The sequence below is a fragment of the Croceitalea sp. W27 genome (genome assembly GCF_055693185.1).
The window spans coordinates 922355-980025 of sequence record NZ_CM146327.1 but is presented as its reverse complement, the minus strand read 5'-3'; the positions used below and the strand labels follow the sequence as shown (position 1 = coordinate 980025).

56 protein-coding genes and 1 other RNA gene (2 of these 57 running past the window's edge) are annotated in these 57671 nt (G+C 36.8%); 16 read left to right on the top strand and 41 right to left on the bottom strand.

What is annotated here, in order from left to right; translation table 11 throughout:
- On the top strand, nt 1–1478 hold the 3' portion of the coding sequence (gene recQ / locus ACZ1GR_RS04420) for a DNA helicase RecQ (protein ID WP_472611017.1). 724 nt of this gene lie to the left of the window's left edge; 1478 of the gene's 2202 nt are visible here — the last part of the coding sequence; the start codon falls outside the window, past its left edge; it ends in the stop codon at nt 1476–1478.
- 50 nt (nt 1479–1528) lie between these two features.
- On the opposite strand, the gene ACZ1GR_RS04415 is transcribed toward recQ, so the two are convergent.
- Genes ACZ1GR_RS04415 through ACZ1GR_RS04405 form a run of 3 tightly spaced genes read right to left on the bottom strand, consistent with a single transcriptional unit; the run spans nt 1529 to nt 2454 of the window.
- On the bottom strand, nt 1529–1837 hold the full coding sequence (locus ACZ1GR_RS04415) for a CCC motif membrane protein (RefSeq protein ID WP_472611016.1): 309 nt from the start codon (nt 1835–1837) through the stop codon (nt 1529–1531).
- A gap of 3 nt (nt 1838–1840) precedes the next feature.
- Nucleotides 1841–2179 (bottom strand): CCC motif membrane protein, encoded by a 339-nt coding sequence (locus tag ACZ1GR_RS04410; RefSeq protein ID WP_472611015.1) that lies wholly within the window; start codon nt 2177–2179, stop codon nt 1841–1843.
- Between the two features lie 11 nt (nt 2180–2190).
- Nucleotides 2191–2454 carry a DUF2752 domain-containing protein gene (locus ACZ1GR_RS04405; RefSeq protein WP_472611792.1) on the bottom strand — a complete coding sequence of 88 codons (264 nt, stop codon included), beginning with the start codon at nt 2452–2454 and terminating at the stop codon, nt 2191–2193.
- Between the two features lie 126 nt (nt 2455–2580).
- On the opposite strand from ACZ1GR_RS04405, the gene ACZ1GR_RS04400 reads away from it, so the two are divergent.
- Nucleotides 2581–3126: a Smr/MutS family protein gene (locus ACZ1GR_RS04400; protein ID WP_472611014.1), complete on the top strand. Its 546-nt coding sequence runs from the start codon at nt 2581–2583 to the stop codon at nt 3124–3126.
- On the opposite strand, the gene ACZ1GR_RS04395 is transcribed toward ACZ1GR_RS04400, so the two are convergent.
- A complete protein-coding gene (locus tag ACZ1GR_RS04395; RefSeq protein WP_472611013.1) occupies nt 3123–3620 on the bottom strand; it encodes a hypothetical protein in 498 nt (165 codons plus the stop codon). The two genes, ACZ1GR_RS04400 and ACZ1GR_RS04395, sit on opposite strands and share 4 nt — an antisense overlap.
- A gap of 110 nt (nt 3621–3730) precedes the next feature.
- On the opposite strand from ACZ1GR_RS04395, the gene ACZ1GR_RS04390 reads away from it, so the two are divergent.
- Nucleotides 3731–4876, top strand: a complete 1146-nt coding sequence (locus tag ACZ1GR_RS04390; RefSeq protein ID WP_472611012.1) for a cysteine desulfurase family protein — start codon at nt 3731–3733, stop codon at nt 4874–4876.
- On the opposite strand, the gene ACZ1GR_RS04385 is transcribed toward ACZ1GR_RS04390, so the two are convergent.
- Genes ACZ1GR_RS04385 through ACZ1GR_RS04375 form a run of 3 tightly spaced genes read right to left on the bottom strand, consistent with a single transcriptional unit; the run spans nt 4873 to nt 9695 of the window.
- The gene (locus ACZ1GR_RS04385) at nt 4873–5526 is read right to left on the bottom strand and encodes a hypothetical protein (protein WP_472611011.1); all 654 of its coding nucleotides are present in this window, start codon (nt 5524–5526) and stop codon (nt 4873–4875) included. The two genes, ACZ1GR_RS04390 and ACZ1GR_RS04385, sit on opposite strands and share 4 nt — an antisense overlap.
- A 7-nt stretch (nt 5527–5533) precedes the next feature.
- Nucleotides 5534–7999, bottom strand: a complete 2466-nt coding sequence (locus tag ACZ1GR_RS04380; RefSeq protein ID WP_472611010.1) for a TonB-dependent receptor — start codon at nt 7997–7999, stop codon at nt 5534–5536.
- Nucleotides 8000–8003: 4 nt separating this feature from the next.
- Nucleotides 8004–9695 carry a M23 family metallopeptidase gene (locus ACZ1GR_RS04375; protein ID WP_472611009.1) on the bottom strand — a complete coding sequence of 564 codons (1692 nt, stop codon included), beginning with the start codon at nt 9693–9695 and terminating at the stop codon, nt 8004–8006.
- Between the two features lie 168 nt (nt 9696–9863).
- Here ACZ1GR_RS04375 and ACZ1GR_RS04370 point away from each other — a divergent pair, with 168 nt between their 5' ends.
- The 4 genes from ACZ1GR_RS04370 (at nt 9864) to rny (ending at nt 12250) form a co-directional block, all read left to right on the top strand.
- Nucleotides 9864–10154, top strand: a complete 291-nt coding sequence (locus ACZ1GR_RS04370) for a hypothetical protein (protein ID WP_377765190.1) — start codon at nt 9864–9866, stop codon at nt 10152–10154.
- Between the two features lie 14 nt (nt 10155–10168).
- The gene (locus ACZ1GR_RS04365) at nt 10169–10465 is read left to right on the top strand and encodes a cell division protein ZapA (protein ID WP_377765189.1); all 297 of its coding nucleotides are present in this window, start codon (nt 10169–10171) and stop codon (nt 10463–10465) included.
- A 53-nt stretch (nt 10466–10518) separates the two neighbouring features.
- A non-coding RNA gene (gene ssrS, locus ACZ1GR_RS04360) (6S RNA) lies at nt 10519–10629 on the top strand.
- A gap of 49 nt (nt 10630–10678) precedes the next feature.
- Nucleotides 10679–12250 (top strand): ribonuclease Y, encoded by a 1572-nt coding sequence (gene rny, locus ACZ1GR_RS04355; protein WP_472611008.1) that lies wholly within the window; start codon nt 10679–10681, stop codon nt 12248–12250.
- Between the two features lie 79 nt (nt 12251–12329).
- On the opposite strand, the gene ACZ1GR_RS04350 is transcribed toward rny, so the two are convergent.
- The 12 genes from ACZ1GR_RS04350 to ACZ1GR_RS04295 all read right to left on the bottom strand — a co-directional run bounded on the left by ACZ1GR_RS04350 (nt 12330) and on the right by ACZ1GR_RS04295 (nt 27654).
- Nucleotides 12330–14366, bottom strand: coding sequence for a DUF349 domain-containing protein (locus ACZ1GR_RS04350; protein ID WP_472611007.1), 2037 nt, complete (start codon nt 14364–14366; stop codon nt 12330–12332).
- Nucleotides 14367–14499: 133 nt separating this feature from the next.
- On the bottom strand, nt 14500–15249 hold the full coding sequence (locus tag ACZ1GR_RS04345; protein ID WP_472611006.1) for a shikimate dehydrogenase family protein: 750 nt from the start codon (nt 15247–15249) through the stop codon (nt 14500–14502).
- Nucleotides 15203–16240 (bottom strand): DUF368 domain-containing protein, encoded by a 1038-nt coding sequence (locus tag ACZ1GR_RS04340; RefSeq protein WP_472611005.1) that lies wholly within the window; start codon nt 16238–16240, stop codon nt 15203–15205. The genes ACZ1GR_RS04345 and ACZ1GR_RS04340 overlap by 47 nt, the downstream gene beginning before the upstream one ends.
- A 16-nt stretch (nt 16241–16256) precedes the next feature.
- Entirely contained in the window at nt 16257–17174 is a 918-nt protein-coding gene (locus ACZ1GR_RS04335) for a polyprenyl-phosphate transporter (protein WP_472611004.1), read from the bottom strand.
- A gap of 10 nt (nt 17175–17184) precedes the next feature.
- Nucleotides 17185–18585, bottom strand: a complete 1401-nt coding sequence (locus ACZ1GR_RS04330; protein ID WP_472611003.1) for a tetratricopeptide repeat protein — start codon at nt 18583–18585, stop codon at nt 17185–17187.
- A gap of 102 nt (nt 18586–18687) precedes the next feature.
- A complete protein-coding gene (locus ACZ1GR_RS04325; RefSeq protein WP_472611002.1) occupies nt 18688–19866 on the bottom strand; it encodes an aspartate aminotransferase family protein in 1179 nt (392 codons plus the stop codon).
- A gap of 3 nt (nt 19867–19869) precedes the next feature.
- Nucleotides 19870–21573 (bottom strand): OstA-like protein, encoded by a 1704-nt coding sequence (locus ACZ1GR_RS04320; protein WP_472611001.1) that lies wholly within the window; start codon nt 21571–21573, stop codon nt 19870–19872.
- A gap of 68 nt (nt 21574–21641) precedes the next feature.
- A complete protein-coding gene (locus ACZ1GR_RS04315; protein WP_472611000.1) occupies nt 21642–22910 on the bottom strand; it encodes an adenylosuccinate synthase in 1269 nt (422 codons plus the stop codon).
- Nucleotides 22911–22922: 12 nt separating this feature from the next.
- Nucleotides 22923–23378 carry a Fur family transcriptional regulator gene (locus ACZ1GR_RS04310; protein WP_377765177.1) on the bottom strand — a complete coding sequence of 152 codons (456 nt, stop codon included), beginning with the start codon at nt 23376–23378 and terminating at the stop codon, nt 22923–22925.
- Nucleotides 23379–23419: 41 nt separating this feature from the next.
- Nucleotides 23420–25624: a RelA/SpoT family protein gene (locus tag ACZ1GR_RS04305; RefSeq protein WP_472610999.1), complete on the bottom strand. Its 2205-nt coding sequence runs from the start codon at nt 25622–25624 to the stop codon at nt 23420–23422.
- A gap of 44 nt (nt 25625–25668) precedes the next feature.
- A complete protein-coding gene (locus ACZ1GR_RS04300; RefSeq protein WP_472610998.1) occupies nt 25669–26901 on the bottom strand; it encodes a M48 family metallopeptidase in 1233 nt (410 codons plus the stop codon).
- A gap of 6 nt (nt 26902–26907) precedes the next feature.
- A complete protein-coding gene (locus ACZ1GR_RS04295) occupies nt 26908–27654 on the bottom strand; it encodes a TrmH family RNA methyltransferase (protein ID WP_472610997.1) in 747 nt (248 codons plus the stop codon).
- Between the two features lie 105 nt (nt 27655–27759).
- Between ACZ1GR_RS04295 and ACZ1GR_RS04290 the strand changes: the two genes are divergently transcribed.
- Nucleotides 27760–28566, top strand: coding sequence for a DUF6503 family protein (locus ACZ1GR_RS04290; RefSeq protein WP_472610996.1), 807 nt, complete (start codon nt 27760–27762; stop codon nt 28564–28566).
- Between the two features lie 131 nt (nt 28567–28697).
- On the opposite strand, the gene ACZ1GR_RS04285 is transcribed toward ACZ1GR_RS04290, so the two are convergent.
- The 11 genes from ACZ1GR_RS04285 to ACZ1GR_RS04235 all read right to left on the bottom strand — a co-directional run bounded on the left by ACZ1GR_RS04285 (nt 28698) and on the right by ACZ1GR_RS04235 (nt 42694).
- A complete protein-coding gene (locus ACZ1GR_RS04285) occupies nt 28698–30353 on the bottom strand; it encodes a serine hydrolase domain-containing protein (protein ID WP_472610995.1) in 1656 nt (551 codons plus the stop codon).
- A gap of 68 nt (nt 30354–30421) precedes the next feature.
- A complete protein-coding gene (locus ACZ1GR_RS04280) occupies nt 30422–31237 on the bottom strand; it encodes a helix-turn-helix domain-containing protein (RefSeq protein WP_472610994.1) in 816 nt (271 codons plus the stop codon).
- A 448-nt stretch (nt 31238–31685) separates the two neighbouring features.
- A protein-coding gene (locus tag ACZ1GR_RS04275) for an IS3 family transposase (protein ID WP_472610993.1) occupies nt 31686–32824 on the bottom strand; the annotation gives its coding sequence in 2 pieces (ribosomal slippage) (nt 31686–32563 and nt 32563–32824; 1140 coding nt in all).
- A gap of 62 nt (nt 32825–32886) precedes the next feature.
- Nucleotides 32887–33423, bottom strand: coding sequence for a DUF6090 family protein (locus ACZ1GR_RS04270; RefSeq protein WP_472610992.1), 537 nt, complete (start codon nt 33421–33423; stop codon nt 32887–32889).
- 334 nt (nt 33424–33757) lie between these two features.
- Entirely contained in the window at nt 33758–34435 is a 678-nt protein-coding gene (locus ACZ1GR_RS04265; protein WP_472610991.1) for a hypothetical protein, read from the bottom strand.
- Nucleotides 34436–34565: 130 nt separating this feature from the next.
- Entirely contained in the window at nt 34566–35858 is a 1293-nt protein-coding gene (locus tag ACZ1GR_RS04260; protein WP_472610990.1) for an amidohydrolase family protein, read from the bottom strand.
- A 44-nt stretch (nt 35859–35902) separates the two neighbouring features.
- Nucleotides 35903–38857, bottom strand: a complete 2955-nt coding sequence (locus ACZ1GR_RS04255; RefSeq protein ID WP_472610989.1) for an amidohydrolase family protein — start codon at nt 38855–38857, stop codon at nt 35903–35905.
- 45 nt (nt 38858–38902) lie between these two features.
- Nucleotides 38903–39949: a DUF3810 domain-containing protein gene (locus ACZ1GR_RS04250; RefSeq protein WP_472610988.1), complete on the bottom strand. Its 1047-nt coding sequence runs from the start codon at nt 39947–39949 to the stop codon at nt 38903–38905.
- 62 nt (nt 39950–40011) lie between these two features.
- On the bottom strand, nt 40012–41121 hold the full coding sequence (locus tag ACZ1GR_RS04245; protein WP_472610987.1) for a peptidylprolyl isomerase: 1110 nt from the start codon (nt 41119–41121) through the stop codon (nt 40012–40014).
- A gap of 5 nt (nt 41122–41126) precedes the next feature.
- Nucleotides 41127–41681: a gliding motility-associated peptidyl-prolyl isomerase GldI gene (gene gldI / locus ACZ1GR_RS04240; RefSeq protein WP_472610986.1), complete on the bottom strand. Its 555-nt coding sequence runs from the start codon at nt 41679–41681 to the stop codon at nt 41127–41129.
- Nucleotides 41681–42694 carry a DHH family phosphoesterase gene (locus tag ACZ1GR_RS04235; protein ID WP_472610985.1) on the bottom strand — a complete coding sequence of 338 codons (1014 nt, stop codon included), beginning with the start codon at nt 42692–42694 and terminating at the stop codon, nt 41681–41683. Before ACZ1GR_RS04235 ends, gldI begins: the two co-directional genes overlap by 1 nt.
- 247 nt (nt 42695–42941) lie before the next feature.
- On the opposite strand from ACZ1GR_RS04235, the gene ACZ1GR_RS04230 reads away from it, so the two are divergent.
- Nucleotides 42942–43361, top strand: coding sequence for a nucleoside-diphosphate kinase (locus ACZ1GR_RS04230; RefSeq protein ID WP_472610984.1), 420 nt, complete (start codon nt 42942–42944; stop codon nt 43359–43361).
- A 54-nt stretch (nt 43362–43415) separates the two neighbouring features.
- Here the strand turns inward: ACZ1GR_RS04230 and ACZ1GR_RS04225 are convergent, their stop codons facing one another.
- Genes ACZ1GR_RS04225 through recF form a run of 3 tightly spaced genes read right to left on the bottom strand, consistent with a single transcriptional unit; the run spans nt 43416 to nt 45209 of the window.
- Nucleotides 43416–43712, bottom strand: a complete 297-nt coding sequence (locus ACZ1GR_RS04225) for a DciA family protein (RefSeq protein ID WP_377767824.1) — start codon at nt 43710–43712, stop codon at nt 43416–43418.
- The gene (locus ACZ1GR_RS04220; RefSeq protein WP_472610983.1) at nt 43712–44128 is read right to left on the bottom strand and encodes a hypothetical protein; all 417 of its coding nucleotides are present in this window, start codon (nt 44126–44128) and stop codon (nt 43712–43714) included. The genes ACZ1GR_RS04225 and ACZ1GR_RS04220 overlap by 1 nt, the downstream gene beginning before the upstream one ends.
- Nucleotide 44129: 1 nt before the next feature.
- A complete protein-coding gene (gene recF / locus ACZ1GR_RS04215) occupies nt 44130–45209 on the bottom strand; it encodes a DNA replication/repair protein RecF (protein WP_472610982.1) in 1080 nt (359 codons plus the stop codon).
- Between the two features lie 114 nt (nt 45210–45323).
- On the opposite strand from recF, the gene ACZ1GR_RS04210 reads away from it, so the two are divergent.
- The 7 genes from ACZ1GR_RS04210 to ACZ1GR_RS04180 all read left to right on the top strand — a co-directional run bounded on the left by ACZ1GR_RS04210 (nt 45324) and on the right by ACZ1GR_RS04180 (nt 51444).
- Complete coding sequence (locus ACZ1GR_RS04210; RefSeq protein WP_472610981.1) at nt 45324–46085, top strand: tetratricopeptide repeat protein; 762 nt, start codon at nt 45324–45326, stop codon at nt 46083–46085.
- Between the two features lie 3 nt (nt 46086–46088).
- Entirely contained in the window at nt 46089–46571 is a 483-nt protein-coding gene (gene ribH, locus ACZ1GR_RS04205; RefSeq protein ID WP_377767828.1) for a 6,7-dimethyl-8-ribityllumazine synthase, read from the top strand.
- A 105-nt stretch (nt 46572–46676) separates the two neighbouring features.
- Nucleotides 46677–46961 carry a riboflavin synthase subunit beta gene (locus ACZ1GR_RS04200; RefSeq protein WP_377767829.1) on the top strand — a complete coding sequence of 95 codons (285 nt, stop codon included), beginning with the start codon at nt 46677–46679 and terminating at the stop codon, nt 46959–46961.
- Nucleotides 46961–48793 carry a DNA mismatch repair endonuclease MutL gene (gene mutL, locus ACZ1GR_RS04195; RefSeq protein ID WP_472610980.1) on the top strand — a complete coding sequence of 611 codons (1833 nt, stop codon included), beginning with the start codon at nt 46961–46963 and terminating at the stop codon, nt 48791–48793. The genes ACZ1GR_RS04200 and mutL overlap by 1 nt, the downstream gene beginning before the upstream one ends.
- On the top strand, nt 48794–49528 hold the full coding sequence (locus ACZ1GR_RS04190) for a rhomboid family intramembrane serine protease (protein WP_472610979.1): 735 nt from the start codon (nt 48794–48796) through the stop codon (nt 49526–49528).
- Nucleotide 49529: 1 nt separating this feature from the next.
- Nucleotides 49530–50405: a rhomboid family intramembrane serine protease gene (locus tag ACZ1GR_RS04185; RefSeq protein ID WP_472610978.1), complete on the top strand. Its 876-nt coding sequence runs from the start codon at nt 49530–49532 to the stop codon at nt 50403–50405.
- 4 nt (nt 50406–50409) lie between these two features.
- The gene (locus ACZ1GR_RS04180) at nt 50410–51444 is read left to right on the top strand and encodes an endonuclease/exonuclease/phosphatase family protein (protein ID WP_472610977.1); all 1035 of its coding nucleotides are present in this window, start codon (nt 50410–50412) and stop codon (nt 51442–51444) included.
- 7 nt (nt 51445–51451) lie between these two features.
- Here the strand turns inward: ACZ1GR_RS04180 and ACZ1GR_RS04175 are convergent, their stop codons facing one another.
- The 8 genes from ACZ1GR_RS04175 to udk form a co-directional block, all read right to left on the bottom strand.
- A complete protein-coding gene (locus ACZ1GR_RS04175; protein WP_472610976.1) occupies nt 51452–52075 on the bottom strand; it encodes a WbqC family protein in 624 nt (207 codons plus the stop codon).
- Between the two features lie 2 nt (nt 52076–52077).
- Nucleotides 52078–53781, bottom strand: a complete 1704-nt coding sequence (gene lepB, locus ACZ1GR_RS04170; protein WP_472610975.1) for a signal peptidase I — start codon at nt 53779–53781, stop codon at nt 52078–52080.
- Nucleotides 53782–53890: 109 nt separating this feature from the next.
- Nucleotides 53891–54592: a 4-hydroxy-tetrahydrodipicolinate reductase gene (gene dapB / locus ACZ1GR_RS04165; RefSeq protein WP_472610974.1), complete on the bottom strand. Its 702-nt coding sequence runs from the start codon at nt 54590–54592 to the stop codon at nt 53891–53893.
- 3 nt (nt 54593–54595) lie between these two features.
- Nucleotides 54596–55207, bottom strand: a complete 612-nt coding sequence (locus ACZ1GR_RS04160) for a DUF5683 domain-containing protein (RefSeq protein WP_472610973.1) — start codon at nt 55205–55207, stop codon at nt 54596–54598.
- Between the two features lie 28 nt (nt 55208–55235).
- The gene (locus ACZ1GR_RS04155; protein ID WP_472610972.1) at nt 55236–56144 is read right to left on the bottom strand and encodes a ParB/RepB/Spo0J family partition protein; all 909 of its coding nucleotides are present in this window, start codon (nt 56142–56144) and stop codon (nt 55236–55238) included.
- Complete coding sequence (locus ACZ1GR_RS04150; RefSeq protein WP_472610971.1) at nt 56145–56918, bottom strand: ParA family protein; 774 nt, start codon at nt 56916–56918, stop codon at nt 56145–56147.
- 174 nt (nt 56919–57092) lie between these two features.
- Entirely contained in the window at nt 57093–57422 is a 330-nt protein-coding gene (locus ACZ1GR_RS04145; protein WP_472610970.1) for an FtsB family cell division protein, read from the bottom strand.
- A 3-nt stretch (nt 57423–57425) separates the two neighbouring features.
- Nucleotides 57426–57671 carry the 3' end of a uridine kinase gene (gene udk, locus ACZ1GR_RS04140; protein WP_472610969.1) on the bottom strand. It continues 363 nt past the right edge of the window, so the window shows 246 of its 609 coding nt (coding positions 364–609); the start codon falls outside the window, past its right edge; it ends in the stop codon at nt 57426–57428.

Here is a 57671-nt window from a genome sequence, read left to right as displayed (position 1 = left end):
ATTGTTTGAGCAGAAAGCGTGTCGAAGAACTGGCTCAGACATTGCAGGTAAATGGGGTCAGCGCGGTGCCTTATCATGCCGGTTTTGATGCCAAAACACGCTCAAAATACCAAGATATGTTCTTGATGGAAGATGTCGATGTAGTTGTTGCAACAATAGCATTTGGTATGGGTATAGATAAACCCGATGTACGATTTGTTATCCATCATGATATTCCTAAAAGTATAGAAAGCTATTATCAGGAAACTGGAAGGGCAGGACGCGATGGAGGAGAGGGCCATTGCCTTGCTTTTTATTCGTACAAGGATATAGAAAAGCTAGAAAAGTTCATGTCGGGCAAACCGGTTGCCGAACAAGAAATCGGCAATGCCTTATTGCAAGAAATTGTCGCTTACGCGGAGACATCAATGTCTAGGCGAAAATTTATTCTTCATTATTTTGGGGAAGAATTTGATGGTGAAAATGGTGAAGGTGCCGATATGGATGACAATGCGCGCAATCCGAAGAAAAAGGAAGAAGCTAAAGAGGAAGTAGTTAAGCTTCTCAAAGTGGTAAAAGGCACAAAAGAAAAGTTTAAGACCAAAGAAGTTGTCAAAGCATTGGTAGGTAAAACAAATGCGCTAATTTCTTCTCATAAAACCGACGAAAAAGAGTTTTTCGGGTGTGGTGCTGATAATGATGAGAATTATTGGATGGCCCTAACAAGACAGGTACTTGTGGCCGGATTACTTAAAAAAGAGATTGAACAATATGGGGTGTTGCATTTAACTGGTCAGGGAGAAGAGTTTTTAAAAACACCATCATCTTTTATGATGACCAAAGACCATGTTTATAGTGCTGAAAATAATGATGCTATAGTTACCGCCGCAAAATCTGCAGGAGCTGCAGCAGATGAAAATTTACTTAAACTTTTAAAGGACTTAAGAAAAAAAGAGGCCAACAAGCATGAAGTTCCTCCGTTTGTTGTATTTCAAGATCCTTCATTAGATGACATGGCGTTGAAATATCCTATCTCTATAGAAGAATTACTCAATATTCATGGGGTAGGAGAGGGTAAAGCAAAAAAATATGGAAAGCCTTTTTTGGCGCTCATAAGTACCTATGTAGAAGAGAACGATATCATGCGGCCTGATGATTTGGTTGTTAAAAGTACAGGTGCCAATTCTGGGTTAAAACTATATATCATTCAAAATGTGGATAGAAAATTGCCACTTGATGATATAGCTGCCGCAAAAGGACTCGAAATACCACAACTGATTAAAGAGATGGAGCAAATCGTTTTTAGTGGTACTAAGTTAAACCTGGCTTATTGGGTAGATGAAGTACTTGATGAAGACCAACAAGAAGAAATTCATGAGTATTTCTTAGAGGCAGAATCTGATTCTATCGATGATGCGGTGGAGGAGTTCGATGGCGACTATGAAGAGGAAGAACTGCGATTGTATCGCCTTAAGTTTATAAGCGAAGTAGCGAATTAAACAAAAAACCCGAAGTTCAACTTCGAGTTTTTTTTAGAACTATTTAAAGACTAATAATTATTAAACTCTCCGGAAGAGACCATAGCAATGATTACCCCAAAGTAAATTATTAGTAAAACCAGCGAAATCAAAGAAAGGGCAAGACCAATATAGGAAAGAATCCTCCCTGTCTTAATATTGCTGTAATCACTATACTGATCTGGATTTTCATTATATAATTTTTCAGCTGTTTTGGCTTTTGATAAACCAATAATACTGAAAATTGCTGCAAATGGTCCACAGCAGACTAGAGACCCAACTATTGAAATTATTCCCATAGTCATGACGGTACTAGCTCCTGGTAATGGTTGTTGATTCATAATTTACTTATTAAAGTACTCATTCATTTTTTCTTGAATTAACTCTTGATCTTGAGACATTATTACATCCCAACCAACAATCGAAATTACCCAAATGAAAAACGCTATAACCAGTAAACCTAAAACAAGACCAATAATTCCAAGAACCCTACCAATTTTGGCGTTACCTTCTCCAGTATAAAGTTCAGGACTTTCTTTAAATTTCTTAAGAGCAATATTTCCTAATATTACGGCTATTAAACCAAATAATATTCCGAAAATACCATAACAGCAAAATGATACTATTGATAGTATTCCAAAGACTAAAGTTAAGGTTGCATTTGGTAATTTTTGTTGTTCCATTATTAAAGTATTTAGTTTAAAAGTTTAATTATAAAGTTGATTATTATTAATAAGACACTAGAAATACTAAAACCGATGATAAATAGGTTTCCATATTTTAAAGTAAATAACTTGTTTAAAATAAGTATTCCCATCAACGGAATTAAGGTAAAGATTGCCGGGTACATATGAAAAGCAGCTACAAACTCTCCTTTAAATAGCAATAAAACCGATCGTTGCAAACCACAACCGGGGCAATCGAGACCAAATAAACGCTTGTTTAAACAAGGTAACATATAGTCTTTAACGGCCAAAAAGTATATTGCTAATCGGTAACTCATTTAAATTTTGGTTATTCGGGGTCAAAATACTATTATTTTTGAAATAGGGTTAGCAGTTAATTGTATTTTTTTGAACAAGTAATGCATACATTTAAGATAGGGGATAACGTTGAGGTTTTAGATGAGGCTATAAAAGGAAAGGTAATAGCTGTTTCTGGTATGGAGGTACGATTAGAAACTACGGATGGTTTTGAGATGGAATATGAGCCGTCGCAACTCGTTAGAATTGAAGGTGAGCTGAAAGTCATAAACTATGATGTAGCGAAAATTAAAAACATTAAGAATACCCCTAAAAAAAGAAAGAAAGAAATTGTTAAACCAAAAGAGCGAAATGCTCCAAAGATGGAGGTTGACCTTCATATCCATCAACTAACAAATTCCACTCGAGGTATGAGTAATTTCGACATGCTGAATCTACAGTTAGAAACGGCAAAACGGCAACTGGAGTTTGCCATAAAAAAACGCATTCAAAAAGTAGTTTTTATACATGGTGTTGGCGAAGGTGTTTTGAAAGAGGAGTTAATATACCTTTTTAAGCGATATGAAAATGTAGAATATTACGATGCAGAATATAAAAAGTATGGCTTAGGGGCTACCGAAATTTACATTTATCAGAATAACAACTAGTTAGTAGTTTCAATAGTTTCAAACTCACTTGTAGTAAGGTCAATAATACTTTCACCCGCAGTATTTGTAATAATAATACCTTCTAATTGTATCGTATGGGTAAAGGTTACGGAGTCTGTGGTGGTGGTTGTAATAAGAACCCTACCTTCACTCGCCTCGATTTCTTCTATAACATTTGGTGTGGCCGGGGGTATATCGTCGCAGAAATAACCAGAAGTGATGGTTCCGTCAAAAAGGCGATATGTTAGTTGTGAATTGCCAGGTATGTCACTGGTAATAACTTCGGTTGAAACTTCATTTCGCAATAATCCTTCCCCTAATTGAAGAATTAAAGCTTCATCACCTTCAATCTTGAAAAAAAGTCGAGTACCGATAGATAAGGTTTCACAGTTTTGTGCTGTTACGTCATCAAAATCGATAGCTTCAATTTGTAAGTCCCCATCACTGCAGGAAAAAACCACTACTCCTATAAATAGTACAAATAACTTTTTCATCGCTTCAAATTTAAAGTAATTCCATTTGAATAGGGTGATGGTTTATTCTGTTTTTGGAAATAATTAACCTTATTAGGTTATTTTTGCCTACGGAATTCTTAAGATAGTTAATGCAAAAAGTTTATTTAGATAATGCCGCTACAACCCAGCTTCGCCCTGAAGTAATTGCTAAAATGCAAGCAGCTTTAGGTGTTTATGGTAACCCTTCATCTACCCATAGTTTCGGTAGGTCTGCAAAAACCGGTATTGAAAAATCACGCAAGACAATAGCTAAGTATCTTAATGCGCATCCTGCTGAGATTATTTTCACTTCTGGCGGTACAGAGGCCGATAATATGATTTTAAGATGTGCGGTTCGTGATCTAGAGGTCAAGACCATTATCACTAGCAAAATTGAGCACCATGCCGTATTACATACTGCCGAAGAACTTGAAAAAGAATTCGGTATCGACCTGTGGTTCGTGGATTTAGATGATTGTGGAAACCCTAGAATTGATCATTTAGAAGAATTGCTTAACAAAAATGATTCTAAGAAGTTGGTTAGTTTAATGCATGTTAATAACGAACTAGGCAATTTATTGGATATTGAAGCCGTATCGAATCTGTGTGAAAATTGTGATGCATTGTTGCATTCAGATACTGTTCAATCGGTTGGTCATTTTGAATGGAACCTTGAAGAGACCAAAATTGATTTTTTAACCGCTGCAGCTCATAAGTTTCACGGGCCAAAAGGTGTTGGTTTTGCTTTTGTACGAAGAAATTCAGGCTTAAAACCATTTATTTTCGGGGGAGCGCAAGAACGTGGGTTTAGGGCCGGAACAGAGTCTTTTCATAATATAATCGGTTTAGAGGAAGCTTTTGTGCAAGCTTATGATAATCTAGAAGATGAAAAAAAGTATGTTTCTGGTTTAAAGCAATACTTTACTGCCCAAGTCAAAAAAGAACTGCCCGGAGCCAAATTCAATGGACTTTCAGGAGATATGGATAAAAGCACCTATACCTTGGTCAGTGTTTGTCTGCCTTTTAGTCAAGAAAAGTCGCAGATGCTTTTATTTCATTTAGATTTAAAAGGAATTGCGTGTTCTAAGGGCAGTGCATGTCAATCTGGTAGCGATAAAGGTTCTCATGTGCTTACAGAGATTTTATCAGCTGATGATTTAGCTAAGCCTTCTTTACGTTTTTCATTTTCTAAGTACAACACTAAAGAAGAGTTAGATTATGTTATTGGCGTTCTAAAGGAATTTTCAAACGATTAATTCTTGCGTTTTTTTCGTTTTTTCTCCTTATCATAGGGAAATTTTTTGGTTGCGAGTTTCATCATTCTATCGATAAGCTCAGTAGTATTCTTACCGGTTTTCTTTGTTATCTCCTTTTCATACTTCCAAAGCAATTTGCCCGATGCACCATCGCTAATTTTGACCCCAATTCTACCATAATCGGCATCACCACTGAAATAATCTAAAAATTTGAAATCTGTAGGCACACCTTCTGAAAGCAAAATATTCAAATCAAGATTACCACTAATAATGCCATCAACCTCTAAAATATCTGACAACTGTTTTACTGTGTAGATATCAATATTCTCATAGGTGATGTTGTTTTGAGCTAAAATCGCATTTGTGTTTTTAATGTTCTGAAATTCTACATTGAATTTTTTACGCTTTTTTCTTCTAGAAAAATAAGTCTCTAGAGCATCTTGAACTGCATAACCTTCACGTTCGGCCAACTTTATTTTTTCTTCTTTAGACAAAGTTTGTTTTAGTTCTAATTTGGCTATAAATGGCACTATGGCCAAGACTTCATGATTTTCACTTAACTGATCGAACCTGCTATTCTCATAGATGTTCTTTTGTGAAAAGGCTTGAAAGCCTAGCAGCATTGCTATGAAGAGAAGTGTTTTTTTCATAATTGTTTTAAAACCGCATATTGAATTTTAGATTCAAGACACGTGAAGTCAAAAAATTTGGTACCGCAAATTGCCTTTGGGTGTCTGCATCTCTAACCCAGGTATTGGTAATGGAGTTTTGATTATTGAACAAATTAAATATTTCGAAACCTAGACTAAACTCTTTGAATTTATGTAACCAATGCCCTTTTGGATGCAAATTTGTATTATCAGCAAAAATATAGGAAATTCCTAAATCCGCCCGCCTATAATCTCTTAATCTATTTTGAAAATCGTATGGGTCGGCATTGTTGGGAGAACCACCAGGGGTTCCCGTGTTATAAACCAGATTTAAATATAACTTCAAATTGGGAATGGTGGGCATATAGTCTTGAAATAACAGACCGAATTTAAATCGCTGATCGGTAGGTCTTGAAATGTAACCACGATTAGCACTATTTTCTTCCGTTCTCAAGTATCCTAAACTTAACCATGATTCCGCACCGGGAACAAAGGCACCATTAAATCTAAAATCAAAGCCATAGGCAAATGCCTGGGCGTTGTTGTTTGCAGAGTACCGCAGTCGTACGTCTTCAACGGTATAAGTGTTTACATCGGATAGTTTTTTATAATAGACCTCACTCGTTAGCGTAAATGGTCGGCTAGAAAAGTTAAAGCTATATTCATTGCCAAGAACTAAGTGAAAGGATTTTTGTGGTTTTACTTCTGGATTTATTTGCCCGGTTAATCTTCTTAACTCCCTGTAGAAAGGTGGTTGTTGGTAACTGCCAAGTGCTAATCTAAACAACATGTCTTTTTGCCAATTTGGTTTTATTGCAAACTGGGCACGAGGACTAAAAATAAATTGACCATTAGTTGACAGGCCTATAGGTTTTATAGTATAATACTGCCCTCGAACTCCTAAATTGTAATAGATTTCATTATCATTCCAATTTGTTCGGTTACTGTATTGAACAAAAGCTGAAATTCTATCAGTTTTTACAAAATTCGTAGCTCTGGCACTTTCAAAAGAAACAATGTCTCCCTCAAAGGGTTCATCTGGTTGATTGTTCTCAAAACGAGGTTCTGATGGGCGAATAAAAAATCCGGCTGAATCAATAAATTCAGATTCCCGCAATTGATCTCTAAAATCTTCATGGGTAAATTTTACGCCCCATTTCAAGGCAGTATTGTTCTTCTTAAAACTACCGCTATGAGCGATATTGAAAATTAAGGCGTCTAATTGATTTCTTGCTCTATTTTGTTGTGCACCGATTCCTCTAGAATTGGTGGCTTCCCCCAAATTTTCACCTCCTAAATTGGTGTCTACATCGCCCAGTTCGTATCGGGCGATAATATCTGAAAATTCCTCTTCAATTGTATGATACAAAGAGGTGGTAATGTTGATTTCAGTATTTTCATTTAAGCTGTAATCTGCTTTCAATGCAGCAAATTCAGTTTGGTATCGGTTGTTTTCTTGTCCTTCATAAAAAACTAGTAATGCTCTTGGTTCTTGAATAGTACCAAAATTGGTTTGTCTATTCAATGGTTTGTTCTTGTAATCATTGATAGCAAGATTTCCTAGAAAATTAAGTTTCAATTTTTTTGAAAATCGATAGGTAAGAAAACTTTGAATATCCAAAAAAGAGGGGTTTACATTGGTTTGGGTTTGTTGGCTATTTACAAAAAGACTATTGTCTCTGTATCTTGCACCGGTCAAAGAAGTGAAATTTTTATTTTTTGATACTGTTTCTAGCGTGGCGCTTGCACCCAATAGACTTCCAGCTGCCTGCAAGGAGAACGTCGTCGGAGTTTTATAGTTAATATCTAGAACCGAAGAGAGTTTATCGCCATATCTAGCCTGAAATCCACCAGCGGAAAACTTTAGGTTTTCAACCATATCGCTATTTACAAAGCTTAAGCCTTCTTGTTGTGCTGAACGTATTAAAAAAGGACGATATACTTCAATGCCATTTACATAGACCAAGTTTTCATCAAAATTACCACCTCTTACGTTGTATTGTGTACTAAGTTCATTACTAAAACTGACCCCTGGTAATAGTTTCAGAATGTTTTCTACCCCGGTGTTTGCCCCAGGAATTTTCCTTACCAGCTCAGGCGAAACGGTTACGATTCCGTCAACACTTTTGTTACCAGCAGGTGAAACGACAATTTCTGAAATTTGAATTGCGTCCGTTTTCATTATAGGATTGAACTCAAAAGTTTCATTTGTTGTTAAAATGAGGTTCTGAAGAACTACATTTTCATGACCGATATGTGAAAAAGCAACAGTGTTTTTCTGATCCGCAACTAGCTGCAAAATATAGACGCCATTGGTGTCGGTAGTCGTTCCTCCGGTTTTTGAAGTAATATTTACGCCTAAAAGGGGTTGCCTATTTTCATCTAGAACAATACCAGTTATCGTCGCCGTTTGTGAAAATGCGATGGAAAACACAAAGAAGCATACTAAAAACAGCGGTTTGACTAAGCTCAAAACATTATTTTCTAAAAAATGTATGCGTAAAGGTAGTCGAATTACCTACATTATCAGTGGCCAAGACTTTTAGGTCGCACTGGGTTTTACCGTTAATTTTATCATCAAAATTGTAGGTAATGGTTCTTGTTTTTGGCTCATATTCCATTAAAATCCATTCGCCATTTAAGGTTGCCGAATAGGTCTTTATGCCACTTAAGTCATCAGCTATCTCTAGGCTTAAATAGCGATAATTACTTAACCATTGTTTCTCCTTAAAATTTCGAGGCTTAATCGATGGGGGAGTGGTATCCTTTGCCAGCGTGAAAGTGCCAAATGTTCTGCTTCGAGCAGAAAAAGTGTTATTTCTTTTATACGTTTTGTAATGCCTTGGTTCTGAATTTTTGTCTAGCCGTGCTATAAATAATTGTTTTTGTTCCTGTTTTGAGTATTTAGAAACATCAAAAGTCATTGTAAAATTTCTATGTGCAGCAACGGTTTCATTGTGAATAGTTATGGTATCGGATCCCTTTTTCAAATCGATATAAAAATCTTCATAAAATGTGCTTTCCGGAAAATAAACCTTGGCTGCCCCAAGGTCGAAACTATTGGGTTTATTTGCTTTAATAAAATAATCGGTTGGCTTATCATCTTTTGCAATTTTCAAAGGAGCTTTTTTCCCTTCAACAGGAATTACTACTTTAATATCATTTCCCTCTATATCTGAAATTAACAATTCTACGGAATAGCTAAGACCTTCAACCACAGGAATCTTACCATCTAGATACAAAGAATTGTATATGCTTAACTTATTAGAATCATCTTTAAAACATTTTTGAATACGCTGTCTAAACTTGCCAAAGTGGGCATAATCTATAAAAGTATTGATGTATCTGGTTTCTCCAAAGGAAAAAGTTTCAAAGTCGTATTCAGAATATACTTTTCCATTAACTGTTTGCTTTACCGAATACACGCCATTTTTATTAGCTGCCAAGTCTTGTCGGTCAAAACCATTAAAACCAAAGCCAATCGTGCCATTGGCGAGCACCTTATCGGCCAGAAAAGAACCATCTTTTTGTTGGGTGAAGTTCAACTGTATTTTTTCAGCACTTTGGTTAACATGCGCGTCTTTTGAGAGTGGGTATCCAAAGAGCCCGACCAGTGTAGGGTTGGTAGCGTCTCTTACTTCATAACCATAAAGTAATGGATTGGTTGGTTTTTCGGTAACACTACTTCTTATTTCAAAATGTAAATGTGGTCCACTTGAGCCTCCCGTATTTCCAGAGTAAGCGATTACATCTTCTTTTTTAACCTCTAATTCGCCATAATCAGGAAAAACCTCTACTTCGTAAGATTGCTTCTTATATTGAATTTCTTTAATGTAGGCTTCAATTTCAGGACTAAACTTTTTAAGATGTGCGTAAACCGAAGTGAACCCATTCGGGTGCGCTACATATAAAGCCTTACCATAGCCCCATAATGAAACTTTTATACGGGTAACCGTTCCATCTTGTATGGCGTATATGGGCAGGCCCTGTCTTTTTTGGGTTTTAATGTCTATCCCCGAATGAAAATGGTTAGAACGTAATTCTCCAAAGGTGCCTGACAAAATTAAAGGGATATCCAATGGGGAACGAAAGCTGTCTTTTGGGTATTTTTCTTGACAAATTAAAATGGAGAGGCAAAAGAAAAATACACTGAAAAGGCGTGTGCGCATAGTAAGAATAGAATTTTAATTACGAAAGTAACCATTAACTGGCAGACGAAAAAAACGGAAATCCATATACTCGTCTTATTTAATTATCCGCAAGAGATTAAATGCTAAAACTATTGTTTGGTTGCACTACGTTGGTTAACTTTGTAAGATACGCATCGGTATTTGTATATGGGCGAATTGGTTGAAATTGTTGATTCTCTAGAAAATAAGGTGAGCAAGCTCTTACATCGATTAGAGGTACTCCAGCAGGCGAACTCCAAATTAGAAAAAGAACTATCTCATTTAAAAGAGGAGAAACAATCTGTCCAAAGTTCTATAGTAGATTGGGAGGAAAAATATAATTCTCTTAAACTCGCAAACTCGATGCTGGGTAGTAGTACGGATAAAACAGAAGCTAAGCTCAAAATAAATACGCTTATTCGGGAATTGGACCTATGTATAGCCCATCTCGCAGAATAGCGTAAAACTAAAATATGGAGGAAAAGCTCAAAATTAAGCTTTCTATTGCGGATAGGGTCTATCCATTGACCATAGACCCAAAACAGGAAGAAGGTTTACGAAAAGCGGCCAAAAACATAGATCAATTGGCCAAAAAGTTTGAGCAAAACTATGCAGTGCGTGACAAACAAGACGTTTTGGCCATGTGTGCATTACAGTTTGCCTCTAAAATTGAGCAAGGTGGAATAAATGAATCTGAGAATAATAAAGCGGCTACAGAGCGCTTACAAGCGTTGGATAAGCTTATTTATGATAAATTAGGTTCAGAATAAGTTCTTTAAAATATATATTGTTACTGCCCACATTGGTAATTATTTTTTGACAAACTCAACGTTATTAAGTTTAAAAAAGGTGAGTTTAAGTTGTAAAAGCGTGCCCTACTCGTATAGGGATTATTGAGCAGCTTGTTAGCCTTAAACCTGTTATTTAGGAGTTTGTACAAAACTTCGGCCAATGTGGGCTTTTTTTATAACCAAACTATACAAATGGATAATACAACATTTATAATAATAGCAGCAATTGCCGGAATACTTATAGGCTTTGTTATTGCTAAAGTGCTAGAAAAAGGGAAGGCCGGAAAAACTATATCGAGTGCCAAAAGAGAGGCTTCAAGTATCTTAAAAGAAGCCCAAAAGGAAGGGGAGAACATCAAGAAAGACAAAATTTTTCAGGCTAAAGAGAAGTTTTTAGAGTTAAAAGCAGAGCATGAAAAAGTAATTATAAATAAGGATAAGAAAATTGCTGAGGCAGAAAAGCGAACCAGGGATAAAGAATCTCAAATAAGCAGTGAACTTGCCAAAGGAAAGCGTTTAAATGAGCAGCTAGAAGGTCAAATCAAAGAGACTGATTACAAACGCGAAATATTAGAGAAGAAACAGGCAGAAGTAGACAAACTTCATAAAAGCCAAGTGCAACAGTTAGAGGTAATATCCGGTCTTTCTGCTGAAGAAGCAAAAAGCCAATTGTTGGAGTCCTTAAAAGAAACTGCCAAAACGGATGCCATGGCATATTTGCAGACTACGCTTGAAGAGGCGAAGCTAACCGCACAACAAGAGGCTAGAAAAATTGTAATAAACACGATTCAACGTATTGGTACCGAAGAAGCTGTTGAAAATTGTGTATCTGTATTCAATCTGGAATCGGATGATGTTAAAGGACGTATTATTGGGCGTGAAGGCCGAAACATTAGAGCTATAGAAGCTGCTACAGGAGTTGAAATTATTGTCGACGACACACCTGAGGCTATTATACTTTCATGTTTTGATTCTGTTCGTAGAGAGATTGCTAGGCTTTCTTTACATCGCTTGGTCACTGATGGTCGTATTCACCCGGCTCGTATCGAAGAAATCGTAAAGAAAACAGAAAAACAGATTAACGAAGAGATTGTTGAAATTGGTAAACGTACGGTTATCGATTTAGGAATCCATGGGTTACACCCAGAGTTAATTAAGGCTGTCGGGCGAATGAAGTATCGTTCTTCTTACGGTCAGAACCTTTTGCAACATTCACGTGAAGTTGCCAAGCTTTGTGGAGTGATGGCTGCAGAATTGGGCCTAAATCCAAAAATAGCAAAACGAGCTGGGCTTCTTCATGATATTGGTAAAGTACCTAATACCGAAGTTGAAGTAGAAACACCTCACGCTATTTTAGGTATGCAATGGGCTGAGAAGTTTGGTGAGAAAAAAGAGGTTTGTAATGCAATAGGTGCGCACCATGATGAAATAGAAATGACCACTTTAATTTCTCCAATAGTTCAAGTTTGTGATGCAATTAGCGGTGCAAGACCGGGAGCTAGAAGGCAAGTATTGGATTCTTACATTCAACGTTTAAAGGATTTAGAAGACGTAGCATTTGGATTTTCAGGAGTACAGAAGGCTTATGCCATACAGGCTGGTAGAGAATTGCGGGTTATTGTTGAAAGCGAAAAAGTGAATGATGATAAAGCAGCCGAATTGTCTTTTGAAATCTCTCAAAAAATACAAACCGATATGACGTATCCGGGTCAGGTAAAAGTTACTGTAATACGAGAGACACGCTCAGTGAACGTAGCAAAATAAGATACACTTTAAAATAGCATAAAAACAAGGGCGCCGTTTGAAAAAACGGCGCCCTTGTTTTTATATTTGTCAGAAGCAATTATTCTTCTTCTTCGTTGCTATTTTCCTCATCATGGGCAGCGTCTTCAGCTTCCTTGTTCAGCTTGTTCTCCATTACATTGAGGTTTTTAAGCTTCGTCTTCCAAGTTTCCAGGGCCTCTTTATGGCGATTGATATCTTTCACTACATTTTGCACCAAAGGGCTATCTTCCGATGCATTCGAGAAAAATTGAAGGTTGTTCTCTAACTGCCTTAACTCACTCTTGCTCTCATCTATCTTTCTTCTGATAAATACACGTTCGTTACTAATAGCGCTATCATTATCTGAATTGGCAAGCTGCTTTATTTTATCACCATACTTAAGTAATTCTGCTTCTTGTCGCGAAATATCTAATTTCTTAAACAGTGCATCTATTATCTTATTGAACTTGCCGTTAATATGTTTTTTATTGTACGGTATACGTCCATATGACTTCCATTCGGCTATAAATTCCTTGATTTTTGGAAGGTCTTTAGTTCTATCACCACTTAGTTGAAATGCTTTTAAACGTTCTAAGCATGCATTCTTTTCTTCAAAATTGGCATACTCCTCTTTTTGGGAGGCGTTTTTTTCTTTATGTAATCTATCGAAGTAGTGATTACAGGCATTTTTAAACTCGTTCCAGATTTTATCAGAATATTTTCTCGGGACATGACCAATTTTTTTCCATTCGCTCTGAATGCGCTTCATTTCGGGCGTAGCCATGTCATGGTCTTCGCTATCCTTTAAAGCTATGGCCAAACCTAACAGTGCCCGTTTTTTCTCAAGATTATCGTGCTGGTCCTTTTTTAGGTTCTTGTAAAAGTTGTTTTTATTGCGGTTAAAGGCTCTAACGGCATCTTTAAATCTGGACCAGGTCTGTTCGTTAACTTTTTGCGGAACTTTTCCTGCCTTAAAAAAATCATTTCGAAGGGCTTCTATTTCTTTTATTTGCTGTTGCAAACCGCGATGATTATCGGTCACTTTTTCAGAAATAGTCTTTATCGCCGCAATTATTTCATTTTTCTTTTCTAAGTTTTTCTCGTAAGAGGCTTCAAGAGTAGCATAATATTCTTGACGTCTGGCGTGCATTACTTTGGTTGCATTGCTAAAGCGTTCCCAGATTTCTTCTCGCTGTTCTTTTGAAACAGGGCCTATATCTTCTTTCCAGACTTTATGTAATGTCTGCAGCTCTCTAAACGCTTTGTTGAGATCTGGTTCGTTGGCTAAGGCTTCCGCTTTTTCAACTAATTTGAGTTTTTCCTCTAGATTATGCTTAAAATCTAAGTCTCTTAACTCTCTATTTAAGTGCAGAAAATCATAGAAAATTTCAATATGATGGTGGTAGGTTCTCCAAACATCGTTGTAATTATTTCTTGGTATTGGGCCTGAATTGCGCCATCGTTCTTGAATGTCTTTAAAACTCTTATAGGTGGTATTTATGTCTTCTTCAACATTGACCAGACCTTTAAGTTCATCAATAATTGTCAAGCGTTTTTCTAAATTCAGCTTTAAATTTTGCTCTAAACTTTTGTAATATTGGTTGCGCTTTTCACGATATTCGCTATATACTTCGTTGAACTGTCTCTTGGTTACAGAGTTATACCTAAAGTCTATTTCATTACCGCCACCAGCAATGAACTCTTCTTTCTTATGCTCTAAAAATTCTTGAAATTTTAAATCGAATTCCGTTTTTATACCACTAACATGCTTGTTAATAGCCTGTACTTTTTCATTTTTGATCAATCGTTGTAGCTCACCTACCAAGTTCTCCATACTCATGGCATGATAATCGGGCATAGCTATATGATGCCGTTTCTCATTTTCTGAATCTTCGGCATCTTCAGCGTTTTCTTGATCAATTTCCTCTTGAACATTTTCTTCAGTTACTACTTTCTTTTCTTCAGAAGTTGCTTCTTCTGTTTCTGTAACTGGTACTTTTTCCTCTTTTGGAGGATTTTCCGCAATGTTTTGTTCCTGAGTTTCAGGAATTGATTTTTCTGAAATAATGTCCTTCCCTCCAGAATCTTCTGGCGGTTTCTGTTCGTTCTCGTCCATCACGATGTTATTTATTGGTTTTTAGATTGATGGCATTTATTGGTAAGTTACTAACTATACCCTGCAATGGCAAAAATAAGCAATACTTCTTTATAGGGGTTCGATTTCTAGACTGTGGGATTTTATTGGGATTTCAAGAATTCCATATTTCCCAAGCCTTTTCTGCTTGAAAAGAAAGCATAGGTAGGCCATTCTGAATTGTCGCCCCTTTCTCTTCACCTTCTTTTAAAAATGCGGTCTTTTCAGGATTGTAAATTAAATCGAAAAGAAGGTGATTTTTTGAAAGATATTGATAAGGAATATTTGGCTTTTCAAAAACATTAGGATGTGTTCCAACGGGACTACAATTCACGATAATCTGATATTTCTCAATTATTTTTTTGTCAAGTTCTTGATAAGTCAATTGCTCTTTTTTTGCTTTTCTGGAAACAAGAACAAAAGGGATGTCCAACTTTTTAAAAACATGGGCAATCGCCTTTGAAGCCCCGCCGGTGCCCAAAATGAGTGCTTTTTTATGATATTCTTTTAAATGCACGGTTAATGACTTTTGAAAACCATAAGCGTCGGTATTATAGCCTTTAAGGCCATTTGCGGAAAACTGTATGGTGTTCACGGCCCCAATTTCTGCGGCAGTCTCATCAAGGTCATCCATATACGGAATAACCAACTCCTTATAAGGAATGGTAACGTTTAATCCCGATAAGCTATTTTCCTTCAATAAACGCTTAAATTTTGAAATTGAATCTAAATCAAAATTCTCATAACTGTAGTGAGCTAAATTTAGTTTTGCAAATTTTTCGGAAAAATACCCTCTCGAAAAAGAATACGATATATCCTTACCGACGAGCCCGAATCTTTTTTCTTTCTTTTCTATTTTTTCCATACCAATCTAAACTCAATAACACAAAGATTCCGAAGATAACAAAGAATACTGCCCCCCACGTTTCCATTTTTGTAACATCTGGCAAATACCTTTGGTAGTTAAGAATAATCTCATCTCCATTAGTATCATAAACTACGTTCCCTAGTAGATCTTCTTTAAAAATAGTTCGTTTCCAAGGCCATATTACACCAAGTGAGCCTGTAATAAAGCCAATAATAACCGCAGTTGTAATTTCTTTGTAGCGTTTTAAAACATAACCTAAAACATGTGATAAGGTGACAAGGCCGGTGGCGGAGCCAAGCGTAAAAACCCCTAAAATAACCAAAGTGTCCATTCTGGCCGAATTCTTAAGAAAGCTAAAATCACCTCTAAAAATTTCGGCAAAGCTTAGGTAAAGTGCATTGACCGAATCTACAAGTAAGAGCACATAGTTTCCTAAAAGAATTAAAATAAAAGAACCTGATAAGCCTGGAAGCGTCATGCCTGAAACACTTATAATACCGCAAAAGAATATAAAGAATAAGTTATCGTTTTCTTTGGCAGGGTTTAAAAAGCTAATTGATATACCAACCAATAGCCCTATAATTCCTGCCGAAATAGTTTTTCTGTTCCAGTGTTCATAATCTTTTGAGATATAGTAAATGGAACCCAAGACCATTCCAAAAAAAGCAGCCCAAACAAACAGTTCTTTCTTTTCTAAAAAGTAATCTAAAAGCTGTGATATGCTAAAATAACTTATGAGCATACCCAAGATAAGTAAGGTAAGAAAAGCACCATTTGTATATCGGTAAAAACTTTTGAATCTACCGTTTAGTAGTAGTTTAAGAGCCTTTACATTTATCTTTTGTAATGAATAGATGAACTCTTCATAAAACCCACCAACGAAAGCTACAATACCCCCGGATACTCCGGGCACTTTATTGGCAGCCCCCATGAATAGCCCTTTAATGACTAGAAAGATATTATCAATTAGTGTTCGTTGCTGATGCATTCGCTTGCGTGCCTCATTATTTTTTAGAGGCGATCCTTTCAAGGATAAAAATAAGCGAAAAACCGGTGATTGCTAAACCAATTGCAAGTATTAATTGTGGGTCTCCTTCAAATGTGTTGGGTAATACGTTTTTCTCGGCAATGGCAATTGTCTTGTCACCAAAAACTTTCGTTTCCAGTACTTTTTTCCAAGGCCATATTTTGTTTAGAGAACCTAAAATAAATCCGGTCAATAAGGCCAGGGTCGTATTTCTGTAGTTTTTGAACATCCATTTTAATAAGCGGGCAAAACTCAACAAGCCAAATACAGCGCCTAGGGCCACCGTAACTACCATCTTAACGTCCCTTTCATGAACTGCATCTAAAATGGTCTTATAAGATCCTAAAAGCACTAAAATAAAAGCCCCCGAAATACCGGGTAAAATCATGGCGCAAACCGCTAGGGCTCCAGAAAGGAAAAGAAAAGGAAGACTATCTACGTTTTCATTGGGTGGTAAGGTGGTTATGAAATAGGCTATGGCCGCACCTACCAATAAAACCAATACAGCAAGCCAATTCCATTTTTTGATTTCTTTGCCCACTAAGAAAATACTGGCCAATACCAAGCCAAAGAAAAAGGACCAAAGCAAGATGGGTTTGTTCTCTAGAAGCCAACTTAAAAACTTCGCTAGAGAAAAGAGACTTATAAAAATGCCCAAGAATAGGGCTAATAAAAAGTTGCCATTAAGCTTTTGCCAGCATGCTTTTATTCCATCTTTTTTTAAGATAGTGAAGAGTCCGAAATTGATAGTATTGATAGAATTGATCAACTCTTCGTAAATACCCGATATAAAGGCAATAGTTCCTCCGGAAACACCTGGTACTACATCGGCGGCACCCATAGCCATGCCTTTTAAGGTGATTACAACGTAATCGACCAGTTTTCGTGAACTCATTTATTTCGTTTTATGTGGAAGCTTTTTTATGAACTTTAAATGCATCCTTGACCCATGTCAAACGCGCATACTCAGGAAAATCTTCTTCAAAAAAGGTTATTTTTTTGGTGTCTAATTGTAAAGCGGCAATAAACTTTTCTTTTGCCTTTTCTTCATTGGTCAGTTTCAGATACAATCCCGCTAGCTTAAAATTAAGTTCAGCACTTTCTGGATAAAACTCTAGGCCTTGCAACACCACTTGAACCGCAGAGTTAAAATCTGTCATTTTTTGAAGTACCAATGCCCAATCTAACCAAGTCTTTAATTCATAATTGCCTAAGTCAACCGCTTGCTTAAAGGCAAAATCAGCCTCGTCATAATTTTCTAAAGCTGTATATATTTGGGCGCTTCTTTGCCAGTACATTGGGTTTTCACCGTCGATATTTATAGCCTTGTTCACATATTTTAAAGCCTGTGAATATTCTTCTTTTCTAAAATAAAATTCGGTAATGGCCAGCCAACCTTTGTCAAGCAGTGGGTCTTCATGTACCGTATTATAGTAGTAGTATTTCGCTAAATCATCATTACCTAACTTTTCGTGACACTTGCCTATTCGCAGGTATGCATGAGAAGTAGGGTCATCAATATTTATTGTAGTCTCATAACTTTCTATGGCCTCGTTGTAGTTGCCTAATTTTTCTTGAACCTTTCCCTTTTCAAAGTAGGCACCTAAAAATGAGTCATCAGAAATAATGGCAAAGTCAAAAGCGGTCAAGGCTTCTTTATCCATTCCCTTTGAAATGTACATTTTGCCCAATTGATGCCAAGCTACTTCTGAATACGGATTTCGTTCTAAATAATCGTTGAGATATTTAATGCCTCCGTCGAAGTCCTCCAAAAACTCAAAACAATACACCACATTGTATAAGGAAGAATAGTCTGAATCATCAACTTCTACACACTTGATGAAGTTCTTTTTGGCACTTTCAAAGTCATCCATAAACAGATATTCCATTCCTAAAAGTGAATAAATATCAAAACTATTATCGGCAATATGCAATGCTTCTAACAGCATGTTCACTGCTCCTTGATGATCATCTTGTTTAGAAAGGATATTTGCTCGCTGAATATAAATTTCTTCGTTTCGGGAATCTATGGTTTGAAGCTCATCCAGTATTTTCTCTGCGGCCTCAAATTGGTCCTCAAACACAAGAACTTCAACACGCAAGAGCTTTAATTCCATGGCGTTTGGGTGCTGCTGTAACCCAATTTGTATCGCTTTTTTACCTAAAGAAACTTTTCCTGCATTTAAATAATGGTGAATAATATCTTCAAAGTCTTCTGCATCAAAGAAATAGACATCGTCTGTCTTGAGCATAGATTCGAATTTATGTACGGTACTTTCAGGTTTTTCGTTAGGTTCTAACGCCATAGGCACGTTTTATAATTAACTATGGACTTAAAATTAGCCTTTTAATCACTAGTTGTAAGCCCGGGATTTGGGTTTGTTATCAACAAATTAGTTAACAGTGCTCTATTGATAAGCATTCAATAAATCAACTATTTGTAGACAACCTATCTTTATTTCTTCCTCAGAAATTGTCAACGGAGGTGATATTCTCACGGCTTTTGGTTCAAATAACAGCCAGAATAAAATAAGCCTTTTCTTTGCTGCCTCCAACACTAAATAATTAACAATTTCTATTTTCTCGAACAGCAAGGCCAACATCAAGCCTTTGCCCCTTACTTCTTTAATCAAAGGGTGTACCAAAAGAGAACGAAATAGTTGTTCTTTTTCTAAAGTATAGGTAATTAGTTGACTTTCAGTCACTTCTTTTAGCGTAGCTAAACTTGCGGCAGCAATGACAGGATTACCGCCAAAAGTGGTAATGTGCCCTAATTTTGGATGCTCTTGTAATGTTGCCATCATTTTGTGTGAGGCTATAAAAGCTCCTACGGGTAGACCAGATGCCATGCCTTTTCCGACAACCAAAATGTCAGGTGTAATATCGAAATGCTCAAAAGCGAATAGCTTTCCGGTTCTTCCGAAACCGGGTTGAATTTCATCTAAAATCAGCAATGCGCCCATCTCATTGCAGCGTTGTCTCACCTCTTTTAAATAATCATTTTTTGGAAGTATAAAACCAGCACCACCTTGAATGGTTTCTAAAAGAACGGCGGCAGTTTTTTTGGTAATTTTCTCGAGATCTGAAAGTGAGTTGAATTGAATAAACCTTACATTGGGAATTAATGGACGGAATGCGCTCTTTCTTGCCTCATACCCCGTTACACTTAGACTGCCCATCGTGTTACCATGATATGCATTATTTGCCGCAATAAGCTCTGAGCGACCGGTATATCTTCGGGCTAACTTTAATGCACCTTCAATAGCTTCGGTGCCAGAATTAACCAAATAGGTGGTCTCTAGGTTTTTGGGCAGATGTGACGCCAACAGCTTTGTATAGGCTACAGCTGGTTCTTGCACGTATTCACCGTAGACCATGACATGCATATATTTATCGGTCTGCGATTTTATAGCTTGCACAATTTTAGGGTGGCAATGCCCTAAGCAACATGCAGATACGCCAGCAACAAAATCTAAATGTGCGTTGCCTTCCGTATCGTATATGTAACTTCCCTTAGCATGTGCAATTTCTAATGCAAGAGGATGTGGTGTGGTCTGAGCCTGATATTTGAAGAAATCATCCTTCATAAATTAACTTCCTACTTTTTTGAGAACAGGGCGCTTGGGTTTGGTCGCTTTGGTGTTGATTTTAGAAACTTTTGTAGCAGGTTGGCCATTGCCGCTACGCTCTTGTTCTTCGGTATCGATATCCACTTCATCATCAATACCCCTGATTTTTACTAAGGTAATATTGTTATCATCCTCATCAAAAATAGCTTCTTTGTTTAGAATACGTTCTTCACCGCGCCAAATAAAACCTTTTAATTTTCTACTGTCTACGGGTAAATCTTTTTCTGGAAAAATATCACCATCAGGATTCACGTAAAAAATAAGTTCATCGATATCGTTATTTTTCATATGCATTCTAATTTTACTGCATATGGTCTTGTCGATACCGATTAGTTCTTGGTCATCATTGTACATGTAGTAAATGACTTCGGTGTTTTTGACCAAATCAATGATCTCTAGTGAATTATCAATAAATTTTCCGAATAAATCTTTTCCTTTTGCTTGATTGTAACCTGTTTTACTAATGGTGTCAAGGGCAATAATAAAAGCATTATTAATGACTTTAAGAGAGTCTAATTTTTCAGTTTCTAAATCGGATATTAAATGAATGCTATCACCGGTCATTTGGTTATCGACATTCCATAAAATAGGATCGGTAATTAGTTGGGTGATACCTGTTTTTTGTTCAGAATGTATAGAATCGCATTTGCCACTTAAATCGGTTTTATAAAATTTTGCATTACGAAAAGCCCTTAAAATACGTTCTTCAGGCTTTCCTGTGACCATTAATGTATCTCCATGAATGTAAATGGAATCTTGCTCCACAAGATTTATAGCTACCGCTCTTTTTGTTGCAAAAACAGAATCTTTTTCTTTGAAAATCTCCGCATAGTGGGCTCTTATTATCCCTTTATTAATAGTATCTGTAACTATAATATTGTTGGTCGCAGAAGCGAAAGAAGTTACTTTGTCAAAATAGACACTATCTCCTTCAATAATTCTATTGCTGTAGTTAATGGTTGTGTTTTTTACGCCGTAACCCTGTTCTATTTTAGTATCGTAAAATCCACGTTCACAATAAATAGTATACTCATCACCAACTATGGTCGAGGGACCGTACATATATGCGTTTTTCGAAACCCTGTAATAATCCAGTTGTTCGGAGTCAATGGTGTATTCAGGATTGTCGATATGAACGTTTTTACGGAACTGTACTTTTTTTAATTCTGTGAAGTAAGTTCCGATAATACTGGTAAGCACGTTTACAGAATCTACAACCTTGCCCCCTGAGCGGTAATACGATTCTTGCTTTTCACGATTAAAGTATAATGTATCCGTGGTTAAAGTCATTTGACCATCAGCTAGGTCGACCTTTTCCCAAGCCTTAGCAAGTTTGGTATCGCCATTATAGTCCATCTTACCACTATTCATTTCGATAGAGTCACCTTGTTGCATTCGCACATTGCCAATGGCTTTCAATCGATTCTCTTTGGAATAAAAAATGGCTATATCACACCATAAGTCGGCTCCTTGATGTTCAAATTGAACTTGGCGCTCATCGTCTTTACTGAAAATAGAGGCTCCAGGAAATTTTTCTTCGTCCTTGGTAAAGTTGGCTCCGTAAACTATATTAATCTGTCTTCCTTTCGGTTTGGGTTGTTCTTGTCCTTTGGAATACAAAAAAGAAAAGAGTACTAGAAAAAAGAATATATTTCTCAAATCCATAAGAATTTAGCCAAAAGTAGGATTTTTGGGCAATGTATGTATTTAGATTTAGAAAGGTTTAGGAAAACCTACCTGTGAATCGTCTGTGTTCTATCTGGCCCTACAGAAACTATTTTAATAGGAATATCAAGCTCCTTCTCTAAAAATTCAATATACTGGTTTAATTCTTTTGGAAATTCGGATACATTTCTCATTTTGGTCAAATCTTCTTTCCAACCTTTAAATTCAGTATAGATAGGCGTCACGTTTTCCTCTTCTATATTAAATGGTAAATGCGTGATCGTTTCTCCTTTATACTTATATGCGGTACAAACTTTTAAAGTTTTGAACCCTGAAAGCACATCGCCTTTCATCATGCTTAATTGAGTTACACCATTGACTTGGCAAGCGTATTTGAGCGCCACCAAATCGAGCCATCCACAGCGTCTTGGCCGACCTGTAACCGCGCCAAATTCATGCCCTATACGCGCCATTTCGGCACCGATCTCATCAAACAACTCCGTAGGAAAGGGTCCCGAACCTACCCTAGTGGTATAGGCTTTGAATATTCCGAATACCTCACCAATTTTATTTGGCGCTATGCCTAAGCCCGTACAAGCTCCGGAAGCGGTAGTGTTAGATGAGGTTACGTAGGGGTATGTTCCGAAATCTATATCCAATAAAGAACCTTGTGCCCCTTCAGCTAAAATGGTTTTCTTACTTGTAAGTGCCTGATTTAAATACTCTTCACTATCTATAAACTGTAATTCTTTTAAGCGCTCAACTGCCGCAAAGAACTCGTCTTCCATTTCATTTAGGTTGTATTGAATATCTACATTGTAGAATCCGATCATTGCTTCATGCTTGTTGGCCAAAGCTCTATACTTCTCTTTCCAATTGGGTAATTCCAAATCGCCAATTCGAATACCGTTTCGTCCGGTTTTATCCATATAAGTTGGTCCAATACCTTTTAAAGTAGAACCAATCTTGGCTTTTCCTTTAGAGGTTTCAGAGGCTGCATCCAACAAACGATGTGTTGGCAGTATTACGTGCGCTTTTCTCGAGATGATCAACTTTGATTTATAATCAAGATTAAACTGGTCTAAACCATCTAATTCTTGAACAAAAACCACTGGGTCTATAACAACCCCGTTACCTATTACGTTTGTAGAATCTTCATGAAAAATACCTGAGGGAATAGTTCTTAAAACATGTTTTATACCATCGAATTCTAAGGTGTGACCTGCGTTTGGGCCTCCTTGAAAACGGGCAATGATATTATAATTCTTTGTAAGTACATCAACAATTTTTCCTTTTCCTTCGTCTCCCCATTGGAGTCCAAGCAATAAATCTACCATGAAGTTTTTTGGTTAATCGGTTAGGTTTTCTTCTTTGTTTCTGGTTCCGTAGAAATATAGAGAATGGGTATTGATCTTAATATCAAAAACCTCTTCTATTGTTTTTTTAATTGACTGAATTCGAGGGTCACAGAATTCTACAACCTCACCGGTATCGGTCAAAATAACGTGATCGTGTTGTCTGTCAAAATAAGATTTCTCGTATTGCGCCTGATTTTTTCCGAATTGGTGTTTTCTCACCAGTTTACAGTCTAAAAGAAGCTCAATAGTATTGTAGAGCGTAGCCCTACTAACACGATAATTTTTAGTTTTCATTTTGATGTATAACGATTCTACATCAAAATGATCTTCACTTTCATAAATCTCTTGCAAAATTGCATAGCGCTCAGGTGTTTTTCTATGCCCATTTTCCTCTAGAAACGTAGTAAATACGTTTTTTACGATTTCCTGATTTTTAGTATTGTCCATGGCGATATTCCTGTGCTATTTTGCAAATGTACAGTTAAAAATTAAATCCTACTTACTTTGTCAATACCTTCAATTCGCTTCAAATTATCAACTAATTTTTTTAGAATATTTTTGTTTTTCACGACCACCGTAATCTTACCGGAAAAAGTACCTCCATCGGTACTAAAATTAAGGTTACGCATGTTTACATGCATGTTATCTGAAATGATATTTGTGATTTCGTTCACCAGACCAAGGTTATCGATGCCAGTGAGTGAAATATCAGCAGAAAAATCTTCTTGTGATGAATCTATCCATTTCGCTGAGATAATACGGTAAGCATAATTGGACTGAAGTGAAATTGCGTTAGGGCAGTTTTTAGTATGCACCTTAATGCCATCGGTTACGCTAACAAAACCAAAAACTTCATCACCGGGTATAGGGTTGCAGCACTGTGACAATTTGTATTCTAATTTTTCTTCTTCACTTCCAAAAACGAGCATGTCGTATTTAGAGGTAATCTCTTCTTTGTTGATATCTTCGGGTACCGGAGCACGTCGAATCTTGTTTTTAAAGAAGTTGATGAAAGCATTATTATAGTTGGCAACAAAATCTTTTATTTTTTGATTGTCAATTGCACCATTACCCACCCTGAAGAATAAATCTAAACTGGTCTTTAACTTAAAATAGATGACCATTTTGTTAACTACATCTTCGTTGAGCGTAATTTTCTGAGACTTGAGTTTTCTTCTTAGAATTTCTTTTCCTTCATCGGCAACTTCTTTCTTTTCTTCACGCAGAGAAGATTTTATCTTGGCCCTGGCTCGAGCCGTATGGGCATAATCCAGCCAGTTTTGGTTGGGTTTTGCAATTTCAGAGGTAATGATTTCTACTTGATCTCCGCTATGAAGCACCGTATTCAACGGAACCAATTTTCCATTCACTTTGGCACCACGGGTTTTCATGCCGATTTCGGTGTGAATATGGAATGCGAAATCTAAGGGAGAAGCACCTTTTGGTAGTGATTTCAACTCGCCTTTGGGCGTAAAAACAAAGATTTCTTTGGAGTATAAGTTCAGTTTGAACTCTTCAACAAAATCAACAGCACTGACATTGGCATTTTCCAGGGCTTCTTGTAAGCGGTTGAGCCAAACCTCGATACCTTGCTCTTTTTGGTCGCCGTGTTTGTATTTAAAGTGCGCTGCATACCCCTTTTCGGCGATTTCGTGCATGCGCTCACTTCGAATCTGGACTTCAACCCATTTTCCCTCAGGGCCCATGACGGTAATGTGCAAGGCTTCGTACCCAGTAGATTTAGGTGATGTAATCCAATCGCGCAGTCTTACAGGATTGGGGGTAAAGTGATCGGTAACAATGGAATAAATTTTCCATGCCAAAAACTTTTCATTCTTACGATCAGATTTGTAAATAATACGAATTGCGAACTTGTCGTAAATCTCATCAAAAGCCACGTTTTGAGCCATCATTTTTCGTCTAATCGAAAAAATGGATTTCATTCGGCCTTTGACCGTGTAGCTAAGTCCTTCAGTGTCTAAAGAATCGCGAATAACTTTAGTGAACGCATCGATATATTCTTTCTGTTCGTCTTCGGTATCTTCAATTTTATCATGGATATCATTGTAGACCTCGGGTTCGGTGTATTTTAAACTTAAATCTTCAAGTCGGGTCTTAATATTATAAAGCCCTATTCTATGCGCTAATGGTGCATAAATATATAAGGTTTCAGATGCGATTTTCACCTGTTTATGCTCTGGCATGGCGTCCATGGTGAGCATATTATGGTACCTATCGGCAATTTTGATAATAATGACACGAACGTCGTCATGCAAGGTCAACAGCATTTTTCGGAAATTCTCCGCTTGTTGACTAATATTTTTATCCTTTTTTAAATGCGCAATTTTGGTAAGTCCGTCTACAATTCGTGCAACGGTTTCACCGAACATGCGCTCTATGTCATCTAAGGTGTATGGGGTGTCCTCCACAACATCATGAAGCAGGGCAGAGGCTATGGATACTGCATCTAACCCAATCTCTGATGCTACGATTTTAGCAACCGCTATAGGGTGGAAAATGTAGGCTTCTCCAGATTTACGGCGTTGGTCTTTGTGCGCATCAACAGCAACATCAAAAGCAGAGCGTATCAGTTTTTTATCCTCAGCGGAAAGCGTCTGATAGCTTATGCGAAGCAGTTCTTTATATTGCTTGGCAATTTGCTTGTTTTCTTTCTCTATTGCTTCTACCGTCATTGTTAATTAAAATTACCATAATCTTTATAGGTGAGCAACAAAAATTATGCCTTTAGATTACGAATTCGCTGAATTAATGGCGGATGTGAGTAGTGCATAAAAACATAAGCAGGGTGCGGCGTTAAATTGCTTAAGCTATTTTTTGACAGTTTCTTTAAAGATGTTATTAGTGGCGAAGCCGCAAAGGTTTCTTTCGCATAATCATCTGCCTGAAATTCGAACTTTCTGGATAGAAAGTTCATTGCTAAACCAGTTATGGTCGAAATCGGACTGTATAACAGCACAAAACCTACCAAGGCTGCATGAAAACTAGGGTTTGATACCCCAATGGCCAATGAAAGCTCAGGATTATTGATAAAGAGCGATAGTATAAATAGCGTAAGTCCAGTAAGGCTGATAGTCGCAAAAAGATTGAAAATAATATGCTTACGTTTATAATGCCCGACCTCGTGCGCTAGCACGGCAACAATTTCTTCTTCATTTAAATCATTGATCAAGGTATCGAACAAGGTTACTCGTTTTTGCTTACCAAAACCAGAAAAATAGGCATTTGCCTTGGTGGAACGCTTTGAACCGTCTATCACAAAAATATTGTCAAGTTCAAACCCCACCTTTTGTGCATATGATTCAATGGAGCTCTTTAAGCTGCCAGCTTCTAAAGGGGTTTGTTTGTTAAAAAGCGGAACAATGAGTTTACTATAAAATAGGTTGATAAACAGCATTAGAATTGCAAAAAGCCCCCAGGCATACAACCAGAAGCTATCACCTGTCCATTGTAAGAAAAGAATCACCAACGCTAAAAGCCCTCCGCCTAAAACAGTTGTCATTACCAGTCCTTTTAATAAGTCGATAAAGAATAGTTTTTTGGTTGTTTTATTGAACCCAAATTTTTCTTCTATGACAAAGGTTTGGTAGTACGAAAATGGAATAGAAATAATACTGCTTCCTATAACGATGATTCCAAAAAACGCTAAAGCCATTAGAATTGGGTTTGTCGTAAAACTTCTGACTATTTCGTCAACCCACTCAAAACCTCCGAATAGTAAAAATGATATGGTCAACAGTAGGGAGAAAGTATCGTTGGCTATTCCAAATCGATAGTTGGTCTTTTTGTAAGCCTGGGATTTTTGATATTCGGCCTCGTCGAAAACATCATTTAATTCTTCGGGGATAGCTTCTCGGTATTTTTTTGCATTTAAATAATCTAAAAAAGTATCGATAAGATACTGGGCTATTAAAATTCCAATAATGAGGGAAAAGAGTAATTTACTATCCATAGGCAATTAAAATCCGCGTTGGCGTTTGGCTTCAAAGATAAGTATTGCGGCAGAGACGGAAACGTTCATAGAATCTATTTCACCCTGCATGGGTATTATAATGTTTTGGTCAGAACTGGCCAACCAAGTATCTGATAGGCCCGTGGCCTCTGTACCGACCACAATAGCCGTTGGTTGGGTAAAATCGGTCTCTATATAATTTTGTGAAGCGGTCAGTGCGGCACAGTTTATTGTAATTTTTTCTTTTTGCAAGACCGAAATGATTTCTTCGGTAGTTCCCGTGGCTATCTGGGTGGTAAATAGGCAACCTACGCTTGAACGAATGATATTGGGATTGTATAAATCTGATTTCGGATTGGCAATGAGTACGGCATCTAAATTTGCAGCATCAGCGGTACGTAGTAGTGCTCCAATATTTCCGGGCTTTTCTGGGGCTTCCGCTACTAGAACAAGTGGATTTTTTGTTTTGAATTTTAGCGTATCTAAAGTGTGATTTTTAGACTTGGCTATGGCTAAAACCCCCTCCGTTGTTTGGCGGTAGGCCAATTTTTCATAAACAGCTCGTGAAATGGCTATTTCTTCAGGAGCTTGAATTTGTAAATTGGCATCGATAGCATCACAGTATAAAACCGTTTCAATAATATAGCCTCCTTTTTGGGCCAATTCAATTTCCCTTAGCCCTTCAATACTAAAAAGTCCGGTTTTTTTGCGTTCCCTAGATTTTTCTTTGAGCTGTAAAACCTTTTTTACCAAAGGGTTTTGAAGGCTTGTGATTATTTTTTGGCTATCCACTCGATAAAAATAGCCATTCCTGTAAACTTAATTCTTATTTTTCGACAGACGAATAAACAAAAGACCATGAAAAAACTGTTTTTACTTGCCCTATTATTACCCTTTATTGCCTGCAAACAAACAACAAAAGAAGCTGCAGAAGCTAAAGAACAAGTTGAGACTATTGCTAAAAACGCCCAGAACGAATATCCCGAAGCTTTACAAAAAGTCTTTGATGCCCATGGTGGCTTAGCTGCTTGGAAAAAACAGCGTTCACTTTCTTTTGTAGTGCCAAAACCTGATAACCCAGAGACACATACAATTGATTTATGGTCAAGAAACGAAAAAATCGAAACTCCAGACTATACGCTTGGGTTTGACGGTAAGCCATGGGTGGTCGATGCGAATAAGGCGTATAAAGGAAATCCTGAGTTCTATCATAATCTCATGTTCTATTTTTACGCTATGCCCTTTGTACTGGCCGATGATGGTATTATTTATAGTGAAACCGATGACTTGGTTTTTGAAGGCGTTAGCTACCCCGGAATTAAAATCAGTTACAATGCCGGAGTAGGTACTTCCTCAAAAGATGACTACTATATTCATTACAATGCTGAGACCCAGCAGATGGAATGGTTGGGCTATACGGTTACCTACCGTAGTGGTGAAAAATCTGATAATGTAAAATGGATTCGTTATAACGATTGGCAAAACATAAAGAACTTGGTTTTACCCAACTCTATTTCTTGGTATACTGTTGAAGATGGGGAAATTAAAGGACTTAGAAATCAAGTGGTTTTTGAAAATGTAGACTTGTCAAATGAAGCAAAATCGTCTGATTTTTATGAAAAACCTGAAGTAGGGGAGTATTGGGTGAAGCCTATAGAAAAGTAAACATTCAAAGTATTGATTTGACTTTAACGGCCCCGGCTCGTATGTTCGTTATTGATGTATTGAAGGTAAGAAAAGTTCTTTGCGACAAACAATTCAGCAATGAATTATTGCAATTGTTATGTGCTGGCTTTTTATTTCAACAAAGCAGGAAGGATATAATCTCTGAATATTTCAAGTGATTGACCAGTTTTCCCATTTCTGTAATTGCCTGCCGTAGTTACAGCCACGACTTCTAACTCTGGTACTACAAAAATAAATTGGCCTCCAGCACCTCTTGCCTCAATAGATTTAATAGACTTTCCATCTATTATATAGGTATGATGATACCAGAAATAACCGTATTCATCTTTATAGCGGGAATCTTGAAGACGAGTATGTTTTTTAAAAGACTCATGAACCCAACTTTTAGATATTATTCGCTCTCCGTTCCATATCCCTTCATTAAGATAAAGTTGACCAAACTTGAGCATATCTCTTGGGGTTAAGGGCAAACCACCTCCAAAATAGGGTATAATTCCGGTATCATCCGTATTCATGATATAATTTGTGATGCCTAAAGGAGCGAACAGCTTTTCGTGAATATAAAATTCTAAGGGAATATCTAATCGACTGTATAGGTAAACCCCTAATAAAAATGGATTGGCAGAACCATAATCGGTATAGGCTCCTGGCTCATGTACCATAGGCGCTTCTAAAACTGTTTTCAACCAACTATCATCCGATTCATCTTGGTAGTACCCCTCAGATGCTTTATTATTTACATCTAATCCAGAACTCATTGTCAATAGATGTTTGATTGTGATTTTAGACTTTAAAGAATCTTTTGTGTACTGATACTCTTGGGGTATGAAATTATATAATTTCTCTTCTACACTTTCTATAATTCTGTCGTCAATGGCAATACCTATTATGGCTGACGATATGCTTTTAGAAGCAGAACGTGTAGTGTGAGGTGTATGGACATTGAAACCGGCGAAATATTTTTCGTATAAAATTTTTCCTTTTTGCGCCACAAGAATGCTCTCCATACCTTCTAGACTATCACTTTGAATATCTGCTTCCATTCGTGTCAGCACTAAGCGATTTCTTGAAGATTCCCAACCGTCATCTATTGTACTATTTTCACCTGACGAAACTAAAGGGGGGGCTTTTTCTTGTTCAACTTTTTTAAATGTTGTTTTTGTAATAAAAATACCGGCTAAGCTAATGTCAAAGACAATCTCCGAAGGTTTAATTTTGCCTTCAAATTTGAGCCCTGTCGGATAGTCGTTAAAAGATATACTATTTTTTTCTTGCCTATAGTCACTGACCCAGAAAGATCCCAATAGAGGATATATCGTATAGCCATTTTCGTTTACTTCTTCTATTCTGAGTCGTAAATTGTTTGGTTTTAAATGATGCAATACCGACAAATTTAAACTACCAACATAAAGATTTTCTTTTCTATATAGCTTAACCGGATAAAAGTTTCCTTTTAATCCCATAAATCCATTTATTATAGATTTATCTTGATTGACCCTACCGCTAAATGTAAGATTGTCATCTAGCTCAAGCTTAAATGTATTACTGAATCTAAACTCTTTTGTTGTATTGTTTTTATTTTTTGTTGAAAATGTAAAAACCGCATCTTTTCCTTTCAACCTTATCTTTATATCTAATAGCAGATCATTAGCGTTTGTAAGTTTTCCTTTCCAGTCACCTACTAGATCTTCATCATTTATTTGTTGCGCACAACTGGATAAGGATAGTAGTAAAAAGAAAACTAAGTAGCGAAGAAATTTAAACATAATTAGGTTTTAATTGATAGCAAAGTTAGCTTATGAATTTTGCTAAAAATTGTACCAGATTAGCACGACTATATTTTCTTCAGTCTTTTTCTGTAAGAACTAGGGTTCATATCAAAAACAGAATTGAATACACGGTTAAAATGACTCTGGTCTGCAAATCCTGCTTCGTAAGCAATAGTAGTTAGCGAATTGTCTGAATTAAGTAAAAGAGGAATGGCTTTTTTTAGCTTTTGTTGCCTTATGTACTCACCCAGATTTACAGAAAGATATTTGGAGGCGGCTCTAGAAATATGAGTTGGGTGTACCCCAAGCTGTTCTGAAAGATATTTTAAATTGAAATTGGAATTGTCAAAATGCACAAGTTCTTTCAAATGTTCAACCCATTCAGGAATATTTTGAGTAGAGCTATTATTTTTTAAGTCACTTAGAGCATCACAAATTTGAACCAATAAAAGTTCAATAGCTATTTTACTGTATGTGTCATTCTGCAAAAACTCTTGGTATAGTTTAGCAAATAGAAAATGTATTTTAGGTTGTTGTATTAATTGACTGCCTTCTAAAATCGCTAGACTTATATCATTCTTTTTAAGCCAACTTTTTTCAAATTCAAGATGAAATCCTGCCGCATTCTCTGAGTGCTTGGAACCATAATGGGTTTCTTGCCAATTAGTAAGCATTAAGCTTCCTGCTGGACATAAGGTTTTCATTTTCTTATTGCAATCTTTCATATTCCCATTTAGGACGTACCAGAAATAGGGGTTTTCATGGTAATGCCAATCAGTAGGTCTACCTGTATTATAATTGTATTGGGATAACAGAATCCCATCGAATGATTTTTCCAAATCTTTTACTCCGTAATATTGTCCTTTCGTCAGTATTTTCATTTTTAGTAGAGCTTGCACATAACGCCGGGTTAAACGTAGTTACGTTCAGCATGTAGCGGATTTAAATTTATTTAAATATAGTGAAGTGCGGGTGAACATGGCCAAATTACTTTTAGGCACTTGATGGGGTACGTTTTCATTCCTCACGTACCGCAGCTAGAGCTTTCTAATTAGGCCTTTGCGCCGAAATCCAACCGTTTGATTTATACTTTTAGTTTGATGTGGCACAAAACCACAATGAATTATAGCTGTTGTTGTGCTTTCGTTATTAATTATAATAGCATTTTACTGTAGTTCTTCTCTAAGTAATTTTAGAATACGATCAATATGTTCAATTCCTTTTTTTATTCGAACATTTCCGCCATTAAAATTATCTTTGTTAGTTCTCAAAATATTATTTATTTCACTTTCAGTCTTTAAAATATGAGGATCTGTAGCCTTACCTTTTTTAGGACAACTCTAAGTTCAACAATTTTTGGTCAATAATGTTTGTTTCGGGGAAGAATTCTTCCCCGAAACGGTTTTTGTATTCCCGAGGAGGCATATCATTTAATGCCGAGTGCGGGTGCTTTGTATTGTAATCTTCCATCCATTTATTGGTCAATGTCCTTATTTGGTGAAGGTCATTGAACCAGTAGGCATCGAGTACGTCCTCCCTGTAAAACCTGTTGAGCCTTTCCAAGAATCCGTTCTGCATGGGTTTGCCCGGTTGTATGAACCTAAGCTCAACCCTTTTCTTTTTACACCAATCATTGAGTGTCTTGGATATGAACTCGGGGCCGTTGTCACAGCGTATGGTCTTTGGAAGCCCTATTTCCTCTTCCAAATGCCCCAAGGTATCCACTACCTTTTTGGCGGGATAGTTCAGGCCAATGTCCATGGCCAAGGCTTCCCGGTTGCAATCGTCCATCACGTTGAACACCCTGACCTTTCTTCCATCGGAGAGAACGTCGGCCATGAAGTCCATGCTCCAGACCTCATTGAGTTCCGTTGGTGCTTCCAAAGGGTTCTTTACCCTGGATGGCAGTCTCTTTTTGTGTTTTCTCCTTAACTTCAGCCCCATCGACCGATAGACCCGAAGCACACGTTTCCTGTTCCATTTATGGCCTTCTCGACGAAGCCGTTTGAAATACACCTCGAAACCTCTGGTAGGCAGTTCCCGCGCCAACCTCGATAGCGCATCGATCAGTTCGGTGTCGTCCTTCTTGGTATGGTAGTACCACATCGAACGGGCAAGCCCGATAACTTCGCAGGAACGTGATACACAGACCGAATAGGCCTCTTGAAGGTACTTTGCACGGTGCTTCTTGTCGGAAGGCCCTAGAACTTTTTTGACAGTACGTCCTTGAGCATACGAACGTCCAGGCTTACATCGGCGTACATCTGCTTGAGCTTGCGGTTCTCCTCCTCGAGTTCCTTCAATCGCTTCATATGGGCGACCTCCATACCGCCGTACTTCTTGCGCCAATAGTAGAAAGTGCTCTTGTCGATGCCCATCTCGCGGGAAACATCGCCCACACTTCTTCCTTGTTCGTTCTCTTTCAGGGCCTTGATGATCTGGCTCTCGGTAAACTTGCTTTTTTTCATCTGACAGTTAAAATTTAAAGTTAAAAAATTCTAATTTTAAGCTGTCCTATTTTTAGGGAAGGCTACAGATCTTTTAGAACAACGAATTGCCCAAATTTGAACTCTTTTGTTTCTTTTCTTATAATATATATCCAATCATTCTTAAAGGTTTCTTCGATATCTTCAATAGCTTTTACTACTCGTCTTATTTCGTCATCGTAGTATGCTCCAATAACAAATCTCAACTGCTTATTTGAGATGAGGTCAAGTCCTTTCGATTTCGCAACCTCAAAGGCATTTGTTAAGGGTTGAAATCGATCAAATCGTACTATATCAGACATCCAATATTTTAAACTATCTTTTTCATTGGTTGTCCATTCAGATTTTAAAATCTTATCTGTGGAATTCATAGCATTTTCAAAATTAGTCTGTATTGCTTCTAAAGTGAGTTTGTCTTTAATTAAGTTGGCTCGTATTTGCTGAAGTATTTCTTTTTCAAATGCTCGATTCTTTATTTCTTCATTATAATTATTAATAGACAGAGCGATTAAAATTCCGATAACAACAAGTATAATTTCTCCGATTGCGTACTTAAAGTACTTTCCGGTTTTATTTTCCATAAGTAAGTTTTGTCTAATTTTCCTGAAGAATTTTATCATTGGTTATTTTGGGTTCTCTTAATGAAGCACAACGGTATTGTATAAACGCAGTAAGGCCGTTGTTTCTTGAAATTTAATAAAAAAAATGGGGTTTTCCGGCTTGAAATAGCGCACCATCTTCCAATTTCTTTCTGATGAAGCGAAATTAGTTCCGCCAGCACAAGTTAATTTGACAACGATTGAAATGGTGCGCTATTTTGACAATTGTTCTTTAGAATTCCAATCCGGCTTATTGCTTTTATACAGTGTTGTGGTGTCGTTTTTTACAATTTCAATATTATTTATTTGAATTATCTTATTTAGGAGAAATAGTAATTTCATATTTGTTAAATTCTTTTATTTCATAACCATCCAACTCTGATGATTCAATTGCCTCTTTTACTGTTTCATTGATCAGAATCCCTGCGGTAGAAGTAGAAAAAATGTCATAATCATTTTCATAGTAGGCTTTTTTTAGTCTAAGAATTGTAAGTCTTTCACGTTTCTTTAAATAGGAATCCCATTGTTCAATGTTTTTTATTTCTCCTATTTCTAGTTCTTGAATTACTTTTCTCTCTATTACATGGTAATATTCAAATTGACTTTTTGAAAAGTTTAAATCTGTTAGCGCATTATTTATGACATGTAAAACCCAATACTTCTTATTCAACGTTTTATAACTTATTTCAGCTGAATAAAATGTATGTTCGCTTATTGTAAATGTTTTTAACAATTTTTTGAAAATGTCATTTAAGACTAAAAATGAAGCAGATGGTTGATTAGATTCCCAATAATGTATATCAGAAAACCTTACTTTTAGTCCAGGTTTATCATGTATGACTAGTTTCATCTTGGGATTGTTTGACCACATTTTATGTCTAGTAAAATTTTCTTCAAGTTGATATTTTTCAATCATCTCTTGACTTGCTCGAACTGAAGTAGACACGACTCCATCTCTATGAGTAATAGATGGCTCTAATTTATAGAAATCCATACAGTAGGTTTGTTTTTGGTAAATATTATGTTTAGTACTAGCTTTAAATGCACCACAACTTGTTTATATGAATGTAAAATATGCTTATATACAGCCATATAGGTTATTTAACTTACATAAAAACAAAGTTTTATTCCCCCTCATACTTGCCTAGATAGCGCTTCCAAAGTTTGGTTTGGTGGGTTTCTAATGAAATGTTTCTGCCATCTATAAAAGCATGGGTCAATTGATTTCCCCTCATATCTAAAGCATCGCCTTCCGAAATAAATAAAGTAGCACTTTTCCCAACTTCTAAGGTGCCGTAGTTATCTGCGATTCCCAATATTTTTGCCGTATTACCTGTAATCAATTGCAAGGCTTTTTCTTTATTTAGCCCTTGCTGACCTACTTGCCCGGCGTAAAAAGGCAGGTTCCTCGTCTGAAAATTGGAGGCGTTTGTGTTCTGTATGCCCACTAATAGACCACTATCTACTAAAAGTTTAGGCAGCTTAAATGGTAAATCATAATCCTCGTCATCAAATACCGGATTGTTATGGGTAAACTGCACAAGCACAGGAATGTTATTTTTCTTTAAAAAGTCGGTAATCTTATAGGCATGGTAACCACCAACAAGCACAATTTCTTTAGCCCCGTTAGCTTTTGCAGTATTAACGGCATCAATAATTTCTTTTTCCCCGTCTGCATAGATATATAACTTCTGGGTTCCGTTAAAAATTCCCTGCATTGCCGCGAATGCCGGATTCACCTCCTTTGTAGTACTCTTGCCATAGGCCATGGCATTTTTCATAAAGCTTACTACATCATCTAGCTGTTTTTGATACTCTTTATTAGGTCTATATCCCCGGTCTTCTCCCATCCACCATCTTCCTTGCCTAAAGCTTCTCGGCCAGTTTAAATGCACCCCATCATCTGTTTTTATGGCTGCGTCTTCCCAGTTCCATGCATCAAACTGAACGATTGATGAGGTGCCTGAAATGCGTCCTCCAGTAGGTGCTATTTGACCCAATAAAACTCCGTTGGGCCGCATACTTTCCACCACTTTAGATTCCGCGTTATAGGCAATGATGCTGCGCACATGGGGTATGATATCCCCAATTTCATCTTGGTCGTTGCTAGCACGTACCGCATTGATTTCAATAAGCCCCAAAGTTTTTGCAGGAGCTATAAAACCGGGATAAATATGTTTGCCCTTTGCATCTACAACTTTTCCTTTTCTGGCAATTTTATTTGTTGCACTACCTACAAAAGTAAGTTTGCCATTTTCGAAAATTACCAACGAATTTTCTATAAGTTCCCCATTACCCAAATGCGCGGTCGCGCCTTCTATAGTAATGGCTTCAGTCTGAGCAGGAGCTGGTGTTTGTTGTGCTTGAAGCCCAATAAAAAAAGCAAATGCTATAATTGAAAATAATTTCGTTTTCATTGTATTCGTTTTAAATACCTTGTTTTCTTTTAGATTTTTCATGCTTACAAAGTTTCACAAGTGAAATTCTTTTTTACACTCTGCTTAGGACCTTGCATTTTGCCACCTCCAGATTTTTCTTTCAGCATCATATCTATCAACTCGGTCCGTTCTTTTTTAATGGCCAACCGTTTCTGTTTGTCCTGTTCCAAATCAAAATAAGTAGCACCTTCGATCAAGGTTTTTTCGGCTTTGCTATAAATGGACATGGGGTGACCTGACCAAAGCACAACATCTGCATCTTTTCCTTCTTTGATGCTACCGACCCTTTCATCTAAATGTAAAAGTTTAGCCGGGTTTATGGTTACCATTTTCCAAGCTTCTTGTTCCGTCATACCACCATATTTTACTGTTTTTGCTGCTTCTTGGTTCAATCTTCGAATCATTTCCCTGTCATCACTGTTTATGGCAACGGTAACCCCTTGTTTTTGCATAATTGCCGCATTGTAGGGTATGGCATCGTTTACTTCGTATTTGTAGGCCCACCAATCACTAAATGTTCCTGCCCCGGCGCCATGGGCCGCCATTTTATCGGCTACTTTGTAACCTTCCAAGATATGGGTGAAGGTATTTAATCGAAACCCAAACTTTTCGGCAACTTTCATCATCATATTAATTTCACTCTGCACATAAGAGTGACAGCTGATGAAACGCTCACCGTTCAGTATTTCGGCAAGTACTTCCATTTCTTCATCGTATCGGTAGGGTTGACCTGCCTTTTTCTTAGTATCATATTCTTTGGCTCTTTGAAAGTAGTTCATAAAAACCTGTTCCACACCCATACGGGTTTGCGGGAATCGTGAAAAACTTTGCCAGTTGGATTGCTTGACGTTTTCACCAAGGGCGAACTTGATGAACTTTGGAGAATTGTCATAAATGAGTCCGTCCGCTTCCTCTCCCCATTTTAATTTTATAATCGCGGACCTACCTCCGATAGGATTTGCCGAACCATGAAGTAGTTGTAAAGAAGTAACCCCGCCAGCTAGAGAGCGATAGATTTTTATATCTTCAGCATCGACTACATCTTCCATTTTTACTTCTGCGGTACTATTATGTCCAGCTTCGTTAACGGCCAAAGCCGCAATATGGCTATGTTCGTCTATAATTCCTGCAGTCAGGTGTTTTCCGGAGGCATCTATTTCTTTGGCGTTTCCTGCACTTAGATCCTTCCCAATTTTAGCAATCTTACCATTTTTAATGAGCACGTCGGTATTTTCAAGAATACCGGCATCTTCGCTCGTCCAAACTGTAGCATTTTTAAACAGTACACTTTCCGATTTTGGTTTTTGAGCGTATCCATAACCTAAATTAGGGTAGGTAACCGGCATTATTTTTGGCGCTTGTAAGGCATCCTTATTTCGGTCTTTCTTTTCTTCGAAATCTGACTTTTTAATTGCCGTAAATGAACTTTCCGTGCCATCTGGTAATATCAACCTTCCGCTCAGGTTGTCGGAGGCTGCCGTAACAGCGGCGGTCATACGATAAATTTCAGCCTTTTCTTTTGTAGTAATGCTTAAATCTAACCAATTAGCATTATACGCTATTTTTGAAGTTAATTTAAGGGTGTCTTGTTTTACCTCAACTTTTGGTTTGTCACTTTTACCAGATATATCAAGAGTGTATGTTTTTCCCTGTACGGCTAAATCATAAACCCCTCTAATATCCTTTATGTCTTTATCTTCAATAACATTTTTGTTGCCCTGCACCCAATTTTCATAAAGGGTGGTAGATTTTTCAAAAATATCTCCTGAAGTAATTAAAAAGTTAGCGTACGCTCCAGGTTTTAAGCTTCCTAAGCTATTGCCTTTGCCAAGTATCTGGGCCGGTACAGTGGTTAAGGCTTCTAAGGCTTTACTTTTTGGTAGGCCATATTGTATGGCTTTCAATACCATTTCTTTAAAGGCGCCAGGCGATTTTAAACTGTACGGGGTCAGGGAAAAAGTTACACCATTCTCCGCCAATACTTTTGGATTGCTTGGGGCTTGATTCCATTTACGCATATCTGCAAGTGAAACATAGCCCGCTTGATAAGGGTTGGAAACATCGTAGGCTTTTGGGAAATTAACGGGAATTACCAGTTTAGCATTGGTAGCTTTTATTTCAGCGATACGCTCATATTCATTCCCTCCTCCTAAAATTACATATTGTATACCGTTTGCGTCACCGATTTTATCGGCCCTTAGCACATGTCCTTTGTCTTTTGCCTCAAAAAATTGGACTAGTCCCTTATTTTCTAACAAAGCCTCAATAGAACGGTCTTTGGTATCTGAATTGCCTTGCGCATACCAATCGGCATCTTTATAAAATTGCCTCATCAAGGCCAGAGCGCCCATTAACGAAGTTGGGTAAGACTGTCTTTTGGTAACACTTTTGGTAAGTGAAAAAAACTGACCTGACTTATCATCTAAAATACGGTTCGCGTCCGTGCCTTCACCATTTAAAGCTATTAAAACTCCGGTTCCACGAGCGATACCATCATGAATATGAGAATTTACAACTCCAAAGCCTGCTTTACGTAGTTCTTTGGCCGATTTATCATCATATTTAAAACTAGCTATTGCCGCATTTTCTGGCATGATATGGTCATTCCAATAAAAACCATCCCGTTCAGCTTCATATTGGGGAGAACGTCCTCCTCCAGGTTTTCGTTTAGGTTGTTCAACGCCAAATTTGGAATAGACATCGATGAAAGAGGGATAGATGGATTTACCATCTAAATTTTCTACTACGGCATTTTTGGGTATTGATACCGAACTGCCTGCTTGAACTACTTTTCCGTTTTGGATTAGTAAAGTTCCATTTTGGATAACCTGTGTTGGCGTTACATAAATTTTAGCATTAGTGAACGCATAGTAATTGTTGTTCTTTGATTTTACACCATCATTTTCGGGGAAGTAGTCTTGTGCAAACAGGGTCGCGCCACACCAAAGTAGGGCAAGCGTCAGAAGTCGCATTTTCATATTGTGTTAGATTGAATTAGTTCCCCCTAAGGTAGCAGAACGTGCTCACTTCTGCAAATAGGATTCATTCCGATAAAGGGTATACCAATAATTTTTATCGGTATTGATCAATAAGCCTACCACGGCGTTGTAGCTTTGAATTCCTTCTTCTTGATTGTTGGCTTTTAAAAAAGTATTGAAAATAGACTTAAAAATTGGCTCCGTTGGGTTTTGATATTGTTCCCAAAAGGCAGTCAGTTCTCGATAATTTTGCTTGATACCTTCATTAAGTTTGGTCAGCACCATTTCAAATGCTGCTTCATCTTTTTCTTTTAAATCTGAAAGGCAGTAGGCAAGTATATGTGTAAGCGCTGCATATTTAAAATACCGGTCGGGATTGCTATATGTCACTACAAGCCCTATGAAATTTGTTGAGCTCTCTGAAGAATAACCCAATTGGTGACCCACTTCATGACCACTTACAGAAGGTAATCTGAGCTTAGGTATTAGTGCATTTACTTGTGCTTCATTGGTAAAAGGATTTAAATAGCCACCATAGCCCATATAAGTTAATGGAGTTGAATAGAGAGAGGATTTTAAGCTAGGATTCTCGTATTCAAAATTCGGAAATGCTTTTTTAGTAGCAGCATCATAACTTTTCAAGGTTTTATGATAGATTTCTTTATTTGAATAAGGGATGTTGACAGGCTGCAGGCTATCTTTAGTAATCTGCATCTGTAAATGGTTCGTAAAACCAATCATGTCTAAGCTGAAGTTCACTAACTCTTCTTTAGTATATTCAACTTCAAATCCTAATTTTTCATTAACCGGCAGTCTATAATAATTCATGCCCCAAAACAAATGAAATATGAAATAGGCAATGGATAGTGTGTAGCCAAGATGGAGCAATAATCTTTTTGGCTTCTTTCGGAACGATTTCGCGTTTAAATAAATATATCTAATAATTGCTACACCTATCAGGGTATAAAAAATATCGCCCATAGAAAAAGGAACCCAACCGAAAAGAAGTCTCAAAAATTTTGAGATAATCGGATAGATTCCTTCGCTATAATATTTTTCGACCAATTCTGGATAAGCCCCAAACCACTTCACAAAAATTATTTGAGGAATGATGGAAAATGCTAATCCAGTTTTGGCATTTAATTTCACAAGCCTTATTCCGCTATACCGGTTATCTCTAAATCAAATACCAGAGTAGAGCCACCGGGGATTGGACCGTAATCTCTATCACCATAGCCTAAATGTGGGGGTATAAACAAACGTATTTTATCACCAACCTTCATTGTTAACAATCCTTCTCTAAAACCTGCGGCTAAACGGGCTTCAGGGCTATAGTCCATTGGTGTAGGCCCGTACATGCCTTGGTCTCTTCGCCCTGGATTAAGTATTCCAAACTTTTCTGCCAATTCCATATCACTGGAATCGAACAACGTGCCATCTTTCATTAAATACCCAGCATAAGAAACTAGTACTTTTTGGCCGATTTTAGGTTTTTGACCATCACCTATCTCTTTTGGTAAAATCATAAGCCCAGAATCTGTTAATTCAGCTTTGGCTTCTTCAGCTTTGAATTCAGCGGCCAAATCGGATTTCATTTTCTCAAAAGCGGCCACTGCGGCCTCATCTTCTTTGAAATAATCTGTCATTACCTGAACGGCGTCGAATTTTTTGGCTTCTTTACCGTTTCTGATAATTTCAACCTTATTCATAACGACGTCAACTTCTGGTTTGTTCGCCGCTAACACTTTTACATTAGCAATAGAATCGACTACTTCAATACCTTTTACAACTTCACCAAAAACAGTGTGCTTACCATCTAACCAAGGTGTAGGTTTGTGTGTGATAAAAAATTGGCTTCCGTTTGTTTTAGGACCACTATTTGCCATAGAAAGCAAACCTTTTTGCGAATGTTTAAGCGAGTCTACAAACTCATCTTTAAATTTATACCCTGGATTTCCCCTACCTGTTCCAAGGGGGTCTCCGCCTTGAATCATAAAGTCTTTCATGACCCTATGAAAAGTTAGACCGTCATAATATTTTTTGCCTTTTAAACTGTCGGTAACAAAGGGACTATTGCCCTCGGCAAGCGATACAAAATTAGCTACTGTAACTGGGGTTGCATTATGGTATAATTTGACCACAATGTCACCTTGTGTTGTTTGTATGTCCGCATAAATACCATCCGTTAAATCTGCATACTTACTAGATTTACAGGCGTTAAATGCTAGTGCTACCAGAAATACACCGAGAACTATTTTTTTCATTATTCTTAATTTAAATTTAGACTGTCTTTATTTTTTTTAATTCTAATTAGCTGTACACTTGTTTTTATCGGAGTGTTGGGCCCAATTTTATTGCCATCACCTTTGTAGCCATAGCCTTGTGAAGATGGAAACAAAAAAGTGATTTTATCTAATTCTTTCATCAATTTTAAGCCGTTTCTTAAACCGGGAAATAATTGTGATTTATCGATAGCGTGCTGCACCACTCCAATATCTTCTGCTTTATAAATGGTATCGTTAGCTAAATTCATCACTGTGTAAGCAAAAACGACTTCGTCATTAGTCTTAGGAGTGTAATCGTTGTTTTGACCTTCAACTTCATAGAAATACGAAAACCCATATGAACTTGTGATGTATGTTCTAGTCGAATCTTTTTTGATGATATTTTTGATCAACTCTTCTTCTTTGGCCAATAATTTTTTGCTCCGTTCAATAGACTCTTTGTAAAAGCTTGTCGATTTTACTTGAACAGGTTTTCTGGGTTTAGGACCTTCACAGCCCAATAATACTAGTAAAACTAATATGAAACTTAAATATTTCATTATTGAAGTTGTAATTTATAGTTCTCTAAAAGCGATTCGAAATATTTTGTGGTCTCGGCAATAGAAACCTCACTTCTTCCTCCCGCAGCATTAGTATGCCCTCCTCCGTTAAAATGGTTTCGAGCAAATTCGTTTACAGAAAACTCCCCAATAGATCTAAATGATATTTTTATGATACCTTCTTCTTTATTTTCAATAAAAATAACGGCAAAATTAATGCCCTCTAAAGTAAGTCCGTAATTAACGAAACCTTCTGTGTCGCCCTTACTGTAATTGTGCTTGTCCAGCTCTTCTTGGCTCAGTGTAATGTATGTGGTGTTGTATTCTTCAAGAATCTTTAAGTTGTTTAAAGCAACTCCTAGCAAATGCAATCTTGCCGGTGAATTAGTATCAAAAACCTGCTGATGAATTGTCATGTTCTCAGCACCCTTATCAATTAAATTGGCAACTACGCGATGTGTTTTGCTGGTGGTGGAATAGTATTTGAACGAGCCCGTATCGGTCATAATACCGGTGTACAAACAAGTGGCAATATCTTTTGAAATTTTATCGGTACCGTCAAGTGCCTCAATAAAATTATAGACCATTTCACAGGTAGAACTCATATTTACGTCAGAATAGGTAACTCTGGCATAAGTATCTGGTTGTTGGTGGTGGTCAATCATTATAAAGTCAGCTTTTGAAGCTGCTAAAAGCGGTTCTAATTGCCCGGTTCTAGAGAAATGATTAAAATCTAGGGTGAAAATTAAGGTCGCTTCTTCAATAAGCTTTTTTGATTGTGAATTTTGATGTTCAAAATTGTAAATAAGATTATCGCTGGGCAACCATTTTAAAAATTTTGGGTAATCGTTCGGCGCTATAACCATCGGATTTTGACCGGTTGCCTTTAAAAAATGGGCTAAGGCCAAACAGGAACCAATGGCATCTCCATCAGGATTTTTATGTGGTATTATTACAATTTTTTGAGGCTTCGCAAGAAGGGACTTAACAGTAGCGATATCTGTCGAATTCATGCGGGCAAAGATACAATAATATAACAGAGTGTATACTTTTGATAAGCTATTTTGTCACCATTAGATAGGCCAGAAAATGCAACTGCACTATGTTGTTTTCTTGTAATTGGATTTAGTGGGATGTGTAAGAAAAGCTAGTCAATAGTTCATTTAAATGTCAATGAGCACATCTTTTATGAGCTAAAACAAAGCTCATTAATCTTGCATGGCAAACGAAAAAGCGTAATTTTGCGCAAAATTTTAGAAAATGACAGGAAACAGAACGTTTACCATGATTAAACCAGATGCCGTTGAAAATGGACATATTGGTGCGATATTAGAAAAAATTACAGCTGCAGGTTTTAAAATTGTGGCTATGAAATATACCCAACTTAGTTTAAGAGATGCAAAAGCCTTTTACGCCGTGCATAGTGAGCGTCCATTTTTTGGGGAGCTTGTAGAGTTTATAACAAGAGGCCCTATAGTTGCGGCTATATTGGAAAAAGATAACGCGGTCGAAGATTTTCGTGCATTAATCGGTGCTACCAACCCTGCCGAAGCTGCAGAAGGTACCATTCGTAAATTGTTTGCTACCAGTATCGGTGAAAATGCGGTGCATGGTTCAGATAGTGATGAAAATGCCGCTATAGAAGGTTCTTTTCACTTTGCGGGAAGAGAAGTATACTAATACAGTTCTCTTGATAGATATAAAAAGCCATTCTAAAACAGAATGGCTTTTTTATTAGCGTAATACCAATTTTTTAATCAAGTCTTTTCCTAGTTCTTCGTTTAAAAGGGTGATAATTTTAGAAGTTCCCATGCTGAGCTCTTGCCGAAGCACAGACGAAGAAAGCGATACAAATAGTGTTTCGTTTCGTAACTCTACCTGTGTAGTGTAATTATTGACGCCATTGCCCATCAATTTTGCCCAGGCCTCACGGGCATCTACCTTATCTATTCCTTTTTGAAGTTTGTTTTGTTGAATGAACTCATTTAAGGCTTCACCCAAATTCATATGTGAATTGTATCGTTTGGCCATTATTCTATTTTTATGGGTTCGTACCTTTTGTACGTATAGGTGATATCATTTTCGTTAGTGATAGAAAATTGATTTTCTTCTAATACGATTAGTCTTTCATGCCATTCACTTAGGTCGTTTTTGTAATAGAAAACGAAAACACCATCCTTTTCTACCAAGGTGAAAAGTTCTGCGTCATTAGAAGTGTCATAAGTGCCATCAAATTTAGGGTGTACCTTTTTTTTGAATCCCTTCATTTCCTTCAGTTCGATATAGTCTACGCTAGGGTTGACCTTGTAGGTTTTCTTTTGACCATCTGCAAATTCAACCTCTGTAATTTCCCAATAGCCGTTTAGGATATTCAGCTTTTCTTTCGCTATCGGCGAGGTGCATCCGGTAATTAGGGTTATAAAAATCAAAAAAGCAAAATATCTCATATTACAAGTTAAATATTTTGTGACTCTGGTTGATGGTTTTCACCACTTTTTCAGTTCTATCTGCGTGAGTGTCGCTAATGAACAGTTGTCCGAATTCATCATTATCTACCAAAGCCACTATTTGAGCGACCCGGGTTTCATCTAATTTATCAAAAATATCATCAAGCAATAAAATCGGTGTGGTTTTGGCCTGCTCTTTTATGAAATGAAATTGCGCCAGCTTTAAAGCAATTAAAAAAGATTTTTGCTGCCCTTGACTACCGAATTTTTTAATGGGATAGCCATCGATGGTAAAATCGAGGTCATCTTTATGAATACCGACACTAGTATATTGCAACGCACGGTCTTTTTCTATGGAATTGGTTAGCAAGTCACTTAAACTATTTTCTAAAAGTTTGCTTTGATAGGCCAATAATACACCTTCTTCTTTTTTGGAAATATTCGCATACTGTTCTTGAAAGATTGGAATAAAACTTTCTAAAAATTGTGAACGTTTTTTAAATATTTCAGTTCCGAAGGTATGTAACTGCTCATCGTAGACAGATAAAGCATCTTTATCAAAAGTTCTATTGACGGCAAAGTATTTTAATAGCGAATTACGCTGGGTTAGTATTTTAGTATACTTTATTAGGGTTTGAAGATAGGCCTTGTCCGATTGTGATATTACGCCATCTATAAACTTTCTTCGTGTATCGCTTCCTTCAACAATAAGATCTCTATCGGCCGGAGATATTATAACCAAGGGAAGAAAACCAATATGCTCTGAAAACTTATCATAAGCCTTGCCATTACGTTTAATGACCTTCTTCATTCCCTTTTTAAAGCTGCAAACAATCTTTTCTTCACGGTCATTTTTTTCGAATTCCCCGTCGATCATAAAAAATTCGGTACCGTGCTTAATATTTTGTGTTGCAACGGGGTTGAAGTAGCTTTTACCGAAACAAAGGTGGTAGATAGCATCTAGAATATTGGTTTTGCCGATTCCATTTTTACCCACTAAACAGTTGATGGTAGGGTCAAAATCTAAGTTTTTTGAATCAAAATTTTTATAGTTTACTAAGGATAAGCGTTTTAAAAACATAGGTGGTTCGAAAATCTTACGATTTTAAATGATAGCAGCTAGCAAAAATAACGAATAATTTGCCTTTCGGTTTTGGATAAAACCTTTATTTTTGCGCGATTAATAAAATGAAGAATGGCGACATATAAAAAGCGCGGCTTTAAGCCAAAGAATAAAGCGGAAGAAATAGAAATCGATGAACAGAACAGTACTACTGCAGAGGTTTTTAGTACACTTGATGAAAGTGCATCTAAAACCGAAGCATGGGTTTCTAAAAATCAGAACTATATCTTGGGTGTTATAGGTGCTGTGGCTCTTGGTGTTTTGGGGTATTTGGCCTATACACAATTTGTGCAGACACCAAAAGAAGCAAATGCGGCAAACGAGCTTTACTATCCGCAACAATATTTTGACCAGGCAATGGTAGATGAAACCGCAAAGGATTCACTGCTTAACTTAGCTCTTAATGGGGCAGAGGGTAAATATGGTTTTCTAGATATTATCGATGAGTATAAAGGTACTAAAGCAGCAAACTTGGCGACGTACTCGGCGGGAATGGCATATCTAAATCAGCAGAACTACCAAGAAGCGATTTCTTATCTCGAAAACTTTTCTTCTGATGATGCAATTCTTGGAGCATTGGCAAAAGGAGGAATAGGGGATGCTTTTGCGCAGCTTGAACAACCTGAAGAAGCGTTGGATTACTATGAAAAAGCGGTAGCGCATGATAGTAATGATTATACTACACCACGTTTTCTTTACAAAGCTGGTGTTATAGCAACAGATTTGGGCTATACAGATAAAGCTTTGCAGTACTTTACACGTATCAAAGATGAATTTTCAAAAGCTCCTGAAGCTAATAATATAGATGCTTTAATAGGCTTCGCAAAGAAGTAGCATATGGCTACCGAGATAAAAAACTTATCGGTTTACAATAAAGATGAAATCCCAAATGCGAAAAATCTTCGGTTTGGGATCGTTGTTTCTGCATGGAACGATAATATCACTGAACAGCTTTTTAAAGGGGCGTTTGCTGCCCTAATTGATTGTGGAGCTACTGAAAAAAACATTGTCCGTTGGAATGTTCCTGGAAGTTTCGAATTGGTGTTCGGAAGTAAAAAAATCATTCAGACCCAAAATGTAGATGCCGTAATCGCAATAGGAAGTGTGATAAGAGGTGAAACTAGTCACTTCGATTATGTTTGCGGAGCGACCGCTCAGGGAATTAAAGATTTGAACGTAAAGTTCGATGTACCGGTGATATTTTGTGTGCTGACTGACGATACACTACAACAGTCGATTGATCGCAGTGGAGGTAAACATGGTAATAAGGGCATAGAAGCTGCCATTGCCGCCATACAGATGGCCACTTTAGGCAAATAATTTCAGAATCTTATAAAAGTACTTTCTGTTAACATTTTTTGTGAACGGGCGGTCATACGTTTTTTCTATTTTAAGTACCTTTGAGTATATACGGAAAAGGAGTTTATGCGCAAGTTTCTACGACTTAGAGGAAATAAAAGTTTTAACTATACCCCACGCTATTACAAGGGCGAGGGTAATCCGTATAAAATTGAACACAAACTTGATAAATTTCGAAGTACGGCAAGTACTACAAGAGGATTAAAAAATAAATTTTCATCTGCCTTTCAAGACTTAAAAACGGAAGGTGACAGGAACGTAAAAACTCGTTTTCTGGTCATTTTAGGGGTGCTGATTTTGATCTTTCTTTTTATCATCGATTTCGATTTATCCATATTTTATATGCCCTAATGGCGGACATCATTAAACTTTTACCGGATCATGTGGCGAACCAAATTGCTGCAGGTGAAGTGGTGCAGCGGCCAGCATCGGTTGTAAAGGAGTTATTGGAGAATGCTATTGATGCCGGGGCAAGCGAGATAAAGCTTATTGTAAAAGATGGTGGTAAAGCGCTTATTCAAGTTGTCGATAATGGAATCGGAATGAGCGAAACGGATGCCCGACTCTCATTTGAACGGCATGCCACTTCAAAAATTTCTTCGGCCAAAGACTTATTTAATTTAAGAACAAAAGGATTTAGAGGTGAAGCTTTAGCTTCAATAGCGGCGATTGCGCATGTAGACTTGCAGACTCGAACGAAAAACAAAGAAACGGGTACACATATTAAGATAGAAGGCAGTAATGTAGTATCACAAGAAGTCGCGGTTACTCCAAAGGGAAGTTCGATATCGGTTAAGAATCTTTTTTTTAATATTCCTGCACGACGCAATTTTTTAAAGTCGAACCAAGTAGAACTCAGGCATATTACAGATGAGTTCCAAAGAGTCGCCTTGGTACATCCATCCGTTGCGTTTCGGTATTATAATAATGGTTCTGAATTGTTCAATCTTCCTTCAGAAAATTTTCGCCAACGCATTGTTCATGTTTTTGGAGCTCGAATTAATGAGCGTTTGGTGCCGGTTGAAGAGGAAACTGAAATTATAAAGATCTCCGGATTTATAAGTAAGCCAGAGTTTGCGAAAAAGAGTAGGGGAGAACAATTCTTTTTTGCCAATGGAAGGTTTATAAAAAGCCCCTACTTGCATCATGCCGTTGTTGCGGCTTTTGAAGGTTTGCTTAAAAAGGATGTTCATCCGGGTTACTTTTTAAATTTAGAGGTAGACCCTTCATCAATAGACATCAATATTCATCCAACAAAAACCGAGGTGAAGTTTGATGACGAGAATACCTTATACGCGATTTTACGTTCTACAGTCAAACATAGTTTAGGGCAATTTAGCGTGGCCCCGGTTTTAGATTTTGAACGTAATCGAAATCTAGACACTCCATATGCGTACCAGCAAAAAGAAGCAGTGTTGCCAAAAGTGGTTGTAGATAATAATTTTAATCCTTTTGCAGAGGTTAAAACTATAAGTAAGCAAGGTTCTTCTTATAGAAAAAATAGTGTAGAAGGTTGGGAAAATTTATATGGTGATATTAATTCCGATAGTTTTAGCAGTATTGAATTTGAGTCGGATGGAAACACTCCTGAGATTTTTGAAAGTAAAGATGATACCGCCCAAGGGCAACAAATTACCTTTCAATTAAAACGAAAGTATGTTGTGACAACCATTAAGTCGGGTATGGTGGTAATAGACCAGAGTAGGGCCCATCAGCGCGTGCTGTATGAAAAATTTCTTCAGGACATTACTGTAAAAGAAGCCGTTAGCCAACAATTACTTTTTCCGATAGAACTTAACTTTACGAAAAAAGAGATTTCCATATTAGAAAATATAAAGGACAGTTTATCCAGTTTAGGATTTATGTTGAGTATTGGTCAAGATGCCATCAAAGTCACAGGAATACCGAGTTTAATGACCGAGAGCGGCATAGATTTAGTTTTACATGAGTTGTTGCGAGATTTCTCTGAAGGTTACCAAAGAGAGGGCTATTCGCAGGCAGAACAAATGGCAAGAACCCTTTGTAAAAGTTTGTCTATTAAGACAGGTCAATCATTAGAACAAGATTCTCAAATTGCGTTGGTAAATGATTTGTTCGGGTGTAAAGAACCGAACTTAAGTCCATTTCAAAAACAGACATTCATTACACTTTCTTCAAATGAGATTGATACTAAATTTAATTAAATGGGAAGATTAACAGAAGCTATTAAACATCTTATCATAATTAATGTAATATTCTTTATTGCTACGCAATTATATGGTGATCAGTTGTATCTGTGGTTCTCACTGTATTTTCCAGAAAACGAAAATTTTCAACTTTGGCAGGTAGTTAGCCATATGTTTATGCACGGTGGATTAATGCATATTGCATTTAATATGTACGGGCTTTGGGCTTTTGGTTCTCCGTTAGAAAGAGCGTGGGGCAAGAACAAGTTTTTATTCTTTTATTTTTCTGCTGGTTTGGGTGCAGCGGCACTTCACTTGGCATCCAACTATTACTTTTTTAATGATGGTTTAACTGCTCTGGTAGAGGCAGGGGTCTCCAAAAATGAAGTCTTGGATATCATTTCTCGAGGAAAATATAGTCCAGATTGGTATAATATAACTTCTCAAAGTTCTGTTGACAGTATGATTGCAGCCTTTAGTACACCAGCTGTAGGGGCCTCAGGGGCGGTTTATGGTGTATTGGTCGCTTTTGCCTTTATGTACCCTAATGCGGAACTTATGATGATATTTTTGCCGATACCGATTAAAGCGAAGTACTTTGTACCCTTAATTATACTTGGAGATTTAATTTTTGGAGTTACAAATACAGGTACGGGTATTGCTCATTTTGCCCATATTGGAGGAGCGCTCGTCGGTTTTATAATGATGTGGTATTGGAAGAAGAATCAGTTTAATAAAAACCGTTGGAACTAATATGGTGAATGGAGGTATAAAATATCAATTTGCTAGATTAAATATTGCCGAGAAGCTTATCGCTATAAACGTTTTGGTTTTTTTGCTAAACGGCCTTTCCATTGCTTTATTGGGGTTTTCTAGTCAGGGAATTGTAAAATGGTTTGAGTTGCCCGAAGATTTTATCACTTTCTTCACCCAGCCATGGTCTTTAGTAACCTATTCTTTTTTTCATGCTGGTATTGGACATCTTTTTTGGAATATGCTCATGCTCTATTTTACAGGCAAAATATTCTTGAATTTATTTGACAATAAACGTTTTGTCAATGTTTATTTCTTAGGAGTACTATTAGGTGGTCTGCTTTTTATGTTAAGTTATAATGTATTTCCTACTCTTACGACCACCAATACCGCGTTGATAGGAGCTTCTGCCGGAGTTACGGCTGTTCTTATTTTTATCTGCGCCTACATACCCAATCAAGAGGTACGCGTTATTTTTTTTAATGTGAAATTATGGTATGTAGGCCTGTTCTTTGTCTTAGTAGATTTGGTACAGATTTCTTCAGGACAAAATATTGGAGGAAGAATTGCCCATCTTGGAGGAGCAGTTTTAGGATATCTTTACGCAAGACAATTATTAAAAGGCAATGATATTGGTATTGGTTTTACCAAACTGTTGGATAGTTTATCGAATATTTTTAAACCAAAAGAAAAGAAAGCACCTTTAAAAACCGTTTATAAAAATGCCAACCAAAAAGGAGCAAATAAAGCCGATTATGACAAGCAGGCAAACCAACGAAAAATAGATGCTATTTTAGATAAAATAAGTAAATCCGGTTACGAAAGTTTATCAAAAAAAGAAAAGGATTTTTTGTTTAAAGCAGGTAAAGAAAATTAATACTTTGAAGAAACTTTCCATATTTCAGAAGTTTATTTTGTTGTTTAATTATGGTGTCGCTTTTTTGTTGCTGCTATCATTTTTTGCGGAAAATTTACCAGCTGAAAAGTATACAATCTTTGCCGTTCTCTCATTGATTGTGCCTCTAGTGGTTGTTTTGAATATTCTATTAATGCTATACTGGCTACTGAAAAGAAAGCGTTTTTTTTGGTTATCTGCGGTTCTTTTAGTTATTTCCTATGTTGTGCTTTTACCAATATATAAGTTTGGTGAGCCTTCTGTGAAGGCTGGCAAAGGAGATTTTACCGTGATGACATTTAATACTCGCAATTTCAATAAGTTTAAGTCTATTGATAAAAATAATGTAGATAGTTTAATTATAGATTTTGTTAATAAAGAAGATGCTGATATCATATGCTTTCAAGAATTTTATCATGCTATGAAGCGCAGTGATAAGCTTAGTCAGTATACTTATCAATTTGTTGATTTTGTATATGGCGAGAATACCGGAAGGGTTATACAGGCAGTTTATTCCAAATACCCTATTTTAAAAGTCGAGCCAATAGAATTCCCTAAGAGCGCAAATAGTGCTATTTATGCTGACATTTTGATAAAGAAAGATACCCTAAGAATTTATAACTTGCACTTACAGTCATTTAAAATATCCCCAGAAGTCAATACCTTTAAAAATCAAAATTCAAAAAGACTATTTGGGAGGCTTAAAAAGGTAATTAAGCTACAGAAAGATCAAATTGACATTATCAAAGAGCACCACACTAACACCAATCATAAAACAATTTTTGTAGGTGACTTTAACAATACTCAGTTTTCAAATATTTATAACACTTTAAAAGGAGATTTTCAGGATTCTTTTTTAGAAGCAGGTCAAGGCTTTGGCCGCACCTATGATTTAAAAGGATTGCCAATGCGAATAGACTATATTTTGGCAGATGATTCTTTTGAAATTTTAGAACATCAGAACTATGATGTTAAACTATCCGATCATTATCCTATAAAAGCAACATTACGCATAAAGTAGCGATATTCTAGATTTGGTGGTTTAATTTCTGCAAGTAAGAAAGAGAATTTGGACCTTCGTTAAAAAGTAAATCTAATATGCTAACATTTTCTATAAAACCGTGTCGGTCGCCAAAAACCTGATTATAGGTTGGCTGTTTAAATTGTATTTTTTGTTTGGCACTCACAAAATGTCTTAGATCTGTATCCTTTTCAATTGAAACATTATAAGTTAACGTTTTATTATTTTGATTTTCTACTCCCAAACTGTCACTTAAAAAATCAATGGTCTTGAAATTAAGATCTAATAAGTATGTAGTGGGTTTTTCAAAAATTGGCGCCAAATCATCCTCATAAAATTCAAAAAAAGGGGACGTGCGGTAAGCGGTTTGCAAAGTTCTCCAATGCTGACGCTGCCAGTTTGACGAATTATCCAATTTTACATCTTTGTATTTTTGTCTACCCTGGTTTCCGCCCACATGTTGAATAGGTATTGTGAGCATATGTTTACCTTGATCCGTACAGATGTAACATCTGTTTCTATAGGTTTGCTTTTGAAAGTTGTCATTCACTTCCCATACAATGTCATTGTCAACTACAATGGCCATAGTTGCTATATTGGGAAAATAGACTGGATGAAGAATATTTTTCAATATTATTCAGCTTTAGACTTTCTTCTTTTTCTAAAGAAATCAAAAACAAACCATGCAATTAAAAGTCCGATAAAGTATTTGAAATAAGATTTTGGTTCTCCACTTCCACCGACAGTAGTGAAAATTCTATCCCATCTAAACTTCCAATTCGATATTCCTTCATCAAAATTGTCAAAACTCATCCAGATAAAAACTGGTTTTCCAACAATATGGTCCTCAGCAACATAACCCCAGGCACGGCTATCTTCAGAATGGTCTCTATTGTCTCCCATCATCCAATAATAATCTTGTTTAAACGTGTAAGAGTTGGCTTCCTTACCGTTTATAAAGACTTTATTTCCCGTTACTTTTACCTCATTATGTTCGTAATCGCGTATAATTTTTTTGTAGAAAGGAATGGTTTTAGCATTTATTTCTACAGTGGCACCTTCTTCAGGAATGTAAATGGGACCAAAATTATCAACGTTCCATTTGTAATACGCACTTTGAGGAAAAACGTTATAACCAGCTTGCCCTTTGGGGATGATTTCCATAACTATGGAATCAATATTTTGATTTTTTTTCAACTCTTTGACCATGTCTTGGGTCATATTGGCCATTCTTGCTCTAGGAGTTTCTTCTTTTAAAGAAAGGCGTAGCTGTCTAATAATTTCAGGGGAAATTCCCTTTTTATCAGTGTATATGATAGGCCTATTATTTTCATCGGCGCCAACTTGAAAACCGCTTTGACGAAGCAGATTCAACTGATTTTGATTAATGCTGGAGGCGATATATTTTCGACTGTAATCGTCGGCACCAACTTCTTCTAATAAACGGCTAGAGACCCCTTTTTGAGCATAAATGGTATAATCGCTCATTACCTTTGCACGATCTGATAAAACAAGTTTCTTACCATTTATATGCACAAAGCCATCAATGATTTCAAGAGAATCGCCTGGTGTGCCAACACAACGTTTTACGTAATTGGACTTTTTGTCTATAGGCTTTTTAACTCCTTTAGACTTTACGAAAAACTGCTTTACGGTATCTGCCGGCCAACTAAATACCACAATATCATTCTTCTTAGGCGTTTGAAAACCGGGCAACCTCATATAAGGCAGCTGAGGTTTATTTAAATACGACCTTTTTTTAATAACTGGAATGGTGTCATGAACCATAGGTGCCGCAACAGCGGTCATTGGCACTCTTGCTCCAAAATGAAACTTACTGACAAACAAGAAATCACCAACACGGAGTGTACGTTCTAAAGAACCCGTGGGTATTACATAAGGTTGAATAAAGTAAGTGTGCACCAAAGTTGCCGCCACTATTGCAAAAACAATAGAGCTAACCCATTCACCAAGACCTGACCTAGGTTTTAGGCTTCTGTCTTCAATATAATTTACATCCTCTGCATAATTAATGTAGTAGATATATAAGCCTAATGTTAGAATTACCAACCACGTATCCAATAACTTGTTTTTACCAAAACTCCTAATAGTTTCTACCCAAACTACGGGAAACATCAGTAAATTTATTATGGGAATAAAAAGTAAAATCACCCACCATTTTGGGCGATTGATAATTTGCATCAAAACAATAGCATTGTATACCGGAATAGCAGCTTCCCACGCTTTTCTGCCCGCTTTTACATATAACTTCCAGGTTCCTAGAAAATGAATTACTTGTATAATAAGGATAAAAAGAATCCACTGTGTACCGTTCATAAAAAAACTTTTAACTCGATTCTCGAGATTTAAATATTTTAAACCCTGACTTGGGGCTTTACATCTGAGTGCTCATTTTTAGACTAACAAAGATAGGTTTTGTTACGATTTAACTTAGATTTAGCACATCTTTCATTGTAAAGACTCCTGTTTTATCAACCAACCATTCCGCAGCGATAATGGCACCAAGAGCAAAGCCTTCTCTACCATGTGCTGTATGTTTGATTTCTATACTATCCACTGCACTATCATAGCTTATTGTATGCGTACCAGGTGTTTTTCCTATTCTTTTCGCCGTAATCGGAATAGTATTTTCTTGATTATTTTCCATCTTCCAGTTCGTATACTCAGAATTTTCAATAATTCCTTCAGCAAGTGTTATTGCAGTTCCGCTAGGGGCATCCAACTTTTGTGTATGGTGTATTTCTTCCATAGCAATTGAATAATCTTTAAGACCTGCCATCATTTTAGCCAATTGTTTATTCAACTCAAAAAAAATGTTTACTCCTAAACTAAAGTTTGAAGCATAAATAAAAGCACCATTATTTTCAGTACACTGGGCTATTGCGTCATCAAATTTTGAGAGCCAGCCCGTAGTTCCAGAGATAACAGGAACACTATTCTCAAAGCAGCTTTTGATGTTACCATAAGCAGCATCAGGAGTGCTAAAATCAATGGCTACATCCATTTTGTTAAAGTCAATAGCCTTTGTGCCCACATCTATTTTGGCTACGATAGAATGTCCACGAGATACGGCTATTTGCTCTAGCATTTTTCCCATTTTACCATAACCGAACAGAGCAATTCGCATATTTTAAAATTTAATAACCAGCGCCATTCCATAATTGGGTTGGGCCGTGATTTGATTGTAGTCTAAAAAAGGTTTAAAATCCATTGATAAGCGGTCGTCAACATTAAATTGTTTTAAATGCGCATCGACATTTGCATCCACAACGTTTAAGGTATATAGTAAAATAGTCACAAGTAGGGCCAAATCTCGCTGTTCTTGAAATCGATTTTGGGCATCTTCTAAGGCCTCATCGGACACATCAGGATTGTTAATTACAATACCACTGTTATTGATGTCATAAAACTCATCGTCAAAAAAGCCGGCCTTTCTTCTTTTAAACGCATCTCTATAACGGCTATATTCTGTATTGTTGAAGGAGTAAACATATGTACCTGTTCCTATTGCCGCCCATACAATTGGAGCTTTCCAATACCGTTTATTATAAATTTGACCCAAACCCGGTAGAATGGCGGATAAAAAAGCAGCTTTGCTCGGTGCAAGTGGATTAATTTGTTTTTGATAAGTTACTTCTTCTACAACAATTCCCTTTCCTTTAAGCTCTGTGGATAAGGAGTCTGCCTTTTGGGTTGCAATAGAATCCTTTGTGGTTTGCTGCGAAAAAATAAGACACGGCATCAAACAAAGAACAAATATGATTAGGTATTTACCCACCAGTAAGTATTTTTTTCAAGCGTTGAAATTCTTCTTTAGAGTGAAAAGGAATCACAATTTTACCTTTACCATTTGGGGAAGAAGTTATGTCCACCTTTACTGCAAGGTTTTTGGTAATACTATCTATGTTTTTACTAATGTAGCCAGGGAGCTCTTTTTTTGTAGTGGTCTTATTAATTGAAGATTCCCCTTTGTTGTTTTTGAACGCTTTTACCAATTGCTCCGTTTCGCGAACCGATAGCCCTTCTGCAACTATTTTTTCATAAATGGCAATTTGGTCTTTCTTTTTGTCAATATTGACCAAAGCCCTACCATGGCCCATTGAAACAAATCCGTCGCGCATACCGGTTTGAATAATGGGGTCCAATTTGAGAAGACGCATATAATTTGTGATAGTAGAACGTTTTTTTCCTACACGCTCACTTAACTTTTCTTGTGTAATCTGAATTTCGTCGGTAAGTCTTTGGTATGAAAGTGCAATTTCTATAGGGTCTAAATCTTGACGTTGAATATTTTCGACCAAGGCCATTTCTAAAGACTCTTGATCATTGGCAATTCTTATATAGGCGGGTATGGTTTCTAGGCCAACTAATTTTGAGGCTCTAAATCTTCTTTCCCCAGAAACTAATTGAAACTTATTAAAATCTAACTTTCTGACTGTAATAGGTTGAATGATGCCTAATTCGCGAATGGAGCTGGCCAATTCTTCGAGCGTTTCATCATTAAAATTAGAACGTGGCTGAAAAGGGTTTACCTCTATAGAATTGATATCCAATTCTACCACATTGCCAATTACTTTATCCGCGTTTTTATCGGATACGGACTGAATATCATTGTCCGGGTCTTTTAAAAGAGCGGACAAGCCTCTACCAAGAGCTTGTTTTTTTGTTGCTTTCGCCATTTAAACTTTCTCCTTGTTTTTACTCAATATCTCATTGGCCAAGTTCAAGTAGTTAGATGCCCCTTTACTGCTGGCATCGTACTTTATAATACTTTCACCATAACTTGGCGCTTCACTTAGTTTTACATTTCGCTGAATAATGGTGTCAAAGACCATATCGGCAAAATGCTTCTTTACTTCTTCTACTACTTGATTAGATAATCGCAAGCGAGAATCATACATAGTTAGTAACATACCCTCAATATCTAAATCGGCATTGTGTATTTTTTGCACACTTTTTACCGTATTTAATAATTTTCCTAGGCCTTCTAAAGCATAGTATTCACATTGAATGGGTATCATTACAGAATCTGCTGCCGTCAAGGCATTCAGGGTAAGTAGACCTAAAGAAGGTGCACAATCTATTAAAATATAATCATATGAATCACGAAGGTCTTTTATGGCCTCTTTCATCATATATTCTCGGTTATCTTTATCTACCAATTCAATTTCGATGGCAACCAAATCGATATGTGAAGGAATTAAATCAACATTAGGGGAATTAGTTGTAACTATTGTTTCTGAAGCCTCAAGGGTGTGCTCCAACAATTGGTAAGTACCACTTTCAACACTATCAACATCAATACCAAGTCCTGAAGTTGCGTTGGCTTGAGGGTCAGCATCAATTAAAAGCACTTTTTTTTCTAAAACACCTAGTGATGCAGCTAAGTTAACCGTGGTGGTGGTTTTACCAACCCCACCTTTTTGGTTTGCAATAGCAATAATTTTACCCATTAGTTAAGTAAGTTAGGGGTTAAAAATACAATTATTTAGCGTGCCAAAAAATGTATTTTGTTAACACCAAGTGAATAAACAGCAAGTATGACGTTAAAGAAAGTTAAACGAATCATTATTAATGGCACACAAGTTTTTTGAGCCTTAAAACGCGCAGTTTTAGCCTTGATGAAATTAGTCGTTCTTAGTTTTTAAACTGTCTTCATATTCAATAAGAAAAATTTCCTCATTATCTTTCTTCATATAATATTTTTCCCTCGCGAATTTTTCTAACTCCTCAGGGGTAGATAGTTCTTTGAGTACTTTCTTATCTTTTGTAATTTCATTTTGCAGAAACTCTTTTTGCTGTTCGAGCTTCTTAATCTCTCCTTGTAATTCTAAATGAATAAGTAATGAATTGGTATCGAAAAAAACCATCCAAATAACAAATATGGTAAGTACCAATACATACATATTGGTAAGTAGTTTGAACCATTTTTTTTGTTTTAACGCGCCAAAACCCATAAATCAATTTAGTTTGTCATTGATAATAGTTTTTACGATATCGACAGCTACGGTATTGTAGTGATTATTTGGTATAATGATGTCGGCAAACTCTTTTGAGGGTTCGATAAACTGGTTATGCATTGGTTTTACCGCGGTTTGATAGCGATGTAAAACCTTTTCTAGATTATGGCCACGTTCTTTTATATCACGTTGTAGCCTTCTAATTAGTCGCTCGTCAGAATCGGCGTGAACGAAAATTTTAATGTC

What these genes read in the sequence shown, in the direction of transcription:
- ACZ1GR_RS04415 (WP_472611016.1), bottom strand. Translation starts at nt 1,837, where the DNA reads ATGAATCAACAACCATTACCAGGAGCTAGTACCGTCATGACTATGGGA.
- ACZ1GR_RS04285 (WP_472610995.1), bottom strand. Translation starts at nt 30,353, where the DNA reads ATGTTTAAATTTCTTCGCTACTTAGTTTTCTTTTTACTACTATCCTTA.
- ACZ1GR_RS04145 (WP_472610970.1), bottom strand. Translation starts at nt 57,422, where the DNA reads ATGGGTTTTGGCGCGTTAAAACAAAAAAAATGGTTCAAACTACTTACC.
- ACZ1GR_RS04220 (WP_472610983.1), bottom strand. Translation starts at nt 44,128, where the DNA reads ATGAGATATTTTGCTTTTTTGATTTTTATAACCCTAATTACCGGATGC.
- ribH (WP_377767828.1), top strand. Translation starts at nt 46,089, where the DNA reads ATGGCTACCGAGATAAAAAACTTATCGGTTTACAATAAAGATGAAATC.
- ACZ1GR_RS04330 (WP_472611003.1), bottom strand. Translation starts at nt 18,585, where the DNA reads ATGGCGTTAGAACCTAACGAAAAACCTGAAAGTACCGTACATAAATTC.
- ACZ1GR_RS04265 (WP_472610991.1), bottom strand. Translation starts at nt 34,435, where the DNA reads ATGGATTTCTATAAATTAGAGCCATCTATTACTCATAGAGATGGAGTC.
- ACZ1GR_RS04305 (WP_472610999.1), bottom strand. Translation starts at nt 25,624, where the DNA reads ATGACGGTAGAAGCAATAGAGAAAGAAAACAAGCAAATTGCCAAGCAA.
- ACZ1GR_RS04160 (WP_472610973.1), bottom strand. Translation starts at nt 55,207, where the DNA reads ATGCCGTGTCTTATTTTTTCGCAGCAAACCACAAAGGATTCTATTGCA.
- ACZ1GR_RS04270 (WP_472610992.1), bottom strand. Translation starts at nt 33,423, where the DNA reads ATGGAAAATAAAACCGGAAAGTACTTTAAGTACGCAATCGGAGAAATT.
- ACZ1GR_RS04230 (WP_472610984.1), top strand. Translation starts at nt 42,942, where the DNA reads ATGACAGGAAACAGAACGTTTACCATGATTAAACCAGATGCCGTTGAA.
- ACZ1GR_RS04370 (WP_377765190.1), top strand. Translation starts at nt 9,864, where the DNA reads ATGGGCGAATTGGTTGAAATTGTTGATTCTCTAGAAAATAAGGTGAGC.
- lepB (WP_472610975.1), bottom strand. Translation starts at nt 53,781, where the DNA reads ATGAACGGTACACAGTGGATTCTTTTTATCCTTATTATACAAGTAATT.
- ACZ1GR_RS04210 (WP_472610981.1), top strand. Translation starts at nt 45,324, where the DNA reads ATGGCGACATATAAAAAGCGCGGCTTTAAGCCAAAGAATAAAGCGGAA.
- ACZ1GR_RS04235 (WP_472610985.1), bottom strand. Translation starts at nt 42,694, where the DNA reads ATGAATTCGACAGATATCGCTACTGTTAAGTCCCTTCTTGCGAAGCCT.
- dapB (WP_472610974.1), bottom strand. Translation starts at nt 54,592, where the DNA reads ATGCGAATTGCTCTGTTCGGTTATGGTAAAATGGGAAAAATGCTAGAG.
- ACZ1GR_RS04375 (WP_472611009.1), bottom strand. Translation starts at nt 9,695, where the DNA reads ATGCGCACACGCCTTTTCAGTGTATTTTTCTTTTGCCTCTCCATTTTA.
- ACZ1GR_RS04255 (WP_472610989.1), bottom strand. Translation starts at nt 38,857, where the DNA reads ATGAAAATGCGACTTCTGACGCTTGCCCTACTTTGGTGTGGCGCGACC.
- ACZ1GR_RS04280 (WP_472610994.1), bottom strand. Translation starts at nt 31,237, where the DNA reads ATGAAAATACTGACGAAAGGACAATATTACGGAGTAAAAGATTTGGAA.
- rny (WP_472611008.1), top strand. Translation starts at nt 10,679, where the DNA reads ATGGATAATACAACATTTATAATAATAGCAGCAATTGCCGGAATACTT.
- ACZ1GR_RS04190 (WP_472610979.1), top strand. Translation starts at nt 48,794, where the DNA reads ATGGGAAGATTAACAGAAGCTATTAAACATCTTATCATAATTAATGTA.
- ACZ1GR_RS04260 (WP_472610990.1), bottom strand. Translation starts at nt 35,858, where the DNA reads ATGAAAACGAAATTATTTTCAATTATAGCATTTGCTTTTTTTATTGGG.
- ACZ1GR_RS04390 (WP_472611012.1), top strand. Translation starts at nt 3,731, where the DNA reads ATGCAAAAAGTTTATTTAGATAATGCCGCTACAACCCAGCTTCGCCCT.
- ACZ1GR_RS04405 (WP_472611792.1), bottom strand. Translation starts at nt 2,454, where the DNA reads ATGTTACCTTGTTTAAACAAGCGTTTATTTGGTCTCGATTGCCCCGGT.
- ACZ1GR_RS04325 (WP_472611002.1), bottom strand. Translation starts at nt 19,866, where the DNA reads ATGAAGGATGATTTCTTCAAATATCAGGCTCAGACCACACCACATCCT.
- ACZ1GR_RS04365 (WP_377765189.1), top strand. Translation starts at nt 10,169, where the DNA reads ATGGAGGAAAAGCTCAAAATTAAGCTTTCTATTGCGGATAGGGTCTAT.
- ACZ1GR_RS04385 (WP_472611011.1), bottom strand. Translation starts at nt 5,526, where the DNA reads ATGAAAAAAACACTTCTCTTCATAGCAATGCTGCTAGGCTTTCAAGCC.
- ACZ1GR_RS04320 (WP_472611001.1), bottom strand. Translation starts at nt 21,573, where the DNA reads ATGGATTTGAGAAATATATTCTTTTTTCTAGTACTCTTTTCTTTTTTG.
- ACZ1GR_RS04245 (WP_472610987.1), bottom strand. Translation starts at nt 41,121, where the DNA reads ATGAAAAAAATAGTTCTCGGTGTATTTCTGGTAGCACTAGCATTTAAC.
- ACZ1GR_RS04185 (WP_472610978.1), top strand. Translation starts at nt 49,530, where the DNA reads ATGGTGAATGGAGGTATAAAATATCAATTTGCTAGATTAAATATTGCC.
- ACZ1GR_RS04410 (WP_472611015.1), bottom strand. Translation starts at nt 2,179, where the DNA reads ATGGAACAACAAAAATTACCAAATGCAACCTTAACTTTAGTCTTTGGA.
- ACZ1GR_RS04310 (WP_377765177.1), bottom strand. Translation starts at nt 23,378, where the DNA reads ATGGACAATACTAAAAATCAGGAAATCGTAAAAAACGTATTTACTACG.
- ACZ1GR_RS04225 (WP_377767824.1), bottom strand. Translation starts at nt 43,712, where the DNA reads ATGGCCAAACGATACAATTCACATATGAATTTGGGTGAAGCCTTAAAT.
- ACZ1GR_RS04345 (WP_472611006.1), bottom strand. Translation starts at nt 15,249, where the DNA reads ATGGAAAAAATAGAAAAGAAAGAAAAAAGATTCGGGCTCGTCGGTAAG.
- recF (WP_472610982.1), bottom strand. Translation starts at nt 45,209, where the DNA reads ATGTTTTTAAAACGCTTATCCTTAGTAAACTATAAAAATTTTGATTCA.
- gldI (WP_472610986.1), bottom strand. Translation starts at nt 41,681, where the DNA reads ATGAAATATTTAAGTTTCATATTAGTTTTACTAGTATTATTGGGCTGT.
- ACZ1GR_RS04400 (WP_472611014.1), top strand. Translation starts at nt 2,581, where the DNA reads ATGCATACATTTAAGATAGGGGATAACGTTGAGGTTTTAGATGAGGCT.
- ACZ1GR_RS04350 (WP_472611007.1), bottom strand. Translation starts at nt 14,366, where the DNA reads ATGGACGAGAACGAACAGAAACCGCCAGAAGATTCTGGAGGGAAGGAC.
- ACZ1GR_RS04150 (WP_472610971.1), bottom strand. Translation starts at nt 56,918, where the DNA reads ATGGGTAAAATTATTGCTATTGCAAACCAAAAAGGTGGGGTTGGTAAA.
- ACZ1GR_RS04315 (WP_472611000.1), bottom strand. Translation starts at nt 22,910, where the DNA reads ATGGTAGATTTATTGCTTGGACTCCAATGGGGAGACGAAGGAAAAGGA.
- ACZ1GR_RS04155 (WP_472610972.1), bottom strand. Translation starts at nt 56,144, where the DNA reads ATGGCGAAAGCAACAAAAAAACAAGCTCTTGGTAGAGGCTTGTCCGCT.
- ACZ1GR_RS04335 (WP_472611004.1), bottom strand. Translation starts at nt 17,174, where the DNA reads ATGAGTTCACGAAAACTGGTCGATTACGTTGTAATCACCTTAAAAGGC.
- ACZ1GR_RS04340 (WP_472611005.1), bottom strand. Translation starts at nt 16,240, where the DNA reads ATGCATCAGCAACGAACACTAATTGATAATATCTTTCTAGTCATTAAA.
- ACZ1GR_RS04200 (WP_377767829.1), top strand. Translation starts at nt 46,677, where the DNA reads ATGCGCAAGTTTCTACGACTTAGAGGAAATAAAAGTTTTAACTATACC.
- ACZ1GR_RS04395 (WP_472611013.1), bottom strand. Translation starts at nt 3,620, where the DNA reads ATGAAAAAGTTATTTGTACTATTTATAGGAGTAGTGGTTTTTTCCTGC.
- ACZ1GR_RS04290 (WP_472610996.1), top strand. Translation starts at nt 27,760, where the DNA reads ATGAAAAAACTGTTTTTACTTGCCCTATTATTACCCTTTATTGCCTGC.
- mutL (WP_472610980.1), top strand. Translation starts at nt 46,961, where the DNA reads ATGGCGGACATCATTAAACTTTTACCGGATCATGTGGCGAACCAAATT.
- ACZ1GR_RS04300 (WP_472610998.1), bottom strand. Translation starts at nt 26,901, where the DNA reads ATGGATAGTAAATTACTCTTTTCCCTCATTATTGGAATTTTAATAGCC.